This window comes from Streptomyces sp. NPDC006261 (assembly GCF_040613515.1).
In the GTDB taxonomy this organism is placed as follows: Bacteria; Actinomycetota; Actinomycetes; order Streptomycetales; family Streptomycetaceae; genus Streptomyces.
Genome location: NZ_JBEXSI010000008.1, coordinates 1 through 55,114 on the forward strand (window position 1 = coordinate 1; position 55,114 = coordinate 55,114).

The window sequence follows — 55,114 nt, forward strand, 5'->3', positions numbered from 1 at the left end:
GGACCCCGACCGGGTCGTCGTCTACCCCGGATCCCCTGGATCCGGGCCTCAGGCGTTCTCCACCTTCCAGCCCGCCCCTCCGGGGCCCCGGACGGGTGGACATCCCTCCCGGACGCTGAGCCATGGCGGGGTACGAGGGCCCGGGCAAGGCTTGAGCCATGACAAAGACAGAAGACACGACGCCGGAACAGTCCCCGGCCCAGCCCCCGTTTCGGTCCCCGTCCCCGGTACTGGTGACCGGTGGAACCGGCAAGACCGGCCGCCGCGTGGCGGCCCGCCTCCGCGAGCTGGGGGTGGAGACCCGGGCGGCCTCCCGGTCCGGTGAGACCCCGTTCGACTGGGAGGACCCGGCCACCTGGGCGCCCGCCCTGGAGGGGGTCGCCGCCGTCTACATCGTCCCGCTGGACACCGAGCCGTCCCCGACGCCCGCCTTCGTCGAGCAGGCCGTGGCGGCCGGGGTGCAGCGGCTCGTGCTGCTCTCGGCCCGGGGAGTGGACGTGCCGGGGTACTTCGGCCCGTCCGTCGTCGACGGAGGCCCGCACCTCCGGGGCGAGCAGGCCGTGCGCTCCGCCGGTCCGGCCTGGACGATTCTGCGGCCCGGCTGGTTCGCCCAGAACTTCAGCGAGGGCGTCTTCCTCGACGGCGTACGCGACGGCGAAGTGGCCCTCCCGGTCGGGGACGGCAGGGCGGCGTACGTCGACGCGGACGACATCGCGGCGGTGGCGGTGGCGGCGCTCACCGAGGACGGCCACGGCGGCGAGGTGTACGAGCTGTCGGGCCCCCGCGCGCTGGGCATCGCCGACGTCCTGGACGAGATCGCGAAGGTGACCGGCGGCCCGCCTGCCTCCTACGTCCCCATCGAGGAGACCGCATTCCGGGACGGGCTGGTCGCACAGGGCGTCTCGGAGGGGGAGGCCGGGCTCTGGACGGCCGCGCTGGACCCGATCCGCACGAGCCGGGAGGCCCCGCTGAAGGACGGCGTCCGCCGAGCCCTGGGCCGCTCCCCGCGCGACGTCGCCGACGCCTTCCGGGACGCGGCGGCGGAGGGGGTCTGGGGCTGAGGGTCTAGGGGGTGCCGCCCGTGTTGCGGATCATCTGCCGGAGCACCTTGAGGGCGGTGACGTAGTCGGCGTCGTCGATTCCCTGGTGGATGCGGTCGCGGATGCCCGGGGCATGGCGCTTGAGCCCGGCCCGGGCCTCATCCCCCGCCTCCGTGATCCACAGCCGCCCGCTCCCGTCCCGGGTGAGCCAGCCGCGCTCCACCAGGACCTCCGCCTCGGCCGCCAGGTCGTCCTCGGGCCGGATGTAGGCGCGCATGGCCTGCTGGAGCCGGGGGACGGTCATGCCCTGGCCGCCGGGGGAGAGGTCGTTCCCCGACAGGTTGCGCAGCAGCCAGAACTGGGGCTGGGTGAGACCGAGTTCGGCCTGCCGCTCCCGGGTGAACGCGATGAGCGCCTCGTAGGCCACGCCGGTTTAGTAGGCGGCGGGCTGGGCGGCGAGCTCGGTGTCGCTGAGCTGGGGGTGCGTCATGGTGGGCTCTCCTTGCGGTCGGTCGCCGATGAGCTCAACATAGAACCTCAAGTTAAGTTGACGTCAAGGGGCGGCGACGGGGGCACGTCATGCCGCGAGGCAGGGTCCGTACGGGGGGTATGGGGCTTACGAAGAGGTTCGGGGCTTACGGAGGCCGGGCCCGCATACCGGACGGGAGTGCCGCGTGGAACGGTTCCGTGTGCTGTTGGTGGACGCGGCCCCCGGTGTGCTGCTCGGCCGGGAGCTGGAGCGCCTGCTCGGCCACGGTCTGGCCGTCACGCTGAACCTGCGGCGGGTGGCCGATCGTGCCGGGACGCGGGCCGACTGGGGCGGCCGGGTGGACTTCGCCGACTTCGACCCCTTCGACGAGGCCGCGCTGCTCGCCGGGGCGGTACGGGACGGGGCCGGCCACCACGCGGTCAAGTCCCGGGCCGCGGTGCCGCTGCGCGCCGAGTTCCTCGCGGGGGCCACCCGGCCCGGGCTGGCCCATCCGCTCCGCGTCATCGGCCGGGCGGGCGCGGGTACCGACCACGTCGAGCTGGCGGCCGCCGCCAGGCACGGGGTCGCGGTCACCCACACCCCCGGCTCCAACGCGGCGGCGGTCGCCGAGTTCGCCCTGGCCCAACTGCTCGCGCTGACACGGAACCTGAGGCCGTACGACGAGGCAGCACACCGGGGCGAGTGGCGGGCTCCCACGGTCCCTCCGGCGGAGCTGTCGGAACTGACGCTGGGCATCGTCGGTCCGGGCCGGATCGGGCTGGCTCCGGCGGGGCGTGCGGGTGCGCTGGGCATGGACGTCCAGGCGTTCGCGCGGTGCCGGGGCACCACACCGGCACCCCACCCGGCATCGGCACCGGCGCCCGCGCCCCGGCCGGCCCCCACCCTCCCCGGTCTGCTCGCGACCAGCGACGTGGTCTCCCTCCACCTGCCGCTCACCCAGGAGACCCGGGGGCTGATCGGCCGGGCCGAGCTGGCACTGATGCGTCCGGGGGCGATCCTGCTGAACACCGCCCGGGGCGGGATCGTCGACGAGCAGGCGCTCGCCGAAGCCCTGCGCGATCCCGCGCATCCCCTCGCGGCGGCGGCCGTCGGCACCTTCGAGAACGAGCACGCGGCCTTCGCCTCGCCGCTCTTCGGCCTGCCGAACGCGCTGCTGACCCCACACGTGGCCGGGATGACCAGGACCGCCATGGTCACGGCCGCCCTGCGCTGCGCGGACCACATCGCGGCCCTGCTGGCGGGGTGGCCGGAGGGCGTCCCCGTGGTCACGGCCTGACGGCCACGGCCCCGCGCACCCCACCGCTGCCGCACCCCGGCGGCACCCACAGCCTCACCCCGCCGGAGCCGCCAGCCCCGGTGCGCGCCCGGTCGCGGTGGCCTCCTGGCGGTACGCGCTCGGGCTTTGGCCCCGAATCCGTTTGAACGCCGCGCTGAAGCCGAACGCGTCCGCGTAGCCGACCCGCCGGGCCACCGCCGCCACCGTCAGCTCCGGGCGGGTCAGCAGGTCAGCGGCGAGGGTCATGCGCCACTCGGTCAGGTACGCCACCGGGCCGTCCCCGACCAGCTCCGTGAACCGCTTCGCCAGGGTGGTCCGCGAGACCCCGGCCCGGGCCGCCAGCTCCGCCGTCGTCCAGGGGTGCGCCGGGTCCCCGTGCATCGCCCGCAACGCGGGGCCCGCGACCTCGTCGCCGAGGGCTCCGTACCACCCCGGCGGCTCCGCCTCCGGGCGGTCGAACCAGTCCCGCAGGGTGCATACGAGCATCCAGTCCAGCAGCCGGTCCAGCACGATCTGGTGCCCGGGCCGCGCGCCGCCGATCTGGGCGACCACGTAGTCGCGCAGCGGCGCGCAGTCGTCCTCGTCGGGCACGACGAGAGCCGGCGGAAGGGCCCGGAGCAGCCGTTGGGGGACCTGAGCCTGTACGTCGTAGGCGGCGGCCAACAGGACGGCGGGCCCCTCCAGTTCGGGCCCCAGGTCCGGGACGGCGGCCAGTTCGGGCGCGGGGGCCGTGCCGGTGCCCCAGTGCACCTCCCGCACCTCCGCCCCCGTACCGCCCGCCGGGTCGTCGGTGAAGGTGAACGGGGCCGGCCCCCGGACGATCGCGGCCTCCCCGAACGCCAGCCGCAGCGGCTCCCCGCCCTCCGGCACGATCCACCCGGCCCCCCGCATCGGCAGGCACAGCGTCAGGTAGGTCCCGTCCGTGAAGCGCAGGGACCAGGGCGGCCACAGCACCGACCGCCCGAACACCGCACCCTTGCCCCGCACGCCCCGCAACAGCTCGTCGAACACGTCCATGGCGCCACGATAGGCAGAAACATCACGCGCTCCGGACCGCTCGCCCATGGACCGGACGCTCACCTATGCACGGCGGACGGGCGCCCATGGCGGGTGTGACGGCCACGCGATGGACTTGCCCCATGACAGCGAAGACCGGCACGCACCGCACCCCGCCCACCGTCCTCGTCCTCGGCGCCACCGGCAAGACCGGCCGCCGGGTCGTGGCCCGCCTGCGCGACTCCGGAACGGCCACGGTCCGGGCGGCCTCCCGCTCCGGCGAGGTCCGCTTCGACTGGACGCTCCCCGTCACCTGGGATCCGGCACTCGCGGGAGCGGAGGCGCTCTACCTCGTGGCGCCCGACGACCCGTCCCCCGTAAGGGAGTTCGTCCAGCAGGCCGCGGCCTCGGGCGTACGCCGCTTCGTGGTGCTCTCCGGCCGCAGCATCGAGAAGGAGGGGCTGGACTTCGGCCAGGGCATGGCGGCCGCCGGGGCGGCGGTCCAGGAGACCGGGGTCGAGTGGACCCTGCTGCGCCCCAACAACTTCTTCCAGAACTTCGACGAGGACCTGTGGCTGGCGCCACTCCGGGCCGGCCGGCTGGGCCTGCCGATCGGGGACATGCCGGAACCGTTCATCGACGCCGAGGATGTGGCGGAGGTCGCGGCGGGAGTCCTCACCGCGGACGGGGACGGCCACGCGGGACGCGTCTACGACCTGTCGGGCCCCCGCGCGCTCACCTTCGCCGAGGCGACCCGCGCGATCGCCGACGCGGCGGGCCGCCCGATCCGTTACGAGGAGCTCACCCCGGCCGCGTACCGTGCCGAGCTACTCGCCGGGGGCTGGCCGGAGGCGGCGGCCGACGCGCTGGGCGCCATGTTCGCCCTGCACCGGGCGGGGCACACCTCGGAGGTCACCGACGGCGTCCGCCAGGTCCTGGGCCGCGCCCCGGCCGACCTGGAACCGTGGGCGCGGAGCGTCGCGGCACGCGGGGTGTGGGCTTAGGCCGCAGCTGAAGGAACGCGACCCCCGCCGGGTGTCCCGGGCTACTGAGCACCTCGGTCAGGGCCGAGATGCTGCGGCCCCCATGACCGGCGTCGACGGCCGACCGCAGCAGGCCTGATCCTGTCCTGGCTCGACGAAGGCCCCCTGCGCTTCGGCGAGTGGGGCGGGGCCACCACGGAGCGGCTGGAGGGCCGGCCCTGAAGAGTGCGGAGGCGGGTGTACGGAGGCGAGGGCCGAGTTCGCCGTCACGCAAACTTCGCTTTCGGCACCTGGTCGGTGGATGCTCCGCCAAGGAGATGCACAAGACGATCACATTCACCCTAAGGCGATCACGAACTGGCCAAAATTGTCGGGGTAGGGCCCGCTTCCCCCGTGCGCCAGGTGAAGGTTGGCCGTCCTTTCCGGGCTCTACCCCCGGAAAGGACGGTGAGGCCGCTCGGGCCTCGAGAACGCCTTCACACCAGGAGTGTTCCATGCGTTCTTCGCTCATTATGTCCAAGGCTGCGGCGGTCGTGGCCTGCGCCTCCCTGTTGCCGCTCGTTGTGGCCCCCGCGGCCTCCGCCGAGGACGCTCAGGGGGGTAAGCAGGGGGGGCATCTCCATAGCGGCCATCGACAGCTACCTCTCGCAGGTGCGGCCCGGCCTTGATGGCCTTTTCCCCTCGTTATCGCTCCCCCTGTCGGGAGCCCATAAAAAGGGAACCTAGGGCCTCATGCCCGCCAGCGAAAGGTGATTTCCGCGGTCTGAGCAAGACATGAGGTTCGTGGGACGGTTGAATAGAATAGCCGATTCCGGAACGAATGTAACAGCGCTACGGATGGTGTTTCCCCGATTCGGGTTCCGCTTTTTTCGGCTTTCTTTTCCGCTCCCAGGTGACGGGCCTGAAGTTGGCTGATTGTCGCCGGTCGGGGGAGACGGGGCCGTACCTACGGCATGGGAAACCCCCGGTGTCGGGACGCCGTAGGTGGGGGCACCGGGCACCGGGGGTGGGAGCCGGACCCGCCAAGGGGCCCGTACAGGACTACTCGATCACGTCGCGTCCGCGTCCGTCACGTACGCCGGCGCCTGCCGCCCGGCGGCCGGGGCGTGCTTCAGCGAGCCCAGGTCGTGCGCGTACGTGCCCACCGCGTTGGCGATGACGTCGATGTTGATGTCGAACGCCTTCATGTTGATGTTCTTGAGCGTGTCCCCGGCGGCGTGGTAGTTCACGTCGAAGGCGACGCCCGCCTCGCCGCCCCACTTCGCCGCCTCGGCCGGTGTCTTGAGTGCCTCGGCGCCGGTGAACGTACCGCCGGAGGGGATGCCCGCCAGGACGAAGGGGTGGTAGTCGGAGCGGCCGATGAACGGTGTTCCGGCCGTGGGGAGGCCCCGGGCGCCCAGGAACGTGGTGATGTCCCGTTCGATCTGGGCGGATCCTGTCGGCCCTGCAGGGAAGTTGAGACCGTCGGAGTTGTCGCCGTCGAAGACGAACAGGCCGTAGTTCGGTGAGGCGATCATTTCGAAGTTCAGATAGAGCCTGATCTCCTGCCGCTCGGCCGGCGTCAGCTTCTCGACGTAGTGCGCGGAGCCGAACAGACCGCTCTCCGCCGCCGACCACCAGGCGAACCGCACCTTGTTGCGCGGCTGCTTCTCCTTCTTGGCCAGCTTCAGCGCGACGTCCAGGAGGCCGGCCGCGCCCGATCCGTTGTCGTTGATGCCCGGGCCCGCCTTCACCGAGTCCAGGTGCGCCCCGAGCACCACGGTGTCGGCGGCGTCGCCACCCCGCGTCTCGGCGATGACGTTCTTCGTCGTACGTGTCTCCTGGAGCTGGCGGACCTCGAAGGAGATCGTCACCGGGCCCTCGGCGAGGTCGGCGGCGAGCCGGTCCCCGTCGGGCTTGGAGAGCCCGGCTGTGGGGATCTTCACGGTGGCGGGATCGCCGAGGGTGCCGGACAGCGGACCGTACCCGGCGTCGATGTTGTTGTAGATGATGGCCCCGGCCGCACCCGCCGCCGCGGCCTGTTCCTGCTTGACCCCGAAGGCGCAGCCGCCGCGCTTGATCAGTGCGATCTTCCCGGTGAACGCGCCCGCCGCGTAGTCGCCCGGCTCGCAGCCGGTGGTGCCGTCCTCGTCGACCGGCGGGGCGGCCAGCTCGGCCGTGATCCCGCCGACCGGCGTCGACTTGGTGTAGGTGAGTGCCTTGATCTCGGCGTCGAACGGCGTGGGGGAGACGGCGGAGAGCTTCTCGGCCAGCGTCTCGGTGTAGATGAAGTCGAACTTCTGGGACGAGACGCGGTACCCGGCCGCCGTGAGGAGCGCCTGCACATAAGCGGCGGATATCTCGTGTCCCACCGATCCGGCGACACGGTGACCGCCCGTCGCCTGGGCTATCGCCTGTAAGGCCACGAGGTGCTTTCTCGCGTCCTTGGCGGACGCGTCACGCACGAGCGTCTGCGACAGGGCGGCGGCGTCCTGGGCGGCCCTGTCCTTCTGGGCGGAGGCGGGTGACGCCGAGGCCAGCAGGAGCGGGGCCACGAGTGCGGTGGCCGCCAGGGCGGCGACGGATCTTCGAACGGAGGCGCTCACAGAAGTCCTTCCCGGTACGGACGAGTTAAGGGGAAGCTAGCGATCTACACATCCCCCTGTGAACAGATGCGCCACAACTCACGCCATTAATCACACAGTTGTCATCATGTCGCCGTAGTCACTCCTGCGTGGCCCTGGCTCGGGCGGGGCGCGGTCCACGCGGAGCGCACCGGGCTCCCGAGCGCCTCGGCCATCTCGTCCGGCCGGGATCAGTGCTCCGGCCACAGCTGGAACAGCCGGGCCTCCAGCGGGACGTCACGCGGAGCCGGCTCGGGGAACTTCTGTTCCTCGTCGGGGGCGAGCTCCCGGCTCCGGCTCAGGCTCCGGCGGCTCGCCGGACCACGACTCCAGCCGTACGAGCGGGTAGTGGTCGTTGTGGACGGTGGAGAGATACAGCCCGGCCCCGGGGACCTGGATCCGCTCGTCGTCGGCCGGCGGCTCGTCGAACCACATCGTGCCCACGTGGACCGTCCGGTGGTCCACCAGCGGCCGGAAGTCGTCCCGGCGGATCAACCGTGGCGTCTGCGGCACCTCTGCCTCTCCTCCGGGCGCGGCCTCAGTGGGCCCGCGCCACCCTCTTGGCGATCTTCTCGGCGTCCAGAGCCATCTCGCGGAGCATCCCGCTGATCGGGTTGGTGAAGCCGGTGAAGTAGAGACCCGGGGCCTGCTTCGGGGTGCGGCTCCCGTGGGTGACCGGGCGGCCCCGCCCGTCCAGCGCGTCCAGGTGGCCCACCAGCGGCTCCAGGGCACGGGTGTACCCGGTCGCCGCGATCACCACGTCCGGGGTGAGACGGGAGCCGTCGGCCAGGACCACCGCGTCCTTGTCGAAGGAGGCGACGGTCGCCACCGGGGTCACCTTGCCGGTCTTCACCGCGTCGATCAGGCCGACGTCCTGGACCGGGATCGCACCCTCCCGGACCCGCGAGTACAGGCCCGCCCCCGGGCGCGGCAGCCCCTGCGCGGACAGGTCGGGTACGGCGATCCGCGCCATCAGGGCCCCCGCCCGGTCCACCAGCCGCACCGGCAGCCGCCGGACCAGGATGCCGGTCGCCTGGGCCGGCCACCCCGCCGTGGAGCGCCGCACGATGTGCGGGGCGGTGCGCACCGCGATCCGCACCTGGGCGGCCCCGCCCTCGGCCAGGTCCGCCGCGATCTCCGCCCCCGTGTTGCCGATGCCGACCACCAGGACGTCCTTGTCGGCGTACGGAGCCGGGTTCCGGTACTCCGCGGCGTGCAGCAGCTCCCCGGTGAACGTGTCGCGGCCCGGCCACCGCGGGATGCGCGGGGTGTGGTTGAAGCCCGTCGCGACGACGACCGCGCGGCCCCGCAGGACCCGGCCGCCGGTGGCGGTCAGCTGCCAGTCGCCGGAGCCGTCGGGGGCCGGGTCGATCCGGTTCACCTCGACGCCCGTCACCACCTCCAGCTCGTGGTGCTCGGTGTACTTCTCCAGGTACCGCACCACGTCGTCCCGGCCCACCCACCGCCCGAACGCGCGCGGCATCTTCAGCCCCGGCAGCGCCGACCAGCGCCGGGTGGTGTGCAGGTGCAGCCGGTCGTAATGGCCGCGCCAGGAGGCGCCGACCCGGTCCGCCTTCTCCAGGACCACCGCCCGGACGCCCCGGTCGCGGAGCGCGGCAGCGGCGGCGAGGCCTCCGGGCCCACCGCCGATGACGTAGACGGGCCGGTCGTCCGTACGGTCGGTGAGGGCGACGGCGTCGGTGCTGCCTGTGGGGGAAGGGCTGTTGGGCATGGTTCGGAGCGTAATCGCCCGCTCTGTTGATGGGTCTCGGTCAAGGTGGGAAACGATTGCGAATTGATCACGGGGGGCGAGATGTGGTGGTTGCATACCCTTCGCACCTAGCTTTTCCTCAGGTGAGGCCTTCGGCTGACGGGGAGGGCGACGAGGCCGCGATGGGGCCTTGCTGCTCTCCGCCTCGGACCCGGTGTCCGTGACGCCGACGGGGGGCCCGTTGCCGGCGGGCCCGTTGCCGGCGGGGATGGTGACCGGCGCGCCTGGGCCGTGCACGCCCCTTGCGTGAGGCGACCCGCGTCCGCTGAACTGACGTATCGTCAGGTGCGAGCGACCGGAGGCTGCCCGATGCAGACGATCTGGCTCAGCGGTGCGGAATGGCTCGCCGTCCTGCGCATAGGCCTCGGCCTGTGGTGGCTGGAGAGCTGGCGGCACAAGGACAAGAAGGGCTGGTTCGAGCGGGGAACGGGGATCGCCTGGGCGGCGGATGTCGCGGGCAAGCACCGGTGGGGTGTGGTGCGTACCGGCTTCCGGCGGATCGTCGAACCGCGCCCGAAAGTGATCGCGTACGTCGTCGTCTACGCCGAACTGGCTCTCGGAGTGGGCCTGGTGACGGGATTCCTGACCCCGGTCGCTCTCGTAGCCGGTCTCCTCCTCAACCTGCTCTACCTGGTCCTGATGATCCACGACTGGGCCGAGCAGGGGCAGAACGCGATGATGGCCCTGATCTCGCTGGTGGCCCTGTTCGCGATGGCCTGGCAGACGTGGTCGCTGGACGCGGCGTTCGGGCTGTTCCCGTGACGCCGCCGGAGCGTGCGGCGGCCCCGCGCTTCGACCTGCCCGAGCCGGACGCCTTCACCCGCCCGTACTGGGACGCGGCCGGGGAGGGGCTGCTGCTGATCCGCCGGTGCGCCGGGTGTGGGCGGGCGCATCACTACCCGCGCGAGTTCTGCCCGTACTGCTGGAGCGAGGACGTGGGGTGGGAGCACGCGAGCGGGGACGCGACCCTCTACACGTGGTCCGTCGTCCACCGCAACGACCTGCCGCCCTTCGGGGGGCGCGTTCCGTACGTCGCGGCCGTGGTCGACCTGGCCGAGGGGCCCCGGATGATGACGGAGGTCGTGGAGTGCGCGCACGGCGACCTCCGCATCGGACTGGGGTTGGCGGTCACGTTCAGGAGCGCGGGGGAGAGCGGCGGGGAGGCCGTACCGGTCTTCCGGCCGGCAGGCTGAGGCTCCGCGCTATCACTCGTCGCCCGCCGCCGGGGCCAGCTGGGCCATCACCAGCCCGTGCAGCAGCTCCGGATCCACGAACTCGTCCTCCTCCGGTGCTCCGTACCGCCAGCTCAGCGGATACGTGTTGCCGTCCGGGGCGGGGACGCCCACCCACTCGTCGCGCGTCGCCGGCCCGAAGCACTTCACGCCCGGCGGCCAGTCGTACCCGTCGCTCGCGCCCGGCGGGACCAGGAAGTACGTCCACCGCGCCCCGGCCATCTCCCGCACGACAGGGCCGGGCTCGCCCTCGGTCAGGGTCGCCAGGTGCCGGAGGACGGCCTCGCCGCGGATGCCCCGGAGCCGGATGGCGTCGAAGTAGATGCCGGTGAGGTGGAGTTGGTGCCCGGCGGTGGGTACCCATTCGGGGTGCTTCTTGCTCGTCATGGCTACGAGCATCCCGCCGACTGCGTAGCGTGACCAGCAGGACACGGTTCACATCGATGCGATGTGGGGAGGGTGGTGTTGGCTGTGGCGGCGAGTGGTGAAGCGACGCACGGACGGCGGCTCGTGGGAGATCTGATCCGTATCCACCGGGTGCGGGCCGGACACACGCAGAAGACGGCGGCGGACGTGCTGCTGATCTCGGAATCGCTGATGGGAGCGGTCGAGCGGGCGGAACGCATTCCTTCGCGGAACCTGCTGATGGACGCCGAGCGGGCGTTCGGGGCGGGCGGGGCGCTGGAGGCGTGCTGCGAGCTGGTGGACGAGGAGAAGTACCCGGCGAAGTTCCTGGACTGGGCACGGCTGGAACGACTGGCGCGGGTCATCAGCGCGTACGAGACGATGCTGGTCCCGGGTCTGCTCCAGACGGAGGCGTACGCGTACGCGTTGTACCGCTCGCGCGTACCGGCGTACTCGGAGGAGGAGATCGTCCGGCACGTCGAAGCGCGACTGGAACGGCAGGCGGTGCTGACGCGTAAGTCGCCGCCGCGTATCGGGTACGTCATCGAGGAGTCGGTCCTGGACCGGACGCTGGGCGGCCCGGAGGTGCTGAAGGAGCAGTTGCTGCACGTGCGGGACTGCATCGAGCGGTTCAACCACCTGACGGTGCAGGTGATGCCGTCGGACCAGCACATGCACGCGGGGCTGAACGGGCCCATGCAGTTGATGTCCACGGCGGAAGGCCGCAATCTGCTCTTCGCGGAGGCGCAGGGCGGCGGTAGGTTGATCTCGAAGCCGGAGCAAGTGAGCGACCAGCTAGACCTCTTCGGCATCCTGCGGGCCCAGGCGCTCAACCCCTGGAAGTCGGCGGAGGTCATCGATACGAAGGTGAGACAACTGTGAGCCACGGACCCGGACTGACCTGGTTCAAGTCGAGCTACAGCAACAACGAGGGCGAAGCCTGCATCGAGGTTGCTTACGACTGGCACAAGTCCAGCTACAGCGGCAACGAAGGCGGCGCCTGCGTAGAGGTCGCCACCTGCCCCCACACCGTCCACCTCCGCGACTCCAAGGTCACCGACGGCCCCACCTTCGCCGTCGCCCCGGCCGCCTGGACCGCCTTCCTGGACCACGCCACCGCTACGGCCACCGCCACCGTCAGCGCCTGATCACAACCCCGGCGCCCCCCACACCGGGAACCACCGGGACAGGTCCTTCTCCACCCGGAGGTCGTCGCCGAGGGCGCCCCGTACCTGGAGCTCCAGCTGGTTGTCCCGCTTCTCGGTGTCGCCGGGCAGCGGGGCGAACGGGTAGAACGTGCCGCGCTTGTAGAGGTAGACGAGCGCCAGCGCACGCCCCTCCGCGTCCCGGAAGCCGATCAGCGAGCACAGCAGGTGCGGGCCGAAGCCGCCGTCCTGGAGCAGGGTGTTCACCGCGTGCAGGTCGTTGACCAGGCCCGCCGTGTCGTCGGCCGGGTGGGTGGCGAGCAGCCAGGTGTAGCCGTACGCGTCCCGGCTGAACTCCACCGGGATGCCGCCGCGCTCGGTGTCCGCGTCCAGCAGCTCCCGTACGTCCTCCTGGAGCCGGGCGAAGCCGCCGCCCTCCACCCCCGCGAAGCAGACCGAGCCCAGGCCGGTCGGCGTGAAGCCGGTGGCGGCCTGGAGGGTGAGGGCGGCCGAGGGGACGGCGAAGAGCTGGTCGAGGTCGGGGCGGACGGGTTTGCTGCGGCCGAGGATGGCGTCGAGCAGGCCCACGGGCGTAACTCCTTGAAGACTTATCGGGACAGGTCGGTGGAGATGCGGGACAGCTGGTCCAGGCGCTGTTCCAGCGTCGGGTGCGAGGAGAACAGCCGGCCCAGGGACTCCTTCGAGGAGAACGCGGGCATGAAGTAGAACGCGTTGTACGGCTCCGCCTTGCGCAGGTCCTGGGTCGGGATGCGGGCCATCTGCCCGCTGACCTTCGTCAGGGCCGAGGCGAGGGCGGAGGGCCTGCCGGTGAGGAGCGCGGCGGCGCGGTCGGCGGAGAGCTCGCGGTAGCGGGAGAGCAGCCGGGTCAGCAGGAAGCTGATCGCGTACACGACGGCGCTGATCAGGGGGATGAGGAGCAGCAGGATGCCCGCCGGGTCGTTGCCCGGCCGGCTGCGGGCGAAGCCGCCCCACAGGGCGATGCGGGTGATGATGCCCGCCAGTACGCCGAGGAACGAGGCGATCGTCATGACGGCGACGTCCCGGTGTGCGACGTGCGACATCTCGTGGGCGAGGACGCCCTCGAGCTCCTCCGGCTCCAGTCGGCGCAGGAGGCCCGTCGTGGCGCAGACGAGGGCGGTCTTCTCGCTGCGGCCGGTGGCGAACGCGTTCGGTACGTCACTCTCGGCGATGGCCACCTTGGGCTTCGGCATGTCGGCCAGCGCGCAGATGCGGTCGATGGTGCCGTGCAGCTCGGGGGCCTGTTCGGGGGTGACCTCGCGGGCGCCCATGCCGTACGCGGCGATGCGGTCGCTGAACCAGAACTGGGCGATGAACAGGCCGCCGGTGATGATCAGGATGATCGGCCAGGAACCGCGCAGGGCCGCGAGGAGCACGCCCACGAAGACGACGTAGAGCAGACCGATCAGGAACATGGTGGTGACCATGCGACCGGTCAGGCCCCGGTCGGGGGCGTAGCGCGAACGGGCTCGTGGCATCGGTGCCTCCCAACAGCTCGGCTTCCTCCCATAGTGCCCCTTTCTTGTTGAAACCGAGTAAGGCCGCTGTGCGGGCGCCTCAGGGCCAGAGCATCTCGCGGGCCCAGCTTCCGGCCCCGGTGCCCGCCTCCGTGGCGGTCTCCGGGCGGCGGTAGCGGAGCCGGATGTGGCGGCGCCGGGCGTCGCCCTGGAAGAACTCGACCGCGGCCGGCTCGACCACGTACCGGGTCCAGGTCGGAGCCTCGGTGTCCGGTTCCGCCTGGGCCCGCTCCCAGGCCGCGTCCGCCGCCCGGTGGAGGGCGGCCACCGACTCCACGATGTCGCTCTGGGCTCCGGTCAGGGCGGCGGCGAGGGCACCGGTGGACCGGGCGTGCAGGTCGGCCTGGCTCTCGGCCGGGGTGCAGCGGACGACGGGGCCCCTCACCCGTACCTGGCGCCCCAGGCTCGGCCAGTAGAAGCCGAGCGCGGCGTACGGGCGGGCGACGAGCTGGTGGCCCTTGGCGCTGGTGGCGTGGGAGGCGAAGTGGAAGCCGCGCTCGTCCGCGTCGTGGAGGAGCAGGGTGCGCACGTCGGGGAGGCCGTCGGCGTCGGCCGTGGCGAGCGTCATCGCGTGCGGCTCAGGCTGCCCGGCGGCCACGGCGTCGGCGAACCAGGCGTGGAAGAGGGGGACGGGGGCCGGCGGGGCGGTGGCCGGGTCGAAGTCCGGCAGCTCGGTGTCCCAGACGCGCTGGGAGCGCAGGAGGGCGGAGAAGGGGCGCGGGGTGGGTGCGTTCATGGTGGCCATTTGACCGCATGGCCTACCTCTGGCTGCTGTAGCACAACGAGACACGGGGCGCTACGGCGGGCTTGTGAAGACCATCACGCAGCGGGAGTTCCGCAACAAGTCCGCAGAGGTCATGGATGCGGTGGAGGGCGGTGAGACCTTTCACATCACTCGGAACGGCATTGAGGTCGCCGAACTACGCCCCCTCAGTCGCAAGAGGCAGCTCAGCGCGGAGGAACTCGTGGCCCGGCATCGGTGGCTGCCCCGAGTGGACGGGGCCCTGCTGCGCCGCGAGGCAGAGGCATTCTTCGGCGGGGAGGACCGGGTGGGCGACGACGACGTGTGGGAGCGCAACGGTGGCTGAGCGACACCGCGCGGGTGTGCTCGATACCTGCGCGTACATCGATCTCGATGTGCTGGAGCCGGAGCGGCTGCCCGTGCCGCCCGTCCTTACGGCCGTTTCGCTGGCCGCACTCCAGCAGGGAGTGGCCACGGCAAAGGACCCGCTGGTGCGAGCCGCGCGGATGGAGAAGCTGGGGGCGGCGGTAGCCGAGCGCGGTCACGGTCGTCGGACCGTGGGGCAGGCGTAGCGGTGGCCCCCTCACCCCCGCCCCCTCACCCCCGCCCCCTCACCCCCGCCCCAGCACCACCGTCCCCGACGAGCAGAACCAGCCGCCCGTCCCCGACGCCACCGCCAGCTCCGGGAGGCGGCCGCCGGCCTTGTGGACCTGGCGGGCGCCGGCCTCGCCGCGTAACTGGCGTACCGCCTCCACCAGCAGGAACAGGCCGCGCATCCCGGGGTGGCAGGCGGAGAGGCCGCCGCCGTCCGTGTTCACCGGGAGCTCGCCGCGCAGGCCCGTGCGGCCCTTCTCGACGAACGCGCCGCCCTCCCCCTTCGCGCAGAACCCCAGGTCCTCCAGCGTCACCAGCGTCATGTACGTGAACGCGTCGTAGAGCTCCGCCACGTCGATGTCGGAGGGGCGCACCCCGGCCCGCTCGAAGGCCAGGCGGCCCGAGACGGCGGCGGGGGAGACCGTGAAGTCCTCCCACTCCGACATCGTGGAGTGGGACGCGGACTCGCCGGTGCCCAGGATCCACACCGGTGCTTTCGCCGTGTCCGGCACGTACTCCTCCGCCGCCAGCAGCACCGCGCACCCCCCGTCACTGCGGATGCAGCAGTGCAGCTTGGTGAACGGGTCCGCGATCACCGGGCCGGAGAGGACCTCGTCGACCGTGACCGGGGTGCGGAACATCGCGTCCGGGTTCGCCGCCGCGTTCGCCCGGGCCGTCACCGCCACCTCGGCCAGCTGCTCCAGCGTCGTGCCGTACGCGTGCATGTGGCGGCGGGCGGCCATCGCGTACTTGGCGATCAGCGAGTGCCCGTACGGCACCTCGAACTGCAACGGCCCCCGCGCCCCGAACGACAGGTTGGATGTGCGGCGGCCCGCCTTGATGTCGGCCCGGGCCGTCGATCCGTAGACCAGGAGCACCGCCCGCGCCCGGCCCGCCGCGATCGCGTCCGCCGCGTGGGCGGCCATCACCTCCCAGGTGGCGCCGCCCACCGCCGTGGAGTCGACCCAGGTGGGCCGCAGCCCCAGGTACTCCGCGACCTCCACCGGCGCCAGCGTCCCGAGCCCGGCGGAGGCGAAGCCGTCGACCACCGAGCGGTCCAGGCCGGAGTCGGCCAGCGCACGCCGGGCCGCCTGGGCGTGCAGGGCGTACGGGGTGGCGTCGTCGACGCGTCCGCAGTCCGAGAGGGAGATGCCGACGACAGCGACCTTGCGAGGGAGGCGGGGAGAGGAGGCAGGCATAAATCTGACGGTACATCAGGTGAGCGGCCGCGTAACCGGGGGTGCGCATGCCTTCCGTGTCCCGCTCGTGTGCGGGAGGCTGGGAATTGCCGTCCCCCGCGCCTGCCATGACGGATCGTCAGATCGGGGGCCGCCGGTTCCTGAGGGGAGGAGCCCGACGATGGACGCCGCCTTCACCGCGGAACAGGATGAGATCCGCCGCACCCTGCGCGACCTGCTCGCGAAGTACAGCGCACCCGGCGAGGTCCGCGCCGCCGTACGCACCGCCGAGGGCCACGACCGGGCCCTGTGGCGCCGGCTCGCCCAGGAGCTGGGGCTGCCGGGGCTCGCGCTGCCCGAGGAGCACGGCGGGGCCGGCTGCACCGCCACCGAGCTCGCCCTCGCCTGCGAGGAGACCGGCCGCGCGCTGGTGCCCTCCCCGCTGCTCGCCACCGCCGTACTCGCCGCGCCCCTCATCGCCGCCCTGGGCACCCCGGCACAGCGCGGCGAGCTGCTGCCCCGGATCGCCGGCGGGACCCTGACCGCCGCCCTGGCGGTACCCGGCGGGTCGATGGCCGCCGCCCTCGGGCTCACCGCCGACAACCGCACCGGAGGCTGGGCGGGCGGAGGGCGAGCCGGAGGTGTCCAGGCCCGCCCCGGCGATGGTGACTGGCGGCTCTACGGGGAGGCCGACCGGGTGCTCGACGGGCACAGCGCCGGGCTCCTCCTGGTCGCCGCCCACACCGGCGGCTATCCGCGCAGCCGGACGCTCCTCTTCCTGGTGTCCGCCGGGGCCGAAGGGCTGACCCGTACCCGGCTGACCTCGATGGACGAGACGCGGCCCCTCGCCCGCGTCGAACTGCGCGACACCCCGGCCGAACTCCTCGGCCCCGACGAAGCCGCCGATGTGTGCGGCGCGCTCGCCGCCACCGGGCTCACCGCCGCCGCCGTTCTCGCCACCGAGGCGGTCGGGGCGGCGGCGGGCGCGCTGGCGCGGACCGTGGCGTACGTGAAGGAGCGGGAGCAGTTCGGCCGGGCCATCGGGTCGTTCCAGGCGGTCAAACACCGCCTCGCGGATCTGTACGTACGGGTGGAGGCGGCCCGATCCGCCGCGTACTACGCCGCCTGGGACCCGGCGGCGGGGCCGCTCGCGCTGGCCCAGGCGCTGGAGGCGGCCCGGACGGTGGCCGGTGAGGCCGTACAGCTGCACGGAGGTATCGGCTTCACCTGGGAGCACGAGGCGCATCTGTACGTGAAGCGGGCGGCGGCGGACGAGCTGCTCTTCGGGCCTGTGCACCGGCTGCGCGACCACGCGGCGGGGCAGGCCGGGCTGTTCGGGGACGTGGCACCGGACGGTCTGGTGCGCCGGGTGGCCGTCTGATGGCCGTTACCCGTGGCGCCCGGCTCATCCAGAAGGTCTCCTCGACCCGCGCCTTCGCCCGGATCGCCCCGCACGTCGTCCCCGTCATGGACCGCACCGTGCACCGGCTCACCCGGGGCAAGGTGCTGCCCAGCGCCCGGATGCTGCCCGGGCTCGTCCTGACTGTGCCGGGGGCGCGCAGCGGGCGGCTCCGGGTGACCCCGCTGGCCTGCATGCCGGAGGGTGAGTCCGAAAGCACCTGGATCCTCGTCGGCAGCAACTTCGGCCGTACGGGGCATCCGGCCTGGACCGCGAATCTGCTGGCCCGCCCCGAGGAGGCCGTCATCAGCTGGCGGGGCCGGGACATCCCGGTGCGGGCGCGGCTGCTGGAGGGGGCGGAGCGGGAGGAGGTGTGGCGGGTGGCGCTGACGTTCTGGCCACCGTACGCGGCGTACCAGGCGCGGGTGGAGCGGCAGATCCGGCTCTTCCGGCTGGAGCGGCGTTAGGCCGCCCGTCCGCCAGGTCCGGGAACACCGACGGCGGACCACCGGCAGAGTGCGTGGTGGTCCGCCGTCGGTGAGACAGGACGTGCCGGTAGGGCGTTCGGGTTCGGCGTGCGGGTGGGCTACGTCGCGGGCTACTTCGCGGGCTTCTTGCCGGTGATGCCGAGGTGCACCAACAGCGCCAGGTTCGGGCGCAGTTCGGCCTGCTTCACACCCCAGGCGGTGAACCCCTTCTGGTGCGAGGCGACCGCGGCCAGCATCGCGACCAGGGAGCCCGCCATCGCGGCGGCGCTGATGTCCTTGTCGACCTTGCCCTTGGCCTGGAGATCCTTCACCGAATCGGTGAGGGAGTTGGTGACCGAGTTCAGGATCTTCATGCGGATCTTGTAGAACCGCTTGTCCCCCTCGGCCGCGCCGAGGTCGATCACGCGGAGGATCGCGTCGTTGCGGCGCCAGAAGTCGAGGAATCCCTCGACGAGTTCCTCCGCCGTCTGCCGGCCGGCCTTGCCGACCCACGGGCGCCCGGCGACCAGTTCGGTCAGTCCGGCACCCTCCTTGGCGACCTCCTCGGCGATTTCGAGGACGGCGCCCTCCACATCGGGGAAGTACTGGTAGAAAGTCGCGGGTGAAGTCCCGGCCTTCCGGGCGACGTCGATGACTTTGACGTCCCGGTACGGCGAGGAGCTGAGCATCTCGCTGAGGCAGTCGAGCAGCTTCTGCCGCGTCGCCTGACCGCGTCGACCGGCCACGCGGCCGTCGACGGTACGTACTTGTCCTGTCATGCCGTCAGCTTACCGAGGGCCGATGGGAGCGCGATTCGGCCGACTGCAAATGGGGAACGCCGCAGGAACGGCGGGGTGCGGGGGGTTGGGGGGCGATCATTTTCGGCCGATGCGGTGGCGGTGCGTACGAGGTTCTGTTCCGGGGCCGGTTTCCGGCCGCCGAGCCCGCCAGCACTCCCCAGTAATAGTGTTATCAACAGCCTGTGGACAACTTCGGTGGACAACTTTCGTCCACATGGTGACCAGGCCTTCATTATCCGAGCAAATGTTCCCTATGGGGGTGTTCGCCGTCCGTCGGGGCGCGGCGGGCCGAGCGCGACGTTACGTTGACTGTGACGGGCGTCACCTCGGCGGAGCCGCAAAGGAACCGCGACGGAACCGCGACGGAAGGACCGGGCCCCATGGCCGCATTCGCGCACTCGGCGCCGTGCTGGGTGGATGTCCAGCTCTCCGACCTCGAAGCGGGCAAGCGCTTCTACGGCGGCCTTTTCGGCTGGACCTTCCGTGCGGGCGACGGCATGCCCTTCGCGGACGCCCTGAGCGGCGGCAGGCTCGTCGCCGCGCTCGCCGCCAAGAAGGACGGGCGGATGCCGACGGCCTGGGGCGTCTACTTCGCCACCGACGACATCCGTGCCACCGTCGCCGCGATCCGCGAACACGGCGGCCAGATCATCACCGACCCCGTAAGGGCCGGGCGGGCCGCGATCGTGGCGCAGGCGGCCGATCCCGGGGGCGCGGTCTTCTGCCTCTGGCAGCCGGGAGAGCGCGAGGGGTTCGAGAAGCAGAATGAGCCGGGCTCCTTCTGCTGGACCGAGGTCCACACCCGGCAGCCGGACACGGTGGACCCCTTCTACGAGAAGGTCTTCGGCTTCCGGGGCACCGACCTGGACGCGGCGGGCAACGACGTCTCCGACGACGCCGAGGCGCTGGTCGACTTCCGGATGTGGTCGCCCGAGGGTGCGGAACCCGGCCCGGACACCGCCGTCGGCGGCCGCAGCGTCATCACGGACGCGTTCCCCGCCGAGATGCCCAGCTACTTCCTCACGTACTTCGCCGTCGCCGACTGCGAGGCGGCGGCCGAACTCGCCGTCCAGCTCGGCGGCCGCGTCTCCGCGCCGCCCTTCGACATCCCGTACGGGCGGATGGCGGTCCTCGTCGATGACCAGGGCGCCCTCTTCGCCGTGCTCCAGCCGAGCGAACTGCTTCCGTAGGGTCGGGGCGTACGCGTCGGCCCCGGACGCGTAACCCTTGTGGGCGGATACCGGCCGAAGTGGCATGAGACACCCACTTCCGCCCCCGGGTTCGCAACCGGCGCCCGAGCCAGGAAGAATCAGGGTGCGCACCGCCAGGTGGTGCCCAGCGGTGAGACGCTGCGCAGGCCGGAAATCGCACCGGGCGGTAACGGGCGGTAATTCGCGGGCTTCGTTCCTGAGGTCCGTACGGGGAGGTGGCAGGCACGTGATGGAGCAGCTGACGCAGCACGACCCGAGACGGATCGGCCCGTTCGAGGTGCTGGGACGGCTCGGGGCCGGCGGCATGGGGCTGGTCTATCTCGCCCGGTCGGCGTCGGGCCGGCGGGTGGCGATCAAGACGGTGCGGACCGAGCTCGCCGAGGACCAGCTCTTCCGGGTCCGCTTCACGCGCGAGGTCGAGGCAGCCCGCGCGGTCAGCGGCTTCTACACCGCCGCCGTGGTCGACGCCGACCCCCGCGCCGCCGTGCCGTGGCTGGCCACCGCCTATGTGCCCGCGCCCTCGCTCGAGGAGATCGTGAACGAGTGCGGCCCCATGCCGACCCAGGCCGTGCGCTGGCTGGCCGCCGGGATCGCCGAGGCCCTCCAGTCCATCCACGGTGCGGGGCTCGTCCACCGCGACCTGAAGCCGTCCAACGTGCTCGTCGTCGAGGACGGCCCCCGGGTCATCGATTTCGGTATCGCCTCCGGCGTCTCCAACACCCGCCTGACCATGACGAACGTCGCCGTCGGCACGCCTGCGTACATGTCGCCCGAGCAGGCCCGGGACTCCCGCAGCGTCACCGGGGCCAGCGACATCTTCTCGCTGGGCTCCACCCTCGTCTTCGCCGCCACCGGTCACGCCCCCTACCACGGGGCCAACCCGGTCGAGACGGTGTTCATGCTGCTGCGCGAGGGGCCCGACCTGGAGGGGCTGCCGGACGATCTGCGGCCGCTGATCGAGTCCTGCATGCAGACGGACGCCACCCAGCGGCCCAGCCCCGCCGACCTCCAGGCCCAGCTCGCCCCGCACCTCTTCGCCTCCGGCAGCGACGACAGCGGTACGGCGTCGGCCTGGCTGCCGATGTCGGCCACGGCCATGATCGAACGGCGCCGGGGAGGCGGCCGCACCGCCCCGCCCGCGCCCTCCGCGCCCCCGCCGCGCCCTCCGCAGCCCCCGCGCGCCCCGGACCGGGGTCCCGACTGGCGCAGCGGCGGAGACCTGCGCTCGCCCTCCCCGCTCTCCTCGCCCGCCCCGGCCTCCTCCCCGGCCCCCTCGCCCGACGGCGGGCCCGTCCACCTGCCCGGGGCGAAGGCGCCGATCGGGCCCGGGCCGCGTGCGGGGGAGGGCCGGGGGGCCGCCGCCGCGCACCCGGCCGCCGCGACGGGCTGGGTCCGCCCGCCCGCGGGCCTGGACGGCTCGCCCGGGACGCCCACGGCGCCCACCGCGCCCGTACCGGCTCCGGGGCCCGCCCCGGACACCTCACCCGCCGCTCCCGACCGCTGGCGGCCCTGGCGCTTCCGCATGTCCAACGACGTGTGGGGGACGCCTGTCGTCGCCGGTGACCTGCTGTACGTGACGTCCTTCGAGATCCACGCGCTGGACGTCGGCAACGGGCGCCGCCAGTTCAAGACCCGGGACGTGGCGTGGGCGATGGCCGTCGAGGGCGGCCGCATCCACGCCTCGGACGGCCCGTCCCTGTACGCCCTGGACGCGGCGGGCGGGGCCGAGCAGTGGCGCGTGCAGACCGACGCCTGGGTGTACGCGCTCAAGGCCGACCGGGGCACGGTGCTGACCGCGACCCGGGGCGGTGGCGTCCAGGGGTGGGAGGCGTCCAACGGCGACAAGCTGTGGGAGATCACCGGGGTCCAGAGCGACTTCGAGACCGCGGAGGCCGCGCCCGTCATCCACGACGGCACGGTCTACGTCTGGCAGGACGCCCGGCTGCGCGCGCTGGACGCCCGTACGGGCCTGGAGCGCTGGTCGTACCCGATCGGCGACGCGGCCTCCTGCGGCGGCGTCCCCGTCCGGGTGACCCCGGCCCCCGACGGTTACGTCTACATCGCGGCGGGCACCCGGGTGCTGGCCGTGGACACCGTCTCCGGCCGGGTGCGTTGGCACTTCGAGTCCCCGGCGGTCTTCCTGTCCCCGCCCGCCTTCGCGCCGGGCCCGGCGGTGACCGGCGGCGGGGTCTACCTCGCGGACTACCTGGGCACGGTGTACGCGCTCGACGCGACGACCGGCAAGGACCGCTGGCGCATCGCCACGGAGGCCCGCGCCTCCATCGAGCCGGTGCTGGTCGCGGTGGGCAACGTCCACGTGGGCAGCGGCAGCGCGCTCTACACCCTGGACGCGGTCACCGGCACCCCGAAGTGGCGCTTCGCGGCGGGCGGCGACGTGGTGGGCGCGCCGGTGGTGGCGGACGGCCGGGTCCACTTCGGCTCGGCGGACCACGTGCTCTACACCCTGGACGCGGCGGGCGGTCAGCTCCGCTGGAAGCTGGCGACGGGCGGCGAGATCACGGGCTCGCCGGTGGCCCAGGCGGGGGTGGTGTACGCGTGCAGCAAGGACCGCTGCGTGTACGCGCTGGACGCGCTGAAGGGCACCGGCACCGGAAACAGGGCCCGCACCTGAGCCACCTCGGCCGGTCCGGCGGTTGAGGACGGAACCCTCGACGAGGTGACCGTCACACCTCCGGCGGCCGCCGCGGCGGGTGCACCGGATCCCGGGGGTCCCCGGGATCCGGCGCCTGCGGATACGACCGCGTACGGGGATCACGCGGGTCCGGCCCCGTGTACGGATCCACTTCCGGCTCCGGCCACGGCGACGTATGCGTCGACATCCCCGGCTCCTGCGTGGGCGGCCACGTGTCCACCTGGTCCGCCGGCGGCGCGGCATAGGGCTCCACCGGCTCCCGCTCCCGCCGGGCCCGAGCCACCCGCCGCCCCCGCCCACTCATCAACAACGCCCCGATCAACATCAGCACCCCGCCCGCAGCCGCGTTCGCCACCCCCACCTGCAACCCCGCCCCGTCCCCGCCCACCACCAGCGACCCCTCCGCCTGCCCCTGGCGGACCATCCACAGGATCGTGAAGCCCAGCACCACCAGCCCCGCCAGCGCGACCGCGAGCCGCGACCGGAGCACCACCCCCGCGATCACCAGCAGCGCCGCGAACAGGAACGGCAGCAGGATCGAGACCAGTACCCCCGACTCCGTGGCGGTGATGCCCCCGAAGAGGTCCCGCACCCGGTAGTCCCGCCCCGCCCGACCGTCGTACCAGTCGCGGAACGGGCTCAGCACGGCCGAAGCCGCCCCGGCGAGGGCGACGACTGAGCCGAGGATGTTGCGGATCATCGTCAGCCTCCAACGGCGTACGGCGTACGGCGAACACCCCCGCACGGCCGACGCTACGCCCGGACGATTCCCCCCGCCACGCGGACGCCGCCGACCGCCGTGGGGATGTCCTGTCCCGCAGACCATGACCGGACCGTGACAGGGTCATGACCTTCACGCCGGAGGCGTCCGGCATGCTGGGGGACGGCAGCACGAGCAACGACAACACACGAGCAACGACAACAAGGGGGGCTGCATCCATGATGCGGCGACAGATGAGGCTCGCGGCGGTCCTGGTCGTGGTGGTGCTCGCGCTCACCGGCTTCTCGACGTCCACCAGCGGCGGCAAGAGCGGCAAGAGCAAGGGCGGCAGCAGTTCGGGCGGCGGCTGCTCCAACTCCAAGAAGAGCAACAGCGGCTACCGCCACACCGACTACAGCGACGACGACTACGACGACAGCGCCTCGTCCGGCTCGTCCGGGTCCTCCTACGGAACCCCGACGCCCACCGCCTCCGACGGCCCCGCCGTCCGGGTGATCCGCTGCGCCCAGCCCCGCAAGGGCAAGCGCAAGGCGGTCACCGCGTCCGTCGTCGAACTGCGGTCGAACGACACCCGCAGTTACGAGTACGAGGTCGACGTGACGTTCTACGACGCCCGCGGAAATGTGGTCGACACCGCCGAGACCACGACGACCCTCACCGCCGGCGACGTACGCAACCTGACCGTGCGGATGGACAGCCCCCGCCGGGTCTCCGAGGTCAAGCGGTGCGAGGTCACGGCCCAGCTGCTCTGAGCCCAGCGGCAGACACGCACACAGACACGCACACAGACACAGACGCAGAGGCGGAGACAGCGGAAGCGGCAGAGCTCACCGCACCCTCGGCGCCCCGCCACCGCCCCCGTCCCTCCGCCCCGCGAACAGCTCCGCCTGCCGCTCCGGCCCCAGGTTCCCCAGCGCGATCAGCGCGGGCGCCTGGGCCATCGCCTGCGTACGGGCGGCCTCCTTCGCCGACCACACCGCCCGGACCGTGCCCTGCACCGCCTCGGTCGGGTACCCGGCGATCACCGCCGCCGCCCGCAGCGCCGCCGCCACCGCACCCCCGGGCTCCGTCACCTCGCTGACCAGCCCGATCGCGTACGCCCGCTCGGCGCTCACCCGTTCGGCGGTGCCCATCAGGGACATCCGGGCCACCTCCCCGAACGGCATCCGCTGCGCCATCGCGATCGCCTCGTACGCCGAGACCATCCCGTACGCCGTGTGCGGGTCGAAGAAGGTGGCCTCCCGCGAGGCGACGATGAACTCCGCCTCGCCCAGCAGGTAGAACGCCCCACCGCACGCCATCCCCTCAACGGCCGCGACCACCGGCTTCCACAGGTCGTTCGCCTTGGGGCCGATCCGCAGGAGGGGGTCGTCGAGGGCGTACGGGGACGGGGGCTGCGGGACCTTCACGCCCCGGTCGATCCCGGTGCAGAAGGCGCGGGGGCCCGCCCCGGCGAGGACAACGGCCCGCACCGACTCGTCGTACCGCAAAGCCTGCCAGAGCGAGGCGAGGTCCCCGGCCGTGGCCAAGTCGATCGCGTTCAGCTTCTCCGGCCGGTCCAGAGTGACGAGCGCGACGCCGCGCTCCCCGTCCCGCTCGATGCGCAGGGCCATGCCTCACCGCTCCAGCAGCCAGCGCACGAGCGAGACGTCGGCACCGGGCCCGACCGGGCAGAACACCGCCCGCACCGGCGCGCCGATCCGCAGCCGCCCCGGATCCACCGAGTTCAACGGCGCGTCGGCACAGGCGACCACGTTCCCGGCCAGCCGGATGTGCGGGGCTTCCACCAGCTCCACCAGCACGGCGTTGTACGGGGCCTGTCCGGCGTAGGCCGGGAGCAGCGGCGGGTGCGGGATCACGTACGACCAGAGCCGGCCGCGTCCGCTCATCGCCCGCCATGCGCTGTCGAAGGTGCCGCAGTGCGGGCAGCACGGCCGGGGCGGGAAGCGCAGTTCGCCGCAGGTGGGGGAGGCGCAGGCCTGGACGCGGAGCTCACCCCGGGCGGCGTACTCCCAGAAGGGCTTCCCGTCCTCGTCCACGACAGGAAGCAGCAGGGAATCGTTCACGCCCATCTCCTCAACTCCTCAGCAGTACGGCTGACGTCGGTACGCCCTCACCGGCCGTGACCAGGCAGGTCGCGGCGTCCGGCACCTGGGCGGTGGAGGTGCCCCGCAACTGCTTGACGCCCTCGGTGATGAGGTTGAATCCGTGGACGTAGGCCTCGCTCAGCCCGCCGCCCCCGGTGTTGATCGGCAGCCGCCCCCCGCTCTCCAGCGCCCCGCCCTCGGTGAACGCCCCGCCCTCGCCGCGCCCGCAGAAGCCGTACCCCTCCAGGGAGAGCGGAACGAGTGGGGTGAACGCGTCGTAGATCTGGGCCACATCGACGTCGTCGGGGCCGAAGTCGGCCTGTTTCCAGAGCTGGCGGGCAGCTGTCCAGGCGGGTCCGGTGAGCGGGTCGTCGCTCCAGTAGTTGACCATCCCGTGGTGCTGGGCGGGCAGCCCCTGGGCGACGGAGTGGAGGTAGACGGGTCGCTGCCGGCAGTCGCGGGAGCGTTCGGCGGAGACGATGACGCAGGCCAACGCCCCGTCCGTTTCGAGGCAGTTGTCGAAGAGGCAGAGGGGTTCGCTGATCCAGCGGGAGGTCATGTACATCTCGCGGGTCAGCGGGCGGTCGTACATGATCGCGGCCGGGTTCTGGTTGGCCCGGTTGCGGCAGGCGAGGGCGACGTTGAAGAGGTGGTCGCGGGAGGCCCCGTACTCGTGCATGTAGCGGCGCGCCAGGATGCCGATCTCGTCGGCGGGGCGCAGCAGCCCGTAGGGGCGGGTCCACTGGGCGGGGGTGGGCAGTTGGACGGCGGTGTTCTTCCAGGGGCGGGGCCCGGACCCGCGTTTGCGTGAGCGCCAGGCGACCCCGACGCTCGCCTGGCCGGTGGCGACGGCGGCGGCGAGGTGGGCGAGGGTGGCGCAGGAGCCGCCACCTCCGTACCCCACCTTGCTGAAGAACGTGACGTCCCCGGCGCCGATCGCCTTGGCGACCTCCACCTCGTCGGTCTCCTCCATCGTGTACGAGGCGAAGCCGTCGACCTCCGAGGGGGCGATGCCCGCGTCGTCGAGGGCGGCCAGGATCGCCCGGCAGGCGAGGGTCTTCTCGGACTCCGGGAGCTGTTTCGCGAATGCCGTCTGCCCGATCCCGGCTATCGCCGTCGCGTCCTTGAGCGTCGCCATCCGCCAACCTCCCGCACCGTCGACCCTGCTGACAGCGGCAGAGGCTACCGCTAATCTGACGGATAGTCAGCTACTGCGACGGCGGTGACGACGGCGGGAGGGCGCGCGATGCGAGGCGACGAGGAGTGGGACAGCATCCCGGGGCTGGTACGGGAGGCGGCGCGGCGGTACGGGCCGGCGGAGGCGGTGGTCGAGGGCCGCACCCGCCTGACGTACGGGGTCCTCGGCGACCGGGTGGAACGCGCTGCCGCCGCGTGCATGGCTGCCGGGGTGGAGCCGGGCGACCGGGTCGCGATCTGGGCCCCGAACACCCTGGACTGGATCGTCTCCGCGCTCGGGGCGGTGAGCGCCGGCGCGGTGCTGGTGCCCCTGAACACCCGCTTCAAGGGAACGGAGGCGGCCCGCATCCTGCGCCGCAGCCGGGCCAGGCTGCTCTTCGTCACCGGCACGTTCCTGGGGACGTCGTACGTGGCTTCCCTGCGCCGGTCTCAGGTGAGGCTGCCGGACCTGGAGCGGGTGGTGGTGCTGGCGGACACGGCCCCCGAGGACTACACGAGCTGGCCGGAATTCCTGGCGGCTGGGGAGGGGGTGGAGTCCTCCGCCGTACGGGAACGGGCGGCCGCCATCCGCCCCGAGGACCCCTCCGACATCGTCTACACCTCGGGCACCACGGGCGCCCCCAAGGGCGCGGTGATCACACACGCGCAGACCCTGCGCGCGTACGAGATCTGGAGCGAGCTGGCGGGCCTGCGCGAAGGCGACCGCTATCTGATCGTCAACCCCTTCTTCCACACCTTCGGCTACAAGGCAGGCATCATCGCCTGCCTGATGCGGGGGGCGACGATGGTCCCGCAGCCGGTGTTCAACGTGGACACGGTGCTGGCGAACATCGCGGCGGAACGTATCTCCGTCCTGCCAGGACCGCCCACCCTCCACCAGTCCCTCCTGGACCACCCGGCCCGCGACTCCCACGACCTGTCCGCCCTGCGCCTGGTGGTCACGGGAGCGGCGGTGGTCCCCCTGCGGCTGGTGGAGCGCCTGCGCGGCGAGCTCCACATCGCCACTGTCCTCACGGCGTACGGCCTCTCCGAGGCGAGCGGCATCGTCACGATGTGCCGCCGGGGCGACGCGCCGGAGACCGTGGCCGCCACGTCCGGCCGCGCGATCCCCGGCACCGAGGTCCGTGTCCTGGCCGGCCCCGGGGAGCCCGGCGAGATCCAGGTCCGGGGCTTCAACGTGATGAGCGGCTACTTCGAGGACCCGGAGACCACGGCCGCCGCGCTGACCCCGGACGGCTGGCTCCGCACCGGCGACGTGGGCGTCCTGGACGAGGCGGGCAACCTGCGGATCACGGACCGGATCAAGGACATGTTCATCGTGGGCGGCTTCAACGCCTACCCGGCGGAGATCGAACAGGTCCTCGGCCTCCACCCGGACATCGCCGACGTGGCGGTCGTCGGCGTCCCCGACCCCCGCCTCGGCGAGGTCGGCAAGGCGTTCGCGGTCCGCCGCCGGGGTGCCACGGTGACGGCGGACGATCTGATCGCCTGGTCCCGCCGAGAGATGGCGAACTTCAAGGTGCCGAGGGCGGTGGAGTTCGTCCCGGAGCTCCCGCGCAACGCGAGCGGCAAGGTGGTGAAGGGGGAGCTGCGGGGGAGGGGGTAGATACCTGGGCAGGTACGGGAGCCGTCAGGCTTTCTCCGCTGTCACGCGGGGGTGGTCGGCCGTGAGGAGGCCGCCTCCAGCCATTCCTGCACCTCGCGGCCGCGCAGGACGGCCTGAGTGAGCCCTCCGCTGCCGAGTACCAGGGCTCCGCTCACGCGGCCGCTCCGGCTTCGGGTGGGTTGCTCGTCAGTTCGGCGCGCGGCTGCTTCGAGATACGCCGAGACGCCGCGCTTGCCGGCCCGCTCGCGGATCGCGCGCAGGGTTCCGGCGGTGAGGGAGAAGGAGATGCCGCTGCTGGGGCCGTCTCCGGGGGAAGTCGAGGGCTTCACTCAGGGAGTCACATCAGATTTTTCAATGCCACAGGGCTGGCCGAATGTACGGGCCGAATGCCCCCACACGCCCGAAGGGCCCGAGCCCATCCCCAGGCTCGGGCCCCTCTGCGTACGACGGCCGCGGCGGCTCCCCCTCCACGCCGCCGTGGCCGCTCCCCCGTACGTACCCCCGTATCCCCCGTACCCCCGTCGGGAAGGTCTACTTGACGGGCTCGCTCGTGGCGTGGGCGTCGCCCAGCTTGCCCACCGGCTCGCCCGTGGCGTGCGCGTCGCCGAGCTTCGTCACCGGCTTGGACGTGGCGTGCGCGTCCTGCGTGGTGATGTCCTCGCCGGTGGCGTGGGCGTCGGTCGGCTTGAGGTTGTCCTTGTTGGCGGCCATGTCAGTCAACTCCTGAAGATGGTGACGTGATGATCGGGCGGGGCCTGCCCGGCTGTTCCCCCGTGGACTGCCGGGCAGGCCCTCCAGGGCCGTTCACCATAGTGGTGAGGCCGCAAGCCGATCCGTCTGCCCCCCGACGCGGCGGATCGATGAGTCAGAGACTGTCGGTCCGCGATAAACGAATGATGAACGCGGCCCGTGGCGCGGTCCGGGGCGTCAGCTCACACCCGCCGGGTGCAGCAGGGCGCGTACCGAGGCCGCCTCGGGCGAGCGCAGCTCCTCGAAGATGGCCAGTGCCTCGCTCCAGCAGACCTGGGCCCGGTCCCGCTGCCCTATGGCGGTCAGACCGCGGCCGAGCACGGCCAGGACGTTGGCGCGGCGCCAGTCCCCGCCGATGCCGCGGAGTACGGCCAGAGCCTGCTCCGCGTGGGCCGCGGCCTGGGCCCCGTCCTGCTCGGCGAGGTGAAGCTCCGCCAGCCGGAAGAGCGTCATCCCGTGCCAGAGCTGCTGGCGGCTCTCCCGGAAGATCCGCAGCGCCTCCAGGAGGGCGTCGCGGGCCCGGGGCATCTGCTCGCTGCCGATGAGCGCCAGCCCCAGGGCGTACTTCCCGTTGGCCAGCCGCAGCGCCAGGTCGGTGGCGTCGCCCTCGTAGATGGCGACCCCCTGCTGGGCGAGGTGCACCGCGCTGGTGGTCCGGCCGGTGGCCAGGTGCACCCGGGAGAGGTTGCACAGGGCGGCCGCTTCTCCGGGCTTGTTCCCGTCGGCCCGGAACGCGGCCATGGCCTGGGTCAGATGGGCCTCGGCATCCTCGTGCCGGTTCTCGTACAGGGCGATGATGCCCCGCTGGTTGGGGGCCTGGCCCAGCGAGACCGGGTCCTCGGCCAGCTGCCCCAGGGCGAGGGCCCGGCTGGCCTCCTCGTCGGCCTCGGCGAACCGCCCCGAGACGCTGTGCACGTGCGACAGCATCGTGCGGGCCCTGGCCTCGGCCTGCGCCTCGCCGGCGGCGCAGGCCGCGTCGCTCACGGCCTTGGCGGCGGTGGCGAACTGGTGCGAGTTCGCCCCGGACTCCCCGAGGTCGACCACGGCCATGAGGAGGTCCGAGGCGCGCTTGGGCATGCCGATGGCGGCCGACTGGCGGGCGCAGGCCAGGAGTCCGCTCGACTCCGTGAACAGCCAGTCGAGGGCGGTCTCCCGGATCGGGAAGGCCAGACCCGGGTACTCGGTCCGGGTGAAGTGGTCCAGGACCCGTTCCCCCGGCCGCTCCAGTGCGTACACCCCCGCCGCCGTCGCCAGGTAGAAGTCCAGCAGCCGCGACATCGCCGGCTCCCGTTCCCCCGGCGGCTGTTCGTCCCGCTCCGCGCAGGAGCGGGCGTAGAGGCGTACGAGGTCGTGGTAGCGGTAGCGGCCGGGGGCGGCCGACTCCAGGAGGGACGTGTCGACCAGGGCCTCCAGGAGGTCCTCCGCCGTGTGCGGCTCCAGGTTCAGCAGGGCCGCGGCGGCCGCCAGGGAGATGTCGGGGCCGTCCGCGAGGCCCAGCAGACGGAAGGCGCGGGCCTGGGCCGGTTCCAGCTGGCCGTAGCCGAGTTCGAAGGTGGCTTTCACCGCGAGGTCGCCCGCCTGGAGCTCGTCGAGGCGGCGGCGCTCGTCGGCGAGCTTGGCGGCGAGGACGGAGACCGTCCAGGTGCGGCGGGCGGCCAGCCGGGAGGCGGCGATGCGGATGGCGAGGGGGAGGAAACCGCAGGCGGCGACCACGTCGAGGGCCGCCTCCCGCTCCGCGCCGACCCGCTCCGCCCCCACGATCCGGGTGAAGAGCCGGAGCGCCTCGTCCGGCGACATCACGTCCAGGTCCACCAGATGCGCCCCGGCCAGGTCGACCATCCGCACCCGGCTCGTCACCAGAGCCGCGCACCCCGGCGTCCCGGGCAGCAGCGGGCGGATCTGGGCCGCGTCGTGGGCGTTGTCCAGCAGGATCAGGATGCGGCGGCCGTCCAGCGTCGAGCGGTAGAGCGCCGCCCGCTCGTCCAGGGTGTCGGGGATCGCCGAGTCCGCGGTGCCGAGCGCCCGCAGGAACGAGCCGAGGACCGTCTCCGGCTCGGCCGCCCGGGCCCCCGCGCCCTGGAGGTCGACGTAGAGCTGCCCGTCGGGGAAGTGCGGGCGGGCCTGGTGTGCCACGTGGACGGCCAGCGTGGTCTTGCCGACCCCGCCGATCCCGGCCAGCGCGGAGACCGCCATCACCGATCCCTCGGCGGAGGCCAGTTGGGCGCCCAGGTCCCGGACGAACGAATCCCGTCCCGTGAAGTCCGGCACGGTCGCCGGAAGTTGTGCGGGCTTCACGGGCGCCGGCGGCGGGGCCGGTTCGTCCGCCGGGCGGGCCAGCTCCTCGTCGGCCCGCAGGATGCGCTGCTGGAGCTGGGCCAGTTCGGGGCGCGGGTCGACACCCAGCTCCTCGGCGAGGAGCCGCCGGGTGTCCGCGTACACGGCCAGCGCTTCGGCCTGCCGGCCGCTGCGGTAGAGCGCCACCATCAGCAGCTCGCGCAGGCGTTCGCGCAGCGGGTGGGCGGCGGTGAGCGCGGTCAGCTCGGAGACGGCCTCCGCGTGGCTGCCGACCTCCAGGTCCAGGTCGAGCCGGGCCTCGGTGAGCTGGAGGCGCCACTCCTCCAGCCGGGTGCGCTGGTTCTCGGCGTACGGCCCGGGGACGGAGGCCAGCGCCTCACCGTCCCACAGGCCCAGCACCTTGTTGATCAGCGTGCGGGCCTGGCAGCGGTCACCGCTCGCGCGGGCCTTCTCCGCCTCGGCGGCCAGGTCCTGCGCCAGGGTGAGGTCGAGCGCGCCGCGGCCGATCCGGAGCGCGTACCCGCCGGCCTCGCTCACCAGGGTGTCCTGGCCCAGGATCTTGCGGAGCCGGGAGGCGTACGTACGGATCGTGGCCAGGGCCTGCGAGGGCGGGTCCTCGCCCCAGAACGCGTCGATCAGCTCGTTCGCCGTGGCCGTCCGGCCCTCGCGCAGGAGCAGGGCGGCGAGCAGCGCGCGCTGCTGGGGGGAGCCGGAGGGGAGCGTCTCGGCCCCGCGCCATGCCCGTACGGGGCCCAGGACGGTGAACCTGAGGGAGTCGGCGGCCCCCGGTTCCTCCGGAGCGCGCTGCTCCGGTACGCGCACGCGTGGCCCGTGATCACGGTCCATTGATGCCCCCTGTCCTGCTCGCCTGCCGGCCCGGCTCGTTAGCGGGTCCTGCCGGTGGTGCCCGTCTTTCGAAGGACCGCCCGCTCTCGGCCGGTTGTCCGTCCGTGCGTCGAAGTGCGGTGTACATCCGGATTGCTCGGTACCGCTGGTATCGCGCTCAACAGTCTGCCTTGTCGCGGGCGGGCGCGTCAGCAGTGGGTGACGCTCTGCACAAGCCCTCGACAACGATTCGGGAACCGTGAGGAGGGCCGGGCGGGCGCCGCCCCCCGTGCGGATGCGTGCACGCCAGCTGACGACCCGTCAGATGAGCGCTACCGTGGAGCGCATGGAGACCTTCCCGAAGATCATCTCGGTGGACGACCACACGGTGGAGCCCGCTCATGTCTGGCGGGACCGGCTCCCGTCCAGGTATGCGGACTCCGGGCCGCGCGTCGTCCGCGCACCGCTGAAGGAAATGACCTTCATGGGCGGAAAGTTCGCGCCCGTGATGGGGGCCCGGGGCGACGAGGGCCCGGTCGGCGACTGGTGGGTCTACGAGGACCTGCACCGACCGCTCACCCGCCTGGACACCGCCGTCGGTTACGACAGGGACGAGATCAAGCTGGAGATCATCACCTACGAGCAGATGCGGCCGGGCTCCTTCTCGGTCCCCGACCGGCTCGCCGACATGGACGTCAACCACGTCCAGTCCGCCCTCTGCTTCCCGACCTTCCCGCGCTTCTGCGGCCAGACGTTCACCGAGGCGAAGGACCGCGAGCTGGGGCTCCTGGGGGTGCGCGCGTACAACGACTGGATGGTGGAGGAGTGGTGCGGCCCCGAGGCGCACGGCCGCCTCATCCCGCTCACCCTCGTCCCGCTCTGGGACGCGGAGCTCGCCGCCGCCGAGGTCCGGCGCAACGCGGCCCGGGGAGTGCGCGCGGTCGCGTTCTCCGAGATACCTCCCCATCTCGGGCTTCCGTCCATACATACGGACGACTGGGATCCGTTCCTCGCGGCCTGCGACGAGACCGGGACCGTCATCGCCATGCACATCGGCTCCTCGTCGAAGATGCCGTCCACCTCCGCCGACGCGCCGCCCGCCGTCGGCTCCACCATCACCTTCGCCAACTGCTGCTTCTCGATGGTCGACTGGCTGATGAGCGGCAAGTTCGAGCGCTTCCCGGGCCTGAAGATCATGTACGCGGAGGGCCAGATCGGCTGGATCCCGTACATCCTGGAACGCGCCGACGTCGTCTGGGAGGAGAACCGCGCCTGGGGCGGCGTCGCCGACAAGGTCCACCGCCCGCCGTCCGAGCTGTTCGCGGACCACGTCCACGGCTGCTTCTTCGACGACGCCTTCGGGCTGAAGAACCTGGACGCGATCGGCGTCGGGAACGTCCTGTACGAGACGGACTACCCGCACTCCGACTCCACCTGGCCCCGGTCCCGCGAGGTCGGCGAGGCGCAGATGGGCCACCTCGCCCCGGACGTCGTGGACCGGATCGTCCGCGGCAACGCGATCGACCTGCTGGGGCTGACGGAGGACGGGCTCTGGGCGGGGGCGTAGGGGCGTACGTGCGTACGGGGAGGGAACGGCGCCCCTCCCCGTACGCCCTACGCGCCCGTACGGCGGGCCATCAGACCCTGGCCACCGGCTCCTGCAGCTCCGTCACCCACTGGCTCCGGTCCGCCGGGCACTCCAGGCTGACCTCGCGGGCGTACCCCGTGGAGCGGTAGCCGTTCGCGTCCAGCCAGCGGGCCAGGGTCTGCGCGGCCGGCAGCACGTCGTCCATCGCGCCCCGGTGCACGATCGTCGCCGCCTCGAACGGAGGCAGCTCCACGACCCGTACCCCGGTCCCGCCGACCGGGCCCACCGGGGCCGACACCGTCACGCCCGCGTGCACGACGACCGCGCCGCCGCCCTCGGGGGCCTCCTCGTACCGCGCGACCCCGGGACCGGTCGGCCGGAGGCCCGCGCCCTCCAGGAGCGGGAAGAGCTCCTCGTACAGCGGACCGATCACCGGCCCGATGTCCTGCGGCTCGTAGCTCGCAGCCGTCCCGGTCAGCTCGGCCACCCGGACCGCCGGAACGGTCTTGATCACAACGTCGTCGACAGGCATGTGCCCCTCGCTCTCGATCGACCGGAGCCTCGCCTCGACCTGGGCCAGCCGCGCCGTCGCGGCCGCCACCGCCTCCGCCAGCTCCGCATGGCGCAGCCGAAGCATCCCCCGCAGCTCCTGGGGGCCCACCCGCTCGTCCAGGACGTCCCGCACCTGCTGGAGCGTGAAGCCGAGGTCCTTGAGCGCGATGATCCTGTTGAGCCGGGCGAGCTGGGCGGCGCCGTAGAAGCGGTAGCCGGTGGCGGGGTCGGTACGGTCCGGGCGCAGCAGCCCGATGGCGTCGTAGTGACGCAGCATCCGGCGCGACACCCGCCCGTACCTGGCGAAGTCTCCGATGGTGAACATGATGGCTCCCACTGCACGGCTTCACACGGTGTGAAGGTCAAGCGCCGCCGGGCAGCGAGCGCGGACCGTATACAGGCAGGAGCCCCGCTCCTCCGCCGAAGCGGGGGAGCAGGGCTCCTTGGTACTGCTGTGTACGGCCGCGATCGGCCGACCCGGGCAACTAGGCCGGGGTGACGTTCTCAGCCTGCGGACCCTTGGGTCCCTGAGTGACGTCGAAGTTCACGACCTGGTTCTCCTCGAGGGAGCGGAACCCGGACGCGTTGATCGCGGAGTAGTGAACGAAGACATCCGGGCCGCCGCCGTCCTGGGCGATGAAGCCGAAGCCCTTTTCAGCGTTGAACCACTTGACGGTTCCGGTAGCCATAAGCCCTCCTTGGGCCAAAGGGTTGCCCTGCTCCAGAACCTGCAAACAAGTCTGAAAACTACAAAAGCCTGCGGGTTACATGCTCCGCAGGCTCTGTACTGCAAGGGAAACCAAACTGCAACTTGCGAACGAGCCTAGCACGCAGTCTCCGGAGAGCGGTAGAGGGAAAGATCACTCCACCCGAACGTCTGACTGCCTCTGCGGAGGAGCACCGAAGGCCGCTGCGGGCGCCCCGGTGGTGCCGGTCGCCGGGGGCGGGTCTAGCCTCGCGATGTGGACAATTCAACCGTCTCAGCCAGTGACGCCCCGGCCGGTGAGGGCGACGACCGCCGCAGCCGGCCCCGCGTCGGCCACATCCAGTTCCTGAACTGCCTGCCGCTCTACTGGGGCCTGGCGAGGACGGGGACCCTGCTCGACCTGGAGCTCTCGAAGGACACCCCGGAGAGGCTCAGCGAGCAGCTGGTCAGGGGCGACCTGGACATCGGCCCGGTCACCCTCGTGGAGTACCTGCGCAACGCCGACGGCCTGGTGGCCTTCCCGGACATCGCGGTCGGTTGCGACGGGCCCGTGATGTCCTGCGTGATCGTCTCCCAGCTCCCGCTGGAGCAGCTCGACCGGGCCCGGGTCGCGCTCGGTTCCACCTCGCGCACCTCCGTACGCCTGGCCCAGCTGCTGCTCGCCGAGCGTTACGGGGTCCGGCCCGACTACTACACCTGCCCGCCCGACCTCGGGCTGATGATGCAGGAGGCGGACGCGGCCGTGCTGATCGGCGACGCCGCCCTGCGGGCCAACCTGCACGACGCCCCCCGCCTCGGGCTCCAGGTCCACGACCTGGGCCAGATGTGGAAGGAGTGGACGGGGCTGCCGTTCGTCTTCGCCGTCTGGGCGGCCCGCAAGGACTTCCTGGCCGCCCACCCCGACACGGCGGCCAAGGTGCACCAGGCGTTCCTCGCCTCCCGGGACCTCTCCCTGGAGGAGGTCACCAAGGTCGCGGAGCAGGCGGCCCGCTGGGAGGCCTTCGACGCGGAGGTGCTGGAGCGCTACTTCACCACCCTGGACTTCCGCTTCGGCCCGGAGCAGCTGGCCGGTGTCCGCGAGTTCGCCCGCCGGACCGGGGCGGACACCGGATACCCGGCGGATGTGCGGGTGGAGCTGCTCGGCGGCTGAGCCGGGAAAGGAGAGAATGCGCTTTTCCGCTCGGGACAGGGAATGGGGCGTCGGCAGAACAGCGCATTTGCGCCTTTCCCCAGGGAGAAATCATCCCCTCCCGTCCGGAGAAGGGGGAATGGTCCGGCCGTTTCCCGGTGACCGTGCCGGTGGTGCCCCCTAGGCTTCGGTCCGAGTCCGGACCGACCGGGGTTCACCGACCTCAGGGTTCACAGGGGGAGCGCATATGCAGCCGCTGGAAGCGGGCGAACCGCACACCATCGGTGCCTACCGGCTGCTCGGCAGGCTCGGTGCGGGCGGCATGGGCCGGGTCTATCTCGGGCGCAGCGCCGGCGGCCGCACGGTCGCGGTGAAAGTGGTCCATCCGCACTTCGCCCTGGACGAGCAGTTCCGCGCCAGGTTCCGGCGCGAGGTGGAGTCCGCGCGGCGCATCGGCGCGCAGTGGACCGCCCCCGTCCTGGACGCTGACCCGGACGCCCCGGTGCCGTGGGTCGCCACCGGTTACGTCGCCGGGCCGCCGCTCTCCCAGGCGATCACCGAGCACGGCCCGCTGCACGAGCACGCGGTGCGCACCCTGGGCGCCGGGCTCGCCGAGGCCCTCCACGTCGTCCACGGCCAGGGCATCGTCCACCGCGACGTGAAGCCCTCCAACGTGCTGCTCGCCCTGGACGGCCCCCGCCTCATCGACTTCGGCATCGCCCGGGCCCTCGGCGCGACCGTCTCGCTCACCTCCACCGGCGTCTCCGTCGGCTCGCCCGGTTACATGGCCCCCGAGCAGATCCGCGGCCGGGACGTCTCCGGTGCGGCGGACGTCTTCTCGCTGGGCGCGGTCCTCGCGTACGCGGCGACCGGCGCCGCCCCCTTCTCCGGCGACTCCTCCGCCGTACTCCTCTACAAGGTGGTGCACGAGGAGCCCGAACTGGGCGACCTGGAGGGCGAGCTGCGCGAGGTGGTCGCCGGGTGCCTGGCCAAGGACCCGGACGCGCGGCCCGCCCCGGCCGACCTCGCCCGCACGCTCGCTCCGGGCGGCGCGGCGGCGATGGTGGCGGCGGGGTGGCTGCCAGGCCGGCTGGTGGGCGAGGTCAGCCGCTCGGCGGTGGCGCTGCTGGACCTGGAACCGCAGGACGCGCCGGTGGGCTCGGGCCCGGTGCCATTCAGCAGCGCGTCGCTGGGGGCGGGGTTCGGGGCGGGCGCCGACACGCACGAGGGGCCGGGCTCCGATTCCCGTACGGGCTCCGACGGCTCCCCGGGCGCCGACTCCGGCCTCCTCGGCGTCTTCGGCCCGCCCCTCGTCCACGTACCGGACGGCCCTCCCGGCACCCCGCACCCGCCCACCACACCCCCCGGCGGGTCCCCCGCGCAGCGGGCCCACACCCCCCGGTTCTCCGTCACCGTCAGCGCCGACTCGCAGACCGGCACGGGCACAGGCCCGGGCCCAGGCGCCGCGGCGCGCCGGAGCCGCCGGGTGAGCTGCACCGCGGCGCTGGCCGTGGCGGGTTCGTTCGCGGTCGTCGCCCTGGGCTCGGGCCTGCTCGACGGCTTCTTCCCGGGCGGCGACGCCGACCGGCGCAAGGAGAGCGACTCGGCGGCCGGCCCGCCATCCGCCACGGCCACCGCGTCCCAGGAACCATCCCCCGCCGGATCCGACGACCCCACCGACGCGGGCGAGGCCCCGGTGAGCGGGGTACCGAAGGCGTTCGTCGGCACCTGGGAGGGCCCGCTCACGGAGAAGACGAGCGGGCAGCCGCACGGCACCCTCACCGCGGTCTTCACCGAGGGGAGGAAGGGCACCCAGGTCGTCCGGATGTCCACCACGATCTCCCAGCTCGGCATCACCGTCACCTGCAACAGCGTCGGCACCCTCACCTCCGGCACCGCGAAGGAGCTCAAGGTCCGCGAGCGCACCGACCCGGACCGCCCCAGCAGCCCGGGCCTGTGCACCACCACCGAGGCGGACCTGGTCTTCCGCCTCACCGCCGACGGAACGCTCGGCTACCGGTCGCTGGAGCGCGGCGCGGGCCTCCCGTACGGGGACCTCACCCGGTCCGGCGGCTGACGGCGCAAGGGGCTGGCGTACGCTGGATCGGTCCGAGGATCCTCAAAAAACCGCCGAAAGGTGACAGCCCGGTGACCGAGAAGGCCGACCTTCAGCCCGTCCTCGACCGAGCCGCCGAGGGCGGTCGGATCACCCCGGAGGAGGCGCTCGACCTCTACCGCTCGGCGCCGCTGCACGCGCTGGGGGCGGCCGCCGACGCCGTACGCCGACGCCGTTACGCCGGTACGGAGCACATCGCGACGTACATCATCGAGCGCAACATCAACTACACCAACGTGTGTGTGACGGCCTGCAAGTTCTGCGCCTTCTACGCGCCGCCCAAGGACAAGGCCAAGGGCTGGACCCGGGACATCGAGGACATCCTGCGCCGCTGCGCGGAGACCGTCGAGCTCGGCGGCACCCAGATCATGTTCCAGGGCGGCCACCACCCGGACTTCGGCGTCGAGTATTACGAGGAGCACTTCTCCGCGATCAAGAAGGCGTACCCGCAGCTGGTCATCCACTCGCTGGGCGCCTCCGAGATCGAGCACATGGCCAAGATCTCCAAGGTCTCCGCCGAGGAGGCCATCAGCCGCATCCACGCCGCCGGGCTCGACTCCTTCGCCGGCGCCGGCGCCGAGCTGCTCCCCGCCCGGCCGCGCAACGCCATCGCCCCGCTCAAGGAGTCCGGCGAGCGTTGGCTGGAGATCATGGAGATCGCGCACGGCCTGGGTGTGGAGTCCACCTCCACCATGCTGATGGGCACCGGCGAGACCAATGCCGAGCGCATCGAGCACCTGCGGATGATCCGGGACGTCCAGGACCGTACGGGCGGCTTCCGCGCCTTCATCCCGTACACCTACCAGCCGGAGAACAACAAGCTGAAGGGCCAGACGCAGGCCACGCTCTTCGAGTACCTGCGGATGATCTCCATCGCCCGGCTCTTCCTCGACAACGTCGCCCACATCCAGGGCTCCTGGCTGACCACCGGCAAGGAGGTCGGCCAGCTGTCGCTGCACTACGGCGCCGACGACCTCGGCTCGATCATGCTGGAGGAGAACGTGGTCTCCTCGGCCGGCGCCAGGCACCGGTCCAACCGGCTGGAGATCATCGACCTGATCCGCAAGGCGGACCGGGTCCCGGCGCAGCGCGCCACCACGTACGAGCACCTCGTCGTGCACGACGACCCGGCGATGGACCCGGTCGACGAGCGCGTGGTCTCGCACATCTCCTCCACTGCGATCGAGGGCGGCACGGCCCACCCGGAGCTCAAGCTCCTCAACGCCGACTAGTGCTCCCGTGCTGACGGTTCACGTCGCGCCGCTGGTCCTGCCGGTCGGTGCGGCGGCTGTCGTGGAGGGTGCGGTGGCCGTGGACGGCGACCGGATCGCCACCATCGGGCCGTACGAGGAGGTCGCCGCCGCGCACCCGGCGGCCAGGGTCCGCCGCTGGCCGGGCCTCCTCGTGCCCGGCCTCCGCCAGGACCGGGCCCGGGAACTGCTCACCCGCTGCTACCACCCGGACCCGCGCGAGGCCGATGAGCTGGGTGAACTGCCTTTGTGGGGCGAGGAGTTCGAGCGGATCGCAGTGACGATGGACACGGTCCGCCGGGCAGGCAGCGTACGGCGCGGGCTCCAGAGGATGCTGCGGCACGGGACCACGCATGTGGTGGGCCCGTTCGGTGCGGACGAGCCGGCGCTGCGGACGGCCGTCTCCCGGTCGGGGCTGGTCCAGGTCCAGGGTGCGGGCCACGCCGGACCGCCCGACCTGGACCCCTTCGCGGCCGGCGGCGGCCTGGCCGCCACCGCCCACGGCCCGCTGGCCGTGGGCGGCCGCGCCGACTTCGCCGTCTTCGACGTGCCCGACGAGGCGGCGCTGCGCGCGGGCGGAGCGAGGTTCTGCGTGGCGACGGTGCTCGCGGGGCGGCTCGTCCACCGCGCCCGCTGAGCCGACTCCGTACGAGAGGCCACAAGGGCTCACGGCACCTTCGGGCCGCCCAGATAGCGCCCCTCGGCGTCGTACGGCCAGGCGTTGGCCACGCACCCCTTCAGTCCGTGGATCTGCTGCATCATCGCGGGCGCGGGGCGCCCCTTCCCCGGGCAGGTCTCGTGGCCGCGCCCCAGCCAGTGGCCGACCTCGTGGTTGATGATCAGGGCCCGGTACTCGGCGACGGGCCCGTCGAACTGCGGTGAACCCAGCTGCCAGCGCTTCAGGTTGACCATGACCTGCTCGCCGCCCCGGCAGTTGACCTCGCCCCGGGTCTTCAGCCCGTAGGCGCCGCAGAGCCGGTCCGTGGTCGTCGCAGTGCCTATCTTGACCACCAACCCGGCCGATGTGTCCGCGACTTGGCGGAACGAGTGCTCGCCGCCGTGGCTCCAGCCGCGCGGATCGGCCAGGATCGCCGCGATGTCCTCGGCGGCCCGGTCGGGGTCGACGCCGATGCCGTCCTCCACCTCGACCCGGTAGGGCTCCCCCTTGCCGGACTTCGTGACGCCCGCGCGGGCGACGGTGAACGTGCCGGGGCCGGAGGCGGGCACGTCAAAGGCCCGGGGAGGCCGGTCGTCGTCGGCCGGGGGCGAGGGGGTGGGCGAGGGCGGTGCGGTGGAGGGGGTCGCGGGCGGTGGGGCCGGGGCGAGGGGGGTCTCGGCGTCGTCGTCACCGGACCCGGTCGCGGGCCCCGCGTCGGCGGTGACGGACGGGTCCCCGGTCTGCCAGGGCCGGTCGATGAGGACGGCCACCAGGGCCACGGCCGCCAGGACGAGCACGGCCAGGCCCGCCGTCCGGCGCCGGTTCCGGCGTCTTCGCCGCTCACGGGCGCGGGACCGGGACGGCGAGCGGCTCCCGGACCGGGACGGCGAGCGGCTCCCGGACCGGCCCCGCGGCGGGCGCCCCGGGCCCCCGGCCCCTGTCTGGTCGCCGGGAAGCGCGCGCAGCCGGAACGTCTCGGCGTCGCGGGCCGGTTCGTCGCGCGGCAGGGTGCCCAGGCCGCGGCGGCCCGTCATGAGGTCGCCCCGGGGCGCGGCGTCGCGGTGAACGGCTCGGCGGCGGTGGACGGCCCGGATGTGGACGACCCGGCTGCGGACGGCCCCGCGTCCGGCGTGGCGCTGCGCGTGGCCGGGGGCGTGAAGGAGGGGGGCGACGGAGGCGGCGACCAGAGCGGGAACGAGGGCGGGGGAGTGGGCGTGGCCATGGGCGGCGACGAGGGTGCGGGTATCGGCATGCCGGTTACGGGCTCCGTCGGGTCGGGGGAGTCGGGGGAGGGGGCGGGCGTGGGCCGGGTGGTGGAGGGGCCGGGGGGAGGGACGGCGGGTCCGGTGTCGGGTGTCTGCCGCAGCAAGGGTCCCAGCAGGGAGAGGCCCAGCGTCACGGCGGTCACCGCGACGAAGGTCCCCGCCACCGCGAGCCCCCGGCTCCGGGCCCGCCGCCGCTGCCCCTCCCGTACGGCGTCGGGCACCAGATCGGGCAGCGGGGGCAGGGCCCCTGCGGCCCGGTGGAGCGCGTCCCGGAAGATCTCTTCCCCGGGTGAACCGGGTCGGCCTTCTGGAGTCATGACCGGCCCTCAGCTTCCGGTGGAGTAGAGCTGGGCATCGCCCATGCGGGCGCGCAGCCGGACGAGTGAGCGCGAAGACTGGCTCTTCACCGTGGACTCGCTGCACCGCAGCAGCGAGGCGACCGACTCCACGCTCAGGTCGTCCCAGTACCGCAGGACGACCACCGCCCGGGCCCGGGGCGGGAGTTCGTCGAGCAGGGCGAGCAGCGTGACACGGAGATCGGCGCGGGAGGCCGGGTCGGCCTGCGGGCGGGGAGCATGCGACCGGTGTGCGAGCAAATCCCGGACGGAGCGCCTGTGTTCGGCCACATACGTGCGGACGAGGACGGTCCTGGCGTAGGCGTCGAGATGGTCCGCCCGGCTCGCCCGGCGCCAGTGCTGGAACAGCTTGGCGAGGGTCGTCTGCGTCAGGTCCTTGGCGCCCTCCACGTTCCCGCAGAGCAGGTAGGCCGTCCGGTACAGCCGCCGCTGGCCGTCCCGCGCGTACGCCTCGAACGCGGCGCTCCCGCCGTCCGCCGCCCGCTCGGGCTCCGCCCCTGCCGGCATCCGCCCTCCCTCTCCTCGTTCCACCCCTTACAGAGTTCGCGGGTGCCGAAAAGGTTGAAGGCGGACGACGATCAGTTCGGGAGACCGGCCGGGGGGACGCGGCGTCTCGTCCGTCGGTACGAATCCGGTGCCTCGCGGAGCGCCTGTGCTGCCCTGTCCCCCGAGCCCTCCGTGACCACACCCCCTTCCGTGCGGGAACGGGCCGCAGGACGATCTTCGTCAACGCCCCGCACCGCCGGGTCGCCGGACGCGTCGCGATCGGGACCGCCCCCACCGATCCGTACGGGCAGGCTGCTTGAATGGAAGGGTGACCCGAGCCTCCCTGGACAAGCAGCCGCACGAAGTCGCCTCGATGTTCGACGGTGTGGCGGCCAACTACGACCTGACCAACGACGTGATCTCGCTGGGCCAGGCCCGGCTGTGGCGCAAGGCGGTCGCGGCGGCCGTCGGCGCCCGCCCCGCGCAGAAGATCCTCGACCTGGCGGCGGGCACCGCGACCTCCTCGCAGCCCTTCGCCCAGGCCGGCGCCTATGTGGTGCCGTGCGACTTCTCGCTGGGCATGCTGAAGGTCGGCAAGCGGCGCCACCCCTGGATGCCGTTCACAGCGGGCGACGGCATGAGGCTGCCGTTCAGGGACGAGGTCTTCGACACCGTCACGATCTCCTTCGGGCTGCGCAACATCCAGGACACCGAGACCGCGCTGCGCGAGCTGTACCGGGTGACGAAGCCGGGCGGCCGGGTCGTGATCTGCGAGTTCTCGCAGCCGACGTGGACTCCGTTCCGCACGGTCTACACGGAGTACCTGATGCGCGCGATTCCGCCGGCCGCCCGGGCGGTCTCCTCCAACCCGGACGCGTACGTCTATCTCGCCGAGTCCATCCGCGCCTGGCCCGACCAGCCCGGCCTCGCCGCACTCCTTCAGAAGGCGGGCTGGTCGAAGGTGGCGTGGCGCAATCTCACCGGCGGCGTGGTGGCCCTGCACCGGGCCACCCGCACCTGAGCTTTTCGAACGCTAGAGCGCCAGCCGGTAGCAGTACCCCTCCTGTCCGGCGCGCGGGGTGGTGAAGGTCTCCGCGTGCCGCATCCCGAGCCGCTCCGCCACCGCGATGGATCTGGCGTTACGGGAGTCGATCATCGCGACGACGTCCGGCACCCCGGCCGCCCGCAGCCGCTCCAGCGTGGTGCGGGCGGCGGCGGTGGCGTAACCGCGTCCCCAGGCCCTACGGCCCAGCCGCCAGCCGATCTCGATGGCGCCGACCGGGCCGAAGTGCGTATGGGGCCACGGCTGCGCCCCGGTGAAGCCGAGCACGGTGTCGTCCTCGTCGGTGAGGGTCCACAGGCAGAAGCCGAGCTCCGCGTCGTGGCGCCGCTGGCGCGCGGTGAGTTCCTCGTAGACGGAGAACTCGGCGCTCCGGCCGCCGTGGAACTCCATCACCTCGGGGTCGTCGAAGACCCGGTGCCAGATCAGGGCGTCCTCGTCGGTCGGGACGCGCAGACGTACCGCGGGGGCCGGGGCAGTGGGCGGAACAGGTGCTATCGACATGAGGGAGCCCTTCGGAGGGTTGTTCTGCAGGCCCCCATAGACTGCACGGGACATGTGCCGCGCGGCACGCGAATTCGAGTCTTCGGGAGATCCGACCGTGACCGAGCCCCTCTCCGAGCACAGCGCGGACGTGATCGTCGTCGGAGCGGGCCCAGCCGGCTCCACGACCGCGTACTACCTCGCCAAGGCCGGACTCGACGTCCTGCTGCTGGAAAAGACGGCGTTCCCCCGGGAGAAGGTCTGTGGCGACGGCCTCACGCCGCGCGCCACGAAACAGCTCGTCTCCATGGGGATCGACATCTCCGAGGAGGCCGGCTGGCTGCGCAACAAGGGCCTGCGCATCATCGGCGGCGGCGTCCGGCTCCAGCTGGACTGGCCGGATCTCGCCTCCTACCCGGACTACGGACTGGTCCGCAAGCGCGACGACTTCGACGAGCAGCTCGCCCGGCAGGCGCAGAAGGCCGGCGCCCGGCTGTACGAGCGCTGCAACGTGGGTGCCCCGATCCGCGACGAGCGCACCGGCCGCATCACCGGCGTCGAGGCGAAGGTCGGCGAGGAGAAGACCCCGCTCACCTTCCACGCCCCCCTCGTCGTCGCCGCCGACGGCAACTCCACCCGGCTCTCCCTCGCGATGGGCCTGCACCGCCGCGAGGACCGCCCGATGGGCGTCGCCGTGCGTACGTACTTCACCTCGCCCCGCCACGACGACGACTACCTGGAGTCCTGGCTGGAGCTGTGGGACAAGCGCGGCGCCCAGGACCGGCTGCTGCCCGGCTACGGCTGGATCTTCGGCATGGGCGACGGCACCTCCAACGTGGGCCTCGGCATCCTCAACTCCTCCTCCGCCTTCAAGGAGCTGGACTGGCGCGAGGTGCTCAAGGCCTGGTGCGCCTCGATGCCCGAGGAGTGGGGCTACACCCCGGAGAACATGACGATGCCCATCCGCGGCGCCGCTCTCCCCATGGCCTTCAACCGCCAGCCGCACTACACCAAGGGCCTGTTGCTGGTCGGCGACGCGGGCGGCATGGTCAACCCGTTCAACGGCGAGGGCATCGCGTACGCCATGGAGTCGGGCCAGATCGCGGCCGACGTCATCGTCCAGGCGCATGCCCGCGCCACCCCCGCCCAGCGCGAACTGGCCCTGAACAACTACCCGAAGGTGCTCAAGGAGACCTACGGCGGCTATTACACGATGGGCCGCGCCTTCGTGAAGCTGATCGGCAATCCGAAGGTCATGAAGGTCGCCACCCAGCGCGGCCTGACCCACCCGCTCCTGATGAAGTTCACGCTCAAGATGCTGGCCAACCTGACCGACCCGACGGGCGGCGACGCGATGGACCGCATCATCAACGGACTGTCGAAGGTGGCCCCGAAGGCCTGAGGCCGTTCGGGACCGCCGGCGGGGCAGGGACCGGACCCGGCTCCGGTGCGCTCGGGCGACTCCGCCCGGCCCACCGCACCGCCGGTCCCCTGGCGGCCCCCGCGCCGAGGAACAGCGCCCCCGAGCCCCAGCCGGCCCGGCGGGCCCCCGGTGACGATCAGCATGGTCGGCAGCAGGGGCCCCGGCATTTTGGGCCGCCGGCACCCCCGCCCCGGCGTGAGGGCGCTGCGCCCGGGCCGACGGCGGTCCCCGGGCTCAGCCCTGGCCGACCGGCCCCCCGGGCTGTCCTGTCGCCGTACCCCGCGTGCGCTCGTAGTGGCGGGCCACCCGGGCCCGGTTGCCGCAGGACGGCCGGCACCACTCCTGGCGGCCGTGGCTCCTGATGAAGTAACGGACGCAGCGCGGCGCGTGGCAGGCCCGCAGTAGTTCATGCTCCGGCCCGCTCAGGAAGTCCACGGCATCGCGCGCCAGCGCCGCGACCAGCCGTACGCGCGGATCGCCCCCGGCCGACAGCAGCCGGGCCACGGGGGGCCCTTCGGCGGGCCACTCCAGCTGCGGGGCGACGAGCTCCCGGGCGGCGGCCGCGTTGAGGCGGGCCAGGGCCTCGTCGGCCGGCATCAGGCGGTGGGCGTCCGCCGGGCTGGGCGGGGCCGGGCTGACCACCCGCGCGAACAGGGCCCGCACGGCCCGTCGTACGCCGACGATCGCGTCCCGGAGCTCCTCGTCGGCGACCAGCTCCCCGCTGAGGAACTCGCGGGGGGCGATGCCCCCGGTCTGCTGCTGGATCCACCGCGTGGTCCCCCGGACCGTCTCCAGGTCGTCGGCGACGCCGCCGTCCCCGTCGTGGTGGATGGTGCTCGCCAGCTCCATGACAGGCCGCTGTTTCACCCGCCTCACCCCCCTCGCCGCCCTGCCCTCGAGTCCTGTCGCTGAGTCCTGTCCTTGAACTCTGTCCGCCCCCACTCTAGAGTCCTAACGGGAAACTGGAAATTAGCGTTATACGGGGGACGGTCCGACATGTTGCTCGCTCAGATCAGTGATCTGCACCTGGACGGCAGTGACCGTGCGACGCGCAGGGCCACCCGCGTCATGGAGTACCTCCGGGCCCTGCCCCGCCCGGTCGACGCGCTGCTGGTCACCGGAGACATCGCCGATCACGCGACGGAGGCCGAGTACGAGGAGGCGGCCCGCATCCTGACCGCCCCCTTCCCCGTCCTGACCTGCCCCGGGAACCACGACGCGCGCCCCGCCTACCGCAAGGCGTTCCTCGGCGAGGTCCCGGCCACCGCCCCCGTCAACCGGGTCCACCGGATCGCCGGAACCGCCCTCCTGATGTGCGACTCCACCATCCCCGGCCGCGACGAGGGGCGCCTCGACGCGGAGACGCTCGCCTGGATCGACGCCACCCTCGGCGCGCTCCCGGACGGCGTGCCCGCGCTGATCGCCTTCCACCAGCCGCCCGTCGTGCTCCACCACCCGCTGCCCGACGCCGGGCGGCTGGAGGAGCCGGAGCACCTCGCAGCCCTCCTGGACGCCCACCCCGGGGTCGTCGCCGTCCTCACCGGCCACGCCCACACGGCCGCCGCGTCCACCTTCGCCGGCCGCCCCCTCATCGTCGGGCCCGCCGTGACGTGGACCCTGCGCATGCCCTGGGAGGGGGACCGGCCGGCCGACCGCGACCAGCCCCCGGGCCTCGCGTTCCACGTCCTGGGCGAGGACCGGCGCCTGACGACGCACTTCCGCGTGGTGCTGTGAGCCGCGGCCCGGCCCGGGCCAGGGCGTAATCCCGTACCCCCCACGTGATCGTGTGCGATGATTTGCGCGCCACCCCCGGTCATCGGCAGTCCCGGACCGGCTGGGGCCCGCCCTCGCCCTGAGCTGCGGCACGCGGCGCGTACGACGCTCTTCTCCGCCCCACGCGTACATCGAACGCAGGCCAACGGGGTACGGGACAAGCCGATACAGCGCTGCTCGACCCAAGGACAGACAGCCATGACGACCGCCTCCCTGCCCCGGAACTCCTCACGCCCGGAACCGGGCGCCGAGGACACCGCGCCGCCCCAGCACCACGGTCTCTTCCTGGAGCCCCGGTTCGCCGCGGGCCTGACCTCCCCCGAGGAGGACGACGAGGAGCTGGACGCCTCGTACGACGCGCTGCCCGCGCCCACCACCTCCGCGCGGGAGCCGGAGCGGACGAACCGCCGCCAGCGCCGCCGCTGACCGCCCGGTAGTCTCGCCCCATGTCCAGCCCCGAGTCCGACAGACTCCGCCCACCGGTGCGCCGGTGGGCGAACTGCCGCTGAGCGTCGCCGGACGACCCCACGGGTCACCGGCCGCCCTCGCCACGGCGCCGCCCCCGCCGGATCACCGCGGGGACGGGCCGTTCCCACCCCGCGTACGCGCTGAAGTACCGCCGTACGCAGGGTTCCGTGCCCCGGTCCGGTTCCGTGCCCCGGGCCGGTTCCGTGCCCCGGGCCGGAGATTGCGCCCGGGCACGCCTCCGTGTCGCCCGCCGGTCCTCCGGCGGCCTCGCGCGGCCCCGCACCCCCGCACCTCGGTTCGCCTGTCCACCGACGGTTCCGTCCAAGGGATCTGCACCCATGCCATGCGCCGTCTACGTCCTCGGGCCCGCGGCCTGCTCGCCTTCGGTACGGGCACGGCCCTGATCACCCGGCTCCTCGGGCAGGCCGCCGGAGCCCCGGCGCTCGCCGGGGCATCGGCCACGAGCGCGTTCAACCCGGGGGCCGCGGTGGGCCCGTGGGCGGGCGGACCGGCCCTCGACGCGGGGCTCGGCCACCGGGCGCCGGTCTGGGTGAGCGCCGCGCTGATGGGCCTGGCGCTGGCCGTGGCGGGGGCGCGGTGGGCGGCCGTCGCGGTGTCCGGCGTACGGGTGACGGGGTGAATGGCGGGAATCCTCCGGTCCCCGACGCGTCGGGAGCGGGGCGGGGCGGTCCCTGCCCAGGAGGAGCGGGACGGCCGCCGCCCCCGTACCGCAAGAGACCGGCCAAACAAGCCTTCCCGCAGGTCAAACATGCCGCTGCGGCTTTCCACCCGACGGAGTGACACCACGTGGTGCGGGGGCCCGCGACCGTCGGAACCGCCGCCATGATGTGCGGGTCCTCGCATCCCTCCGCAGTCTCCGAGCCCGTCTCCGTCGGGCCCCTGCGGCATGTGCGCGGACGGAGGAGCGACACAGTGTCCGAACAGCAGGGCGAGAGCGCGGAGCAGGCCATCGGCGCGTTCACGCTGGCGGGTTCACCGCAGGCCACCGCGGTCGGTGGGGCCACGGCCCCGGCCGCCGACGAGGAGTGGGACCTGCCCGGCGGCTTCGCCCGGGTCTACTACGCGGACGGTCACCAGGGCATCCGGCGGCCGGTGATCATGGCGGACGGCTTCAACCACGGCCGGAGCGATCTCGACGCGCTCTACCTGGGGCTGGAGGAGGACTTCCCGCTCATCGGATCCCTGAAGCGGCGGGGCCACGACGTCGTCCTGCTCGGCTACGACGACCGCGGCGCCTCGATCCTGGACAACGCCAAGACCGCGACCGCCGCGATCCACCACACCATCGGCTCCCGGCAGGGCGACGAGCCCCTGACGGTCGGCGGCTTCAGCATGGGCGGGATCGTCACCCGCTACGCGCTGGCGAAGATGGAGCACGACCGGGTCGACCACCAGACCGCGCTGTACTTCTCCTACGACAGCCCGCACCGGGGCGCCGTCATCCCGATCGGGCTCCAGGCCTTCGCGCACTTCATCCCGGTCGCCAACAACTTCGCACGGCAGATGGACAGTTCCGCCGCACGGCAGATGCTGTGGCGTCACTACAACAGCGACGACGGCACCGTCGGGATCGACCCGGAGCGCGAGAAGTTCCTGGCGGCGCTGCGCGCGGTCGGCGGCTGGCCCGCCAGGCCCCGCACGATCGCCGTGGCCAACGGCCGGGGCGACGGCCAGGGACCGGAGGTGCCGCCCGGCCAGACCGCGCTGGCGTCCACCGGCGACCGGGTCTACCCGGGCACGACCCTCCTCACCCAGGCGGAGGGGCACGATGTCGTCGTCGCGGAGCTGAAGCGGCTGTTCCCGAAGGCCGAGAAGACGATCACGACGAGCGGGTTCCCGGCCCTCGACGGCGCCCCGGGCGGCACGCTCGGCTCGTACCGGATCCTGGCGTCCATGCTGGAGAAGTTCGGCGCGACGGTGGACCTGCGCCACCCGGACGTCTGTTTCGTCCCGACGGTGAGCGCGGTCGCGATCCGTGACCTCGACCGGCCCGATGACCTGTACGCGAACGTCGACGGCCTGTCCCCGGAGGACAGCGAGGTGGACGAGTTCCTCTGCTCGTCGGAGACCACCGCGCACACGGCCATCACCGAGGAACTGTGCACCTGGCTGCTGGACCGGCTGCCGCGCTGATCACCGCGGCGGTGCGATGACCGGATCACGGCCGAGGGCCGCCACTCCCGAGCGGGGGAGCGGCGGCCCTCAGCCGTGCTGGAACGGATGCGTCCGATCCGCTGGTGACGCGCTGGTGAATCAGAGAACGCGGACCGCGCCGGACGGCCGGTCGTAGTCCATGGAGCGCTGCACCGTGCCGGTGCTGGAGTTCTGAGCGCCGACGAACTGGCCGCCGCCCACGTAGATCGCGACGTGGTACGCGCTGCCCGCGCCGCCCCAGTACAGGATGTCGCCGGGCTGGAGGTTGTCCAGGGAGACCTGGGTGCCGGCGGTCGACTGGGACTGCGAGACGCGCGGGAGGTCGATGCCCACCGAGCGGTACGCGGCCTGGACCAGGCCGGAGCAGTCCCACGCGTTGGGGCCGGTGCCACCGGATACGTACGCGTCGCCGACCTGGGCCTTGGCGAACGCGACGATGGCGGCGGCGGAGCCCGTGGCGGTCGACGAGGAGGACGGGGCGGACGAGGGGGCGGAGGCGGAGGCCGAGTTGCCCGAGGAGGAGCTGGAGGGGGCGCTGAGCGTCGTGCGCTCGGCGGTGCGGGAGGCGCGCTCGGCGCGCTCCTGGGCTTCCGCCTCGGCCTCGGCCCTGGCCTTGGCGGCGGCTTCGGCCTTCTTCTCGGCCTCGGCCTTGCGGACGGCCTCGGCCTTGGCCTTCTTGGCCTTCTTCGCAGCGCTCTCGGCCGCGGCCTCCTCGTGGGCCTGCGTCTCCAGGTCGAGGGCGATTTGCTGCGTGGCCTGTGCGGAGGCGGCGACGGCGGTGGAGAGCCCGGCGGTGATGGTGGGCATCTCGATGGTCTGGGTCACCGGTTCGGCCTGGGCCGGACCGGCGGCACCCGCGACCGCGATGGTGCTGAGGACGCCACCGGCAACTCCGGCTCGCAGCGCCGACTTCGAGGCGCGCTGGCGGGGCTTCCGGTGGCTGGGTATGTGAGCGGTGTGGGACATGGGTACTAGCGCTATCAGGGCTGCAGGGGTCCCATCAAGAAACGTGTGTTGCGACACAGTTACGTTCGGAATCTGTGAATCCGCTTTCTGTGCGCCTTTATTGACGCCGTAACGGGCAAAACGGGCACGGGCGATCAGGGCCGTGATCACTACCTTTCGGTAATACGCCCGAATTGCCCGCTGCTTACCATCCGTTCGCACCGATGGCCAAGCCCGGCTTTCCCGCGCGATGGAGTGAGTGACGCAGGTCACAGTGGGGAGTTCCGGTGGCACGCAACCCTCGCGCACGCGGCCGACGTCCGCTCCGCTTCGGCGGCGGCACGCTTCGTCGCCCTTTCCGGCGGGCGCTTCGCCGCCCGTCGGGTCGACCGCTCGCGCATGATCCGGAAGTTCGTGAATGCGTGCACATGTCCTCTTCCATCCATGCCGACCCCCGTCCGGGTGAGGGTCGGTTGGAAGTGGGCGGCGCTCGGTGCTCATACCACCCCGTCGCGATCCAGCGCCAATTTGCTTGTAGAGGGCGTCCATTGATAGCGCCGCACGTCTTTGACCAGCGGTAACACCAGTGAATGTCACGTCTCGTGATCACTTCGCCGCTTCGCGTGCGAAGGTCACCGCTCATACGACTTCATGATCCTTCGTCAGGTGGTGGAGATCACAAAGACGGTGACGTACCCCGTGTCGCAGATCACAGGGTGGCGGGCATAGGATGCGGGGCAGTCGGGCTTGTGAACTGCCTCACATGTGCACGATCTTGGTGAGGTGGCGAGCCGGTCGCCCGATGCGGTCCAACGGTCAAGGACGACTGGAAGGAGCGAGGAGCGTGAATGCCTACGCGCCCATCCTCGTGCTCGGCGCCCTCGGGGCAGGGTTTGCGATCTTTTCCGTGGTCATGGCCACGCTTATCGGCCCCAAGCGGTACAACCGGGCAAAGCTCGAAGCGTACGAGTGCGGTATCGAACCCACGCCGACACCGGCCGGAGGCGGCCGCTTCCCCATCAAGTACTACCTGACGGCGATGCTTTTCATCGTCTTCGACATCGAGATCGTCTTCCTCTATCCCTGGGCGGTCTCCTTCGACGCCCTGGGGATCTTCGGGCTCGTGGAGATGCTGCTCTTCGTGCTCACCGTCTTCGTCGCCTATGCGTATGTCTGGCGTCGTGGCGGCCTGGAATGGGACTGAGGGGCTGAGGGGCACACATGGGACTCGAAGAGAAGCTGCCTAGCGGCTTTGTGCTGACCACGGTCGAACAGGCCGCCGGCTGGGTGCGGAAGTCCTCCGTCTTCCCGGCCACGTTCGGCCTCGCCTGCTGCGCCATCGAGATGATGACGACGGGCGCGGGCCGCTACGACCTGGCCCGGTTCGGGATGGAGGTCTTCCGCGGATCGCCGCGCCAGGCTGACCTGATGATCGTCGCGGGCCGGGTGAGCCAGAAGATGGCGCCCGTCCTGCGGCAGGTCTACGACCAGATGCCGAACCCCAAGTGGGTCATCTCCATGGGGGTTTGTGCGTCATCGGGCGGAATGTTCAACAATTACGCCATTGTGCAGGGTGTTGATCATATTGTGCCGGTCGATATCTATTTGCCGGGATGCCCGCCACGTCCCGAGATGCTGCTGGACGCCATCCTGAAGCTCCACCAGAAGATCCAGGACGGCAAGCTCGGGGTCAACGCGGAGGAAGCCGCCCGCGAGGCGGAGGAAGCGGCTCTCAAGGCGCTGCCCCTGATCGAGATGAAGGGGCTCCTGCGGTGAGCGACAACACCCACGGCGAGGGGCAGAACGGCAACTCCGTCCCCGCCCCGCGCGACACCGGCGGCGAGGTCATCCGCGTACGCAAGGGGATGTTCGGCGCCAACAACGGCGGCGACACCTCCGGTTACGGCGGCCTCATCCGCACGATCACCCTGCCGGGAGCCTCCTCACGGCCGTACGGGGGGTGGTTCGACGAGGTGGCCGACGAGCTCGAAGGGGCGCTGGAGGAACAGGACCTGCTCCCCGAGAGCGCCATCGAGCGCACGGTCGTCGACCGCGACGAGCTCACCTTCCACATCGCACGCGAGCACCTGCTCCAGGTCGCCCGCACCCTGCGCGACGATCCCGCCCTGCGCTTCGAGCTCTGTACGGGCGTCAGCGGCGTCCACTTCCTCGCGGACAAGGGACGCGAGCTGCACGCCGTCTACCACCTGCGGTCCCTCACCCACGGCCGGGTCATCCGGCTGGAGGTCTCCGCCCCGGACAGCGACCCGCACATCCCGTCCCTCGTCGAGGTCTATCCGACCAACGACTGGCACGAGCGCGAGGCGTACGACTTCTTCGGCATCGTCTTCGACGGGCACCCGGCCCTGACCCGGATCATGATGCCGGACGACTGGCAGGGCTTCCCGCAGCGCAAGGACTACCCGCTCGGCGGCATCGCCGTCGAGTACAAGGGCGCCCAGATCCCGGCTCCGGACCAGCGGAGGTCGTACTCCTGATGACCACTCCCCATGCAACGCCCCGTGCCACGACCGAGGGGACTGTATATACAGTCACCGGCGGCGACTGGGACGAGGTCGTCGAATCCGCCGCGAAGTCCGACGACGAACGCATCATCGTCAACATGGGTCCCCAGCACCCGTCCACGCACGGCGTGCTGCGGCTGATCCTGGAGATCGACGGTGAGACCGTCACCGAGGCCCGCTGCGGCATCGGCTACCTCCACACCGGCATCGAGAAGAACCTCGAATTCCGCAACTGGACCCAGGGCACCACCTTCGTCACGCGCATGGACTACCTGACGCCGTTCTTCAACGAGACGGCGTACTGCCTGGGTGTCGAGAAGCTCCTCGGCATCGAGGACCAGATCCCCGACCGGGCCACGGTCCTGCGCGTGCTCCTGATGGAGCTCAACCGGATCTCCTCGCACCTGGTCTGCATCGCCACCGGCGGTATGGAGCTGGGCGCGACCACGATCATGATCTACGGCTTCCGCGATCGTGAACTGGTTCTCGACCTCTTCGAGCTGATCACCGGACTCCGGATGAACCACGCGTTCGTCCGCCCCGGCGGCCTCGCCCAGGACCTGCCCCCGGGCGCGGTCGACGCGCTGCGCGAGTTCATCAAGACCATGAAGAAGAACCTGCCGGAGTACGACAAGCTCGCCACCGGCAACCCCATCTTCAAGGCCCGCATGAAGGACGTCGGCTACCTCGACCTCACCGGCTGCATGGCGCTCGGCGCCACCGGTCCGGTCCTGCGCTCCGCCGGACTCCCGCACGACCTGCGCAAGAGCGATCCGTACTGCGGCTACGAGACCTACGACTTCGAGGTGCCGACCACCGACACCTGCGACTCCTACGGACGCTTCCTCATCCGCATGGACGAGATGCGCGAGTCGCTCCGGATCGTCGAGCAGTGCCTGGAACGGCTTGAGCCGGGCCCGGTCATGGTCGCGGACAAGAAGATCGCCTGGCCCGCCCAGCTCGCCCTCGGCGCGGACGGACTCGGCAACTCGCTCGACCACATCAGGAACATCATGGGCACCTCCATGGAAGCCCTGATCCACCACTTCAAGCTGGTGACCGAAGGCTTCCGGGTCCCCGCCGGGCAGACGTACACCGCCGTCGAGTCCCCCAAGGGCGAACTCGGTGTGCACGTCGTCTCCGACGGCGGCACCCGCCCCTACCGGGTCCACTTCCGCGACCCGTCCTTCACCAATCTGCAAGCCATGGCGGCGATGTGCGAGGGCGGCCAGGTCGCCGACGTGATCGTCGCCGTCGCGTCCATCGACCCCGTGATGGGAGGCGTCGACCGGTGACCGCAAACCAAGAGGTCAGTCTGGGGATGCCGCAGCTCCCCGCCCCCGCCTACCCGGCCGACGTGCGCGCCCGGCTCGACGCGGACGCGAAGGAGGTGATCGCCCGCTACCCGGGAAGCCGCTCCGCACTGCTGCCGCTGCTCCACCTCGTACAGTCCGAGGAGGGGTACGTCTCCCGTACGGGGATGGCCTTCTGCGCCGAGACCCTCGACCTCACCACCGCCGAGGTCACGGCCGTCGCGACCTTCTACTCCATGTACCGGCGCAAGCCCAGTGGGGACTACCAGGTCGGGGTCTGCACCAACACCCTGTGCGCGGTCATGGGCGGCGACGCCATCTTCGACACGCTGAAGGAGCACCTCGGCGTCGAGAACAACGAGACGACCGACGACGGCAAGGTCACCCTCGAACACATCGAGTGCAACGCCGCCTGCGACTTCGCGCCCGTCGTGATGGTGAACTGGGAGTTCTTCGACAACCAGACGCCCGAGAGCGCCACGCAGCTCGTCGACGACCTGATCGCCGGGCGGACCGTCGAGCCCACCCGCGGCGCCCCGCTCTGCTCCTACAAGGAGACCGCCCGCATCCTGGCCGGCTTCCCCGACGAGCGCCCCGGTGCCGTCGAGGCCTCCGGCGGCGCGGGCCCCGCCTCTCTCGTCGGCCTCAAGCTCGCCAAGGGCGAGGCCCTGCCGAAGGCCCGCGTCGTCGCCCCGCGCGACGGCCGGCCCAAGCAGGAGCAGCCGCACGACCCTTCGCCGTCCGAACACCTCAGCTCGCACGACGCACCGCAGCAGACCTCGGCCTCCGACCCGGAACATCCGGCCGGGCCCGTAGCCGAG

General features: G+C 72.2%; 55 protein-coding genes and 2 pseudogenes (1 of these 57 cut by a window edge). 31 read left to right on the forward strand and 26 right to left on the reverse strand.

Features of this window, described 5'->3' with window-relative positions; genetic code table 11:
* Positions 1–233: 233 nt before the first annotated feature.
* Positions 234–1,061 (forward strand): NAD(P)H-binding protein, encoded by an 828-nt coding sequence (locus tag ABZ154_RS06650; protein ID WP_356829939.1) that lies wholly within the window; start codon positions 234–236, stop codon positions 1,059–1,061.
* A 4-nt stretch (positions 1,062–1,065) separates the two neighbouring features.
* On the opposite strand, the pseudogene ABZ154_RS06655 reads toward ABZ154_RS06650, so the two are convergent.
* A pseudogene (locus ABZ154_RS06655) lies at positions 1,066–1,530 on the reverse strand (MarR family winged helix-turn-helix transcriptional regulator).
* A 184-nt stretch (positions 1,531–1,714) separates the two neighbouring features.
* Here ABZ154_RS06655 and ABZ154_RS06660 point away from each other — a divergent pair.
* The gene (locus ABZ154_RS06660; RefSeq protein ID WP_356829706.1) at positions 1,715–2,806 is read left to right on the forward strand and encodes an NAD(P)-dependent oxidoreductase; all 1,092 of its coding nucleotides are present in this window, start codon (positions 1,715–1,717) and stop codon (positions 2,804–2,806) included.
* A 54-nt stretch (positions 2,807–2,860) separates the two neighbouring features.
* On the opposite strand, the gene ABZ154_RS06665 is transcribed toward ABZ154_RS06660, so the two are convergent.
* Positions 2,861–3,823 (reverse strand): AraC family transcriptional regulator, encoded by a 963-nt coding sequence (locus ABZ154_RS06665; protein ID WP_356829708.1) that lies wholly within the window; start codon positions 3,821–3,823, stop codon positions 2,861–2,863.
* 122 nt (positions 3,824–3,945) lie between these two features.
* Between ABZ154_RS06665 and ABZ154_RS06670 the strand changes: the two genes are divergently transcribed.
* Positions 3,946–4,806 (forward strand): NAD(P)H-binding protein, encoded by an 861-nt coding sequence (locus ABZ154_RS06670; RefSeq protein WP_356829710.1) that lies wholly within the window; start codon positions 3,946–3,948, stop codon positions 4,804–4,806.
* 1,028 nt (positions 4,807–5,834) lie between these two features.
* Here the strand turns inward: ABZ154_RS06670 and ABZ154_RS06675 are convergent.
* From ABZ154_RS06675 to ABZ154_RS06685, 3 genes are all read right to left on the reverse strand, one after another.
* On the reverse strand, positions 5,835–7,370 hold the full coding sequence (locus tag ABZ154_RS06675) for a M28 family peptidase (RefSeq protein WP_356829712.1): 1,536 nt from the start codon (positions 7,368–7,370) through the stop codon (positions 5,835–5,837).
* A gap of 255 nt (positions 7,371–7,625) precedes the next feature.
* Entirely contained in the window at positions 7,626–7,901 is a 276-nt protein-coding gene (locus ABZ154_RS06680; protein WP_356829714.1) for a hypothetical protein, read from the reverse strand.
* A gap of 25 nt (positions 7,902–7,926) precedes the next feature.
* Positions 7,927–9,120, reverse strand: coding sequence for an NAD(P)/FAD-dependent oxidoreductase (locus ABZ154_RS06685; protein ID WP_356829716.1), 1,194 nt, complete (start codon positions 9,118–9,120; stop codon positions 7,927–7,929).
* Positions 9,121–9,468: 348 nt separating this feature from the next.
* Between ABZ154_RS06685 and ABZ154_RS06690 the strand changes: the two genes are divergently transcribed.
* Positions 9,469–9,921 (forward strand): DoxX family protein, encoded by a 453-nt coding sequence (locus tag ABZ154_RS06690; RefSeq protein ID WP_356829717.1) that lies wholly within the window; start codon positions 9,469–9,471, stop codon positions 9,919–9,921.
* The gene (locus ABZ154_RS06695; RefSeq protein WP_356829719.1) at positions 9,918–10,352 is read left to right on the forward strand and encodes an OB-fold domain-containing protein; all 435 of its coding nucleotides are present in this window, start codon (positions 9,918–9,920) and stop codon (positions 10,350–10,352) included. Before ABZ154_RS06690 ends, ABZ154_RS06695 begins: the two co-directional genes overlap by 4 nt.
* Before the next feature lie 12 nt (positions 10,353–10,364).
* Here the strand turns inward: ABZ154_RS06695 and ABZ154_RS06700 are convergent, their stop codons facing one another.
* Entirely contained in the window at positions 10,365–10,778 is a 414-nt protein-coding gene (locus ABZ154_RS06700) for a hypothetical protein (protein WP_356829721.1), read from the reverse strand.
* A gap of 123 nt (positions 10,779–10,901) precedes the next feature.
* Between ABZ154_RS06700 and ABZ154_RS06705 the strand changes: the two genes are divergently transcribed.
* Both ABZ154_RS06705 and ABZ154_RS06710 read left to right on the forward strand, forming a co-directional pair.
* Complete coding sequence (locus ABZ154_RS06705; protein ID WP_356829723.1) at positions 10,902–11,678, forward strand: helix-turn-helix transcriptional regulator; 777 nt, start codon at positions 10,902–10,904, stop codon at positions 11,676–11,678.
* Positions 11,675–11,944 (forward strand): DUF397 domain-containing protein, encoded by a 270-nt coding sequence (locus ABZ154_RS06710; RefSeq protein WP_356829725.1) that lies wholly within the window; start codon positions 11,675–11,677, stop codon positions 11,942–11,944. The genes ABZ154_RS06705 and ABZ154_RS06710 overlap by 4 nt, the downstream gene beginning before the upstream one ends.
* On the opposite strand, the gene ABZ154_RS06715 is transcribed toward ABZ154_RS06710, so the two are convergent.
* The 3 genes from ABZ154_RS06715 to ABZ154_RS06725 form a co-directional block, all read right to left on the reverse strand.
* The gene (locus ABZ154_RS06715) at positions 11,945–12,529 is read right to left on the reverse strand and encodes a hypothetical protein (protein ID WP_356829727.1); all 585 of its coding nucleotides are present in this window, start codon (positions 12,527–12,529) and stop codon (positions 11,945–11,947) included. It abuts the gene before it with no gap.
* Between the two features lie 20 nt (positions 12,530–12,549).
* A complete protein-coding gene (gene htpX, locus ABZ154_RS06720) occupies positions 12,550–13,458 on the reverse strand; it encodes a zinc metalloprotease HtpX (RefSeq protein WP_356829729.1) in 909 nt (302 codons plus the stop codon).
* Positions 13,459–13,537: 79 nt separating this feature from the next.
* On the reverse strand, positions 13,538–14,242 hold the full coding sequence (locus ABZ154_RS06725) for a pyridoxal 5'-phosphate synthase (protein ID WP_356829731.1): 705 nt from the start codon (positions 14,240–14,242) through the stop codon (positions 13,538–13,540).
* A 64-nt stretch (positions 14,243–14,306) separates the two neighbouring features.
* On the opposite strand from ABZ154_RS06725, the gene ABZ154_RS06730 reads away from it, so the two are divergent.
* Together ABZ154_RS06730 and ABZ154_RS06735 are read left to right on the forward strand one after the other, a co-directional pair.
* Positions 14,307–14,585, forward strand: coding sequence for a type II toxin-antitoxin system Phd/YefM family antitoxin (locus ABZ154_RS06730; RefSeq protein ID WP_356829733.1), 279 nt, complete (start codon positions 14,307–14,309; stop codon positions 14,583–14,585).
* Entirely contained in the window at positions 14,578–14,811 is a 234-nt protein-coding gene (locus ABZ154_RS06735) for a hypothetical protein (protein ID WP_356829734.1), read from the forward strand. Before ABZ154_RS06730 ends, ABZ154_RS06735 begins: the two co-directional genes overlap by 8 nt.
* Positions 14,812–14,850: 39 nt before the next feature.
* Here the strand turns inward: ABZ154_RS06735 and ABZ154_RS06740 are convergent, their stop codons facing one another.
* Complete coding sequence (locus ABZ154_RS06740; RefSeq protein WP_356829736.1) at positions 14,851–16,032, reverse strand: acetyl-CoA acetyltransferase; 1,182 nt, start codon at positions 16,030–16,032, stop codon at positions 14,851–14,853.
* Positions 16,033–16,192: 160 nt separating this feature from the next.
* Here ABZ154_RS06740 and ABZ154_RS06745 point away from each other — a divergent pair, with 160 nt between their 5' ends.
* Complete coding sequence (locus tag ABZ154_RS06745; RefSeq protein WP_356829738.1) at positions 16,193–17,392, forward strand: acyl-CoA dehydrogenase family protein; 1,200 nt, start codon at positions 16,193–16,195, stop codon at positions 17,390–17,392.
* Positions 17,392–17,877: a nitroreductase/quinone reductase family protein gene (locus ABZ154_RS06750; RefSeq protein ID WP_356829740.1), complete on the forward strand. Its 486-nt coding sequence runs from the start codon at positions 17,392–17,394 to the stop codon at positions 17,875–17,877. Before ABZ154_RS06745 ends, ABZ154_RS06750 begins: the two co-directional genes overlap by 1 nt.
* Positions 17,878–18,008: 131 nt before the next feature.
* Here ABZ154_RS06750 and ABZ154_RS06755 read toward each other — a convergent pair whose 3' ends face one another.
* Positions 18,009–18,656, reverse strand: a complete 648-nt coding sequence (locus tag ABZ154_RS06755; RefSeq protein ID WP_356829742.1) for a TetR family transcriptional regulator — start codon at positions 18,654–18,656, stop codon at positions 18,009–18,011.
* Between the two features lie 401 nt (positions 18,657–19,057).
* Between ABZ154_RS06755 and ABZ154_RS06760 the strand changes: the two genes are divergently transcribed.
* Positions 19,058–19,867: a VOC family protein gene (locus tag ABZ154_RS06760; RefSeq protein WP_356829744.1), complete on the forward strand. Its 810-nt coding sequence runs from the start codon at positions 19,058–19,060 to the stop codon at positions 19,865–19,867.
* 250 nt (positions 19,868–20,117) lie between these two features.
* A complete protein-coding gene (locus tag ABZ154_RS06765; RefSeq protein WP_356829746.1) occupies positions 20,118–22,520 on the forward strand; it encodes a PQQ-binding-like beta-propeller repeat protein in 2,403 nt (800 codons plus the stop codon).
* Between the two features lie 52 nt (positions 22,521–22,572).
* Here ABZ154_RS06765 and ABZ154_RS06770 read toward each other — a convergent pair whose 3' ends face one another.
* Positions 22,573–23,241 carry a hypothetical protein gene (locus tag ABZ154_RS06770; RefSeq protein ID WP_356829748.1) on the reverse strand — a complete coding sequence of 223 codons (669 nt, stop codon included), beginning with the start codon at positions 23,239–23,241 and terminating at the stop codon, positions 22,573–22,575.
* 239 nt (positions 23,242–23,480) lie between these two features.
* Here ABZ154_RS06770 and ABZ154_RS06775 point away from each other — a divergent pair, with 239 nt between their 5' ends.
* Positions 23,481–24,014, forward strand: a complete 534-nt coding sequence (locus ABZ154_RS06775) for an FxLYD domain-containing protein (protein WP_356829750.1) — start codon at positions 23,481–23,483, stop codon at positions 24,012–24,014.
* 75 nt (positions 24,015–24,089) lie between these two features.
* Here ABZ154_RS06775 and ABZ154_RS06780 read toward each other — a convergent pair whose 3' ends face one another.
* From ABZ154_RS06780 to ABZ154_RS06790, 3 genes are read right to left on the reverse strand one after another with little or no spacing between them, the layout of a single operon-like run.
* The gene (locus ABZ154_RS06780) at positions 24,090–24,875 is read right to left on the reverse strand and encodes an enoyl-CoA hydratase/isomerase family protein (protein WP_356829752.1); all 786 of its coding nucleotides are present in this window, start codon (positions 24,873–24,875) and stop codon (positions 24,090–24,092) included.
* A gap of 3 nt (positions 24,876–24,878) precedes the next feature.
* Positions 24,879–25,334, reverse strand: a complete 456-nt coding sequence (locus ABZ154_RS06785) for an OB-fold domain-containing protein (protein WP_356829754.1) — start codon at positions 25,332–25,334, stop codon at positions 24,879–24,881.
* Between the two features lie 4 nt (positions 25,335–25,338).
* Positions 25,339–26,487 carry a lipid-transfer protein gene (locus ABZ154_RS06790; RefSeq protein WP_356829756.1) on the reverse strand — a complete coding sequence of 383 codons (1,149 nt, stop codon included), beginning with the start codon at positions 26,485–26,487 and terminating at the stop codon, positions 25,339–25,341.
* A 108-nt stretch (positions 26,488–26,595) separates the two neighbouring features.
* On the opposite strand from ABZ154_RS06790, the gene ABZ154_RS06795 reads away from it, so the two are divergent.
* Positions 26,596–28,152: a FadD3 family acyl-CoA ligase gene (locus ABZ154_RS06795; RefSeq protein WP_356829758.1), complete on the forward strand. Its 1,557-nt coding sequence runs from the start codon at positions 26,596–26,598 to the stop codon at positions 28,150–28,152.
* 41 nt (positions 28,153–28,193) lie between these two features.
* Here ABZ154_RS06795 and ABZ154_RS06800 read toward each other — a convergent pair whose 3' ends face one another.
* From ABZ154_RS06800 to ABZ154_RS06810, 3 genes are all read right to left on the reverse strand, one after another.
* On the reverse strand, positions 28,194–28,481 hold the full coding sequence (locus ABZ154_RS06800) for a hypothetical protein (protein WP_356829760.1): 288 nt from the start codon (positions 28,479–28,481) through the stop codon (positions 28,194–28,196).
* Between the two features lie 202 nt (positions 28,482–28,683).
* Positions 28,684–28,863: a hypothetical protein gene (locus ABZ154_RS06805; RefSeq protein ID WP_356829762.1), complete on the reverse strand. Its 180-nt coding sequence runs from the start codon at positions 28,861–28,863 to the stop codon at positions 28,684–28,686.
* A gap of 216 nt (positions 28,864–29,079) precedes the next feature.
* Positions 29,080–32,043 (reverse strand): BTAD domain-containing putative transcriptional regulator, encoded by a 2,964-nt coding sequence (locus ABZ154_RS06810; RefSeq protein WP_356829764.1) that lies wholly within the window; start codon positions 32,041–32,043, stop codon positions 29,080–29,082.
* A gap of 325 nt (positions 32,044–32,368) precedes the next feature.
* Here ABZ154_RS06810 and ABZ154_RS06815 point away from each other — a divergent pair, with 325 nt between their 5' ends.
* Positions 32,369–33,589: an amidohydrolase family protein gene (locus tag ABZ154_RS06815; RefSeq protein ID WP_356829941.1), complete on the forward strand. Its 1,221-nt coding sequence runs from the start codon at positions 32,369–32,371 to the stop codon at positions 33,587–33,589.
* 70 nt (positions 33,590–33,659) lie between these two features.
* Here the strand turns inward: ABZ154_RS06815 and ABZ154_RS06820 are convergent, their stop codons facing one another.
* Positions 33,660–34,487 (reverse strand): MerR family transcriptional regulator, encoded by an 828-nt coding sequence (locus ABZ154_RS06820; protein ID WP_356829766.1) that lies wholly within the window; start codon positions 34,485–34,487, stop codon positions 33,660–33,662.
* Positions 34,488–34,647: 160 nt separating this feature from the next.
* Positions 34,648–34,851 carry a cold-shock protein gene (locus ABZ154_RS06825; protein ID WP_003967102.1) on the reverse strand — a complete coding sequence of 68 codons (204 nt, stop codon included), beginning with the start codon at positions 34,849–34,851 and terminating at the stop codon, positions 34,648–34,650.
* Positions 34,852–35,124: 273 nt separating this feature from the next.
* On the opposite strand from ABZ154_RS06825, the gene ABZ154_RS06830 reads away from it, so the two are divergent.
* The 4 genes from ABZ154_RS06830 to ABZ154_RS06845 all read left to right on the forward strand — a co-directional run bounded on the left by ABZ154_RS06830 (position 35,125) and on the right by ABZ154_RS06845 (position 40,000).
* A complete protein-coding gene (locus tag ABZ154_RS06830; RefSeq protein WP_356829768.1) occupies positions 35,125–36,018 on the forward strand; it encodes a menaquinone biosynthesis protein in 894 nt (297 codons plus the stop codon).
* A 226-nt stretch (positions 36,019–36,244) separates the two neighbouring features.
* A complete protein-coding gene (locus ABZ154_RS06835) occupies positions 36,245–38,074 on the forward strand; it encodes a serine/threonine-protein kinase (RefSeq protein WP_356829770.1) in 1,830 nt (609 codons plus the stop codon).
* Between the two features lie 71 nt (positions 38,075–38,145).
* Positions 38,146–39,345, forward strand: a complete 1,200-nt coding sequence (gene mqnC / locus ABZ154_RS06840) for a cyclic dehypoxanthinyl futalosine synthase (protein ID WP_356829772.1) — start codon at positions 38,146–38,148, stop codon at positions 39,343–39,345.
* A gap of 7 nt (positions 39,346–39,352) precedes the next feature.
* Positions 39,353–40,000: a hypothetical protein gene (locus ABZ154_RS06845; RefSeq protein WP_356829774.1), complete on the forward strand. Its 648-nt coding sequence runs from the start codon at positions 39,353–39,355 to the stop codon at positions 39,998–40,000.
* 29 nt (positions 40,001–40,029) lie between these two features.
* On the opposite strand, the gene ABZ154_RS06850 is transcribed toward ABZ154_RS06845, so the two are convergent.
* From ABZ154_RS06850 to ABZ154_RS06860, 3 genes are read right to left on the reverse strand one after another with little or no spacing between them, the layout of a single operon-like run.
* Positions 40,030–41,055, reverse strand: coding sequence for a DUF3152 domain-containing protein (locus tag ABZ154_RS06850; RefSeq protein WP_356829776.1), 1,026 nt, complete (start codon positions 41,053–41,055; stop codon positions 40,030–40,032).
* Positions 41,052–41,603: a hypothetical protein gene (locus tag ABZ154_RS06855; RefSeq protein ID WP_356829778.1), complete on the reverse strand. Its 552-nt coding sequence runs from the start codon at positions 41,601–41,603 to the stop codon at positions 41,052–41,054. Before ABZ154_RS06855 ends, ABZ154_RS06850 begins: the two co-directional genes overlap by 4 nt.
* A 9-nt stretch (positions 41,604–41,612) precedes the next feature.
* Complete coding sequence (locus ABZ154_RS06860; protein WP_356829780.1) at positions 41,613–42,149, reverse strand: SigE family RNA polymerase sigma factor; 537 nt, start codon at positions 42,147–42,149, stop codon at positions 41,613–41,615.
* A gap of 307 nt (positions 42,150–42,456) precedes the next feature.
* On the opposite strand from ABZ154_RS06860, the gene ABZ154_RS06865 reads away from it, so the two are divergent.
* On the forward strand, positions 42,457–43,149 hold the full coding sequence (locus tag ABZ154_RS06865) for a demethylmenaquinone methyltransferase (protein WP_356829782.1): 693 nt from the start codon (positions 42,457–42,459) through the stop codon (positions 43,147–43,149).
* Between the two features lie 12 nt (positions 43,150–43,161).
* On the opposite strand, the gene ABZ154_RS06870 is transcribed toward ABZ154_RS06865, so the two are convergent.
* Positions 43,162–43,692, reverse strand: a complete 531-nt coding sequence (locus tag ABZ154_RS06870; RefSeq protein WP_356829784.1) for a GNAT family N-acetyltransferase — start codon at positions 43,690–43,692, stop codon at positions 43,162–43,164.
* Between the two features lie 97 nt (positions 43,693–43,789).
* Here ABZ154_RS06870 and ABZ154_RS06875 point away from each other — a divergent pair, with 97 nt between their 5' ends.
* Positions 43,790–45,073, forward strand: coding sequence for a geranylgeranyl reductase family protein (locus tag ABZ154_RS06875; RefSeq protein WP_031127603.1), 1,284 nt, complete (start codon positions 43,790–43,792; stop codon positions 45,071–45,073).
* A 255-nt stretch (positions 45,074–45,328) separates the two neighbouring features.
* Here the strand turns inward: ABZ154_RS06875 and ABZ154_RS06880 are convergent, their stop codons facing one another.
* The gene (locus ABZ154_RS06880) at positions 45,329–45,943 is read right to left on the reverse strand and encodes a CGNR zinc finger domain-containing protein (protein WP_356829943.1); all 615 of its coding nucleotides are present in this window, start codon (positions 45,941–45,943) and stop codon (positions 45,329–45,331) included.
* Positions 45,944–46,090: 147 nt separating this feature from the next.
* Between ABZ154_RS06880 and ABZ154_RS06885 the strand changes: the two genes are divergently transcribed.
* From ABZ154_RS06885 to ABZ154_RS06900, 4 genes and pseudogenes are all read left to right on the forward strand, one after another.
* The gene (locus ABZ154_RS06885) at positions 46,091–46,828 is read left to right on the forward strand and encodes a metallophosphoesterase (RefSeq protein WP_356829786.1); all 738 of its coding nucleotides are present in this window, start codon (positions 46,091–46,093) and stop codon (positions 46,826–46,828) included.
* Positions 46,829–47,065: 237 nt separating this feature from the next.
* Positions 47,066–47,293 (forward strand): hypothetical protein, encoded by a 228-nt coding sequence (locus ABZ154_RS06890; RefSeq protein WP_356829788.1) that lies wholly within the window; start codon positions 47,066–47,068, stop codon positions 47,291–47,293.
* A gap of 412 nt (positions 47,294–47,705) precedes the next feature.
* Positions 47,706–47,975: pseudogene (locus ABZ154_RS06895) on the forward strand (Cmx/CmrA family chloramphenicol efflux MFS transporter); the annotation flags it as partial.
* A 293-nt stretch (positions 47,976–48,268) separates the two neighbouring features.
* Positions 48,269–49,489: a hypothetical protein gene (locus ABZ154_RS06900; protein WP_356829790.1), complete on the forward strand. Its 1,221-nt coding sequence runs from the start codon at positions 48,269–48,271 to the stop codon at positions 49,487–49,489.
* A gap of 120 nt (positions 49,490–49,609) precedes the next feature.
* On the opposite strand, the gene ABZ154_RS06905 is transcribed toward ABZ154_RS06900, so the two are convergent.
* On the reverse strand, positions 49,610–50,476 hold the full coding sequence (locus tag ABZ154_RS06905) for a C40 family peptidase (protein WP_356829792.1): 867 nt from the start codon (positions 50,474–50,476) through the stop codon (positions 49,610–49,612).
* Between the two features lie 823 nt (positions 50,477–51,299).
* On the opposite strand from ABZ154_RS06905, the gene ABZ154_RS06910 reads away from it, so the two are divergent.
* The 5 genes in view from ABZ154_RS06910 to nuoE are tightly spaced (at most 26 nt apart) and all read left to right on the forward strand, a layout consistent with a single transcriptional unit that may run on beyond the window.
* Complete coding sequence (locus ABZ154_RS06910; protein ID WP_003967084.1) at positions 51,300–51,659, forward strand: NADH-quinone oxidoreductase subunit A; 360 nt, start codon at positions 51,300–51,302, stop codon at positions 51,657–51,659.
* Positions 51,660–51,676: 17 nt separating this feature from the next.
* Positions 51,677–52,231 carry an NADH-quinone oxidoreductase subunit B gene (locus ABZ154_RS06915; protein ID WP_018490715.1) on the forward strand — a complete coding sequence of 185 codons (555 nt, stop codon included), beginning with the start codon at positions 51,677–51,679 and terminating at the stop codon, positions 52,229–52,231.
* Entirely contained in the window at positions 52,228–52,953 is a 726-nt protein-coding gene (locus tag ABZ154_RS06920; protein ID WP_356829794.1) for an NADH-quinone oxidoreductase subunit C, read from the forward strand. The genes ABZ154_RS06915 and ABZ154_RS06920 overlap by 4 nt, the downstream gene beginning before the upstream one ends.
* Entirely contained in the window at positions 52,953–54,275 is a 1,323-nt protein-coding gene (locus tag ABZ154_RS06925) for an NADH-quinone oxidoreductase subunit D (RefSeq protein WP_356829796.1), read from the forward strand. The genes ABZ154_RS06920 and ABZ154_RS06925 overlap by 1 nt, the downstream gene beginning before the upstream one ends.
* 26 nt (positions 54,276–54,301) lie before the next feature.
* A protein-coding gene (gene nuoE / locus ABZ154_RS06930) for an NADH-quinone oxidoreductase subunit NuoE (RefSeq protein WP_356829945.1) crosses the window boundary here: on the forward strand, positions 54,302–55,114 show its 5' portion. 12 nt of this gene lie beyond the right edge of the window; only the first 813 of its 825 coding nucleotides appear in the window; its start codon is at positions 54,302–54,304; its stop codon lies beyond the right edge, outside the window.

Excerpts from the sequence above, each read along its gene's own strand:
- ABZ154_RS06820 (WP_356829766.1), bottom strand. The coding sequence starts at position 34,487 with ATGTTCACCATCGGAGACTTCGCCAGGTACGGGCGGGTGTCGCGCCGG.
- ABZ154_RS06810 (WP_356829764.1), bottom strand. The coding sequence starts at position 32,043 with ATGGACCGTGATCACGGGCCACGCGTGCGCGTACCGGAGCAGCGCGCT.
- ABZ154_RS06755 (WP_356829742.1), bottom strand. The coding sequence starts at position 18,656 with ATGACAGGACAAGTACGTACCGTCGACGGCCGCGTGGCCGGTCGACGC.
- ABZ154_RS06775 (WP_356829750.1), top strand. The coding sequence starts at position 23,481 with ATGATGCGGCGACAGATGAGGCTCGCGGCGGTCCTGGTCGTGGTGGTG.
- ABZ154_RS06850 (WP_356829776.1), bottom strand. The coding sequence starts at position 41,055 with ATGACGGGCCGCCGCGGCCTGGGCACCCTGCCGCGCGACGAACCGGCC.
- ABZ154_RS06870 (WP_356829784.1), bottom strand. The coding sequence starts at position 43,692 with ATGTCGATAGCACCTGTTCCGCCCACTGCCCCGGCCCCCGCGGTACGT.
- ABZ154_RS06835 (WP_356829770.1), top strand. The coding sequence starts at position 36,245 with ATGCAGCCGCTGGAAGCGGGCGAACCGCACACCATCGGTGCCTACCGG.
- ABZ154_RS06855 (WP_356829778.1), bottom strand. The coding sequence starts at position 41,603 with ATGACTCCAGAAGGCCGACCCGGTTCACCCGGGGAAGAGATCTTCCGG.
- htpX (WP_356829729.1), bottom strand. The coding sequence starts at position 13,458 with ATGCCACGAGCCCGTTCGCGCTACGCCCCCGACCGGGGCCTGACCGGT.
- ABZ154_RS06780 (WP_356829752.1), bottom strand. The coding sequence starts at position 24,875 with ATGGCCCTGCGCATCGAGCGGGACGGGGAGCGCGGCGTCGCGCTCGTC.
- ABZ154_RS06765 (WP_356829746.1), top strand. The coding sequence starts at position 20,118 with ATGGAGCAGCTGACGCAGCACGACCCGAGACGGATCGGCCCGTTCGAG.
- ABZ154_RS06825 (WP_003967102.1), bottom strand. The coding sequence starts at position 34,851 with ATGGCTACCGGAACCGTCAAGTGGTTCAACGCTGAAAAGGGCTTCGGC.
- ABZ154_RS06725 (WP_356829731.1), bottom strand. The coding sequence starts at position 14,242 with ATGGCCACCATGAACGCACCCACCCCGCGCCCCTTCTCCGCCCTCCTG.
- ABZ154_RS06890 (WP_356829788.1), top strand. The coding sequence starts at position 47,066 with ATGACGACCGCCTCCCTGCCCCGGAACTCCTCACGCCCGGAACCGGGC.
- ABZ154_RS06700 (WP_356829721.1), bottom strand. The coding sequence starts at position 10,778 with ATGACGAGCAAGAAGCACCCCGAATGGGTACCCACCGCCGGGCACCAA.
- ABZ154_RS06770 (WP_356829748.1), bottom strand. The coding sequence starts at position 23,241 with ATGATCCGCAACATCCTCGGCTCAGTCGTCGCCCTCGCCGGGGCGGCT.
- ABZ154_RS06785 (WP_356829754.1), bottom strand. The coding sequence starts at position 25,334 with ATGGGCGTGAACGATTCCCTGCTGCTTCCTGTCGTGGACGAGGACGGG.
- ABZ154_RS06915 (WP_018490715.1), top strand. The coding sequence starts at position 51,677 with ATGGGACTCGAAGAGAAGCTGCCTAGCGGCTTTGTGCTGACCACGGTC.
- ABZ154_RS06685 (WP_356829716.1), bottom strand. The coding sequence starts at position 9,120 with ATGCCCAACAGCCCTTCCCCCACAGGCAGCACCGACGCCGTCGCCCTC.
- ABZ154_RS06740 (WP_356829736.1), bottom strand. The coding sequence starts at position 16,032 with ATGCCTGCCTCCTCTCCCCGCCTCCCTCGCAAGGTCGCTGTCGTCGGC.
- ABZ154_RS06815 (WP_356829941.1), top strand. The coding sequence starts at position 32,369 with ATGGAGACCTTCCCGAAGATCATCTCGGTGGACGACCACACGGTGGAG.
- ABZ154_RS06925 (WP_356829796.1), top strand. The coding sequence starts at position 52,953 with ATGACCACTCCCCATGCAACGCCCCGTGCCACGACCGAGGGGACTGTA.
- ABZ154_RS06690 (WP_356829717.1), top strand. The coding sequence starts at position 9,469 with ATGCAGACGATCTGGCTCAGCGGTGCGGAATGGCTCGCCGTCCTGCGC.
- ABZ154_RS06745 (WP_356829738.1), top strand. The coding sequence starts at position 16,193 with ATGGACGCCGCCTTCACCGCGGAACAGGATGAGATCCGCCGCACCCTG.
- ABZ154_RS06665 (WP_356829708.1), bottom strand. The coding sequence starts at position 3,823 with ATGGACGTGTTCGACGAGCTGTTGCGGGGCGTGCGGGGCAAGGGTGCG.
- ABZ154_RS06760 (WP_356829744.1), top strand. The coding sequence starts at position 19,058 with ATGGCCGCATTCGCGCACTCGGCGCCGTGCTGGGTGGATGTCCAGCTC.
- ABZ154_RS06790 (WP_356829756.1), bottom strand. The coding sequence starts at position 26,487 with ATGGCGACGCTCAAGGACGCGACGGCGATAGCCGGGATCGGGCAGACG.
- ABZ154_RS06880 (WP_356829943.1), bottom strand. The coding sequence starts at position 45,943 with ATGGAGCTGGCGAGCACCATCCACCACGACGGGGACGGCGGCGTCGCC.
- ABZ154_RS06750 (WP_356829740.1), top strand. The coding sequence starts at position 17,392 with ATGGCCGTTACCCGTGGCGCCCGGCTCATCCAGAAGGTCTCCTCGACC.
- ABZ154_RS06860 (WP_356829780.1), bottom strand. The coding sequence starts at position 42,149 with ATGCCGGCAGGGGCGGAGCCCGAGCGGGCGGCGGACGGCGGGAGCGCC.
- ABZ154_RS06905 (WP_356829792.1), bottom strand. The coding sequence starts at position 50,476 with ATGTCCCACACCGCTCACATACCCAGCCACCGGAAGCCCCGCCAGCGC.
- ABZ154_RS06805 (WP_356829762.1), bottom strand. The coding sequence starts at position 28,863 with ATGGCCGCCAACAAGGACAACCTCAAGCCGACCGACGCCCACGCCACC.
- ABZ154_RS06885 (WP_356829786.1), top strand. The coding sequence starts at position 46,091 with ATGTTGCTCGCTCAGATCAGTGATCTGCACCTGGACGGCAGTGACCGT.
- ABZ154_RS06795 (WP_356829758.1), top strand. The coding sequence starts at position 26,596 with ATGCGAGGCGACGAGGAGTGGGACAGCATCCCGGGGCTGGTACGGGAG.
- ABZ154_RS06670 (WP_356829710.1), top strand. The coding sequence starts at position 3,946 with ATGACAGCGAAGACCGGCACGCACCGCACCCCGCCCACCGTCCTCGTC.